This window comes from Peribacillus sp. Bi134, assembly GCF_918698065.1.
Taxonomy (GTDB): Bacteria; Bacillota; Bacilli; order Bacillales; family DSM-1321; genus Peribacillus.
On record NZ_CAKKLN010000002.1, the window covers coordinates 173,015 to 230,685 of the forward strand.

Sequence of the window (57,671 nt, forward strand, 5' to 3'; positions counted from 1 at the left end):
TCCAGTTACGAGAAGTGCGGAGGTCATACTTACCAAGATTCTACATAGAGCGAAACATTTATATGAATCCGGTTATGAGTTTGCACAAGAACCACACCATTTTTATTCATTGTTCAGGGGAGAAGTGACTTTAACGGACTACTTGAAAATGGATGAATCGGTGATGCTCTATTATTTCGAAGCATGGGAAGACGAAAACGATGCGATTTTAAAAGATTTATGCACTCGCTTCGTTAACCGTAAACTATTTAAATATGTGGAATTCCATCCATCGAACAGTCAAATGAACAGGTTGATGGAGTTAAGGACGCTATTCAAGAAGGCGGGCATTGATCCGGATTATTATCTCGTCGTCGATTCTTCATCAGATCTGCCGTATGATTTTTACCGGCCAGGTGAGGAAGAGGAGAGATTGCCGATTCACTTGCTGAAAAATAATGGCGAAATTCGTGAATTATCGCGTGAATCCGAAATTGTCGATGCAATTTCAGGGAAAAGAAGAACGGATCATAAGTTGTATTATCCTGCGGATTTATTGCGTGATGAATCTACGAAGAAAAATATAAAAAAACAGATTCGTAAGCTTCTGGAGCTATCGGATTAAAGTGGTACATTTTTGGTGAGGAGTGACGAGCCTTGTTTAAGGATCATGCAAACATTATCAATGCAATTTCTACTGCCGGTGAAATCTCGGGTCGGAAAAAATTACAAAAGATCGTTTATATCGCGAAGAAGCTGTCCTTCCCATTTCATGAAAAGTTTCAGTTTCACTTTTATGGACCGTATTCGGAGGAGTTGACCTTACGTATTGAAGAGCTCTGCGAAATGGGCTACTTGAATGAAGTGAGGGAAAAAAAAGCAGGCTATTATCAATATTGTTATTCGATAACGGATGCAGGCCGGGATTTCCTATCCATACAGGAAGTGGAGATGCCGGCGCTTGAGGCATGCTTACAGGATATGAACGAACAGAATGCCAGGTTTTTGGAGCTGGTTTCAACGGTATTATACTTCGACACGCTTGAAAAAGAGGAAGTCACCGAGAAAATTTTCACGCTGAAAAGCAAACAAAAATATACGCTTGAAGAAATTGATGAGGCATATGAATATATTGAGCAGCTAAAAACAAAAGCTAAGCCGAATTGATGGCTTAGCTTTTCCCCATTATGTAAAACTTATTGATCGCTTTTACGGACACCGGCTACTGCTAAATGATTTTTTGACATTTCTTCAATGAAAATCGTCACGGCTTCAGCTGGTGCTCCAGTTGTTTCCGTAACGGCTGCAGTCACCTTTTCGACTAAAGCCTTTTTTTGTTCGTCTGTACGGCCTTCAAGCATTTTGACTGTTACATATGGCATCTATTTTTCCCCCCTTCCTCTCTTATCTTGTAGTGTTTCACAATGGAAAAAGAAATGCAAGACACGGAAGTCAGAGTTTTTTCACTTCTTGCTCTTTTGATGTATACTAACGGTAATAAACAATGGGGGAGAAGCTATCGATGGAATTCTTTGATCAAATAGGACGGTTTTTGGCTTATCCTTTGGAACAGCTTCCATATGTCATTGTGTCACTGTTAATCGCATTTACGGTTCATGAATTTTCCCATGCCTATGTGGCCTATAAGTTCGGTGACCCGACTGCAAAGAATGAAGGAAGAGTCACATTGAATCCGATTTCGCATTTGGATCCAATCGGAACTCTGTTGATATTGATAGCCGGATTTGGTTGGGCGAGACCCGTACCGGTTAATCGTTTTCATTTTAAGAATCCAAAATTGGCAGGGGTGCTCGTCTCTTTTGCCGGTCCGTTCAGTAATTTGCTTGTTGCAATTTTGGGGTACTTGATTTTTTATGGGTTGCTGGCGGCAGGCGTTGGACCTGATTTACCGTTCTTCGTTCAGCCATTCTTCGAGGTGCTCATCAACTTGAATATCCTTCTGTTTGTATTTAATCTGTTACCGCTGCCGCCGCTCGATGGTTATAGGATCGTACAGGATCTTGTTTCAGCTGACTTGCGGGCAAAAATGACCCAGTATGAACAATATGGCTCACTGATTTTTTTGATTCTGATCATCACACCGCTGAGCAAGTATACAATTGGCCCGATTTTGAACAATGTTGTACCATTGGTAGGCGACGTCCTGAGTCGGTTCTTTACACTTTTGCTTTTTTAAACGATAGGAAATGACAAACCATTAAGGGGGATATAAGCATGGATGAACAACCAAAGAAAAAGGTAGGCTTCAATATTATAAAAAACGACCCAACAGAAGGTCATGGCGGATATGGAGCAGGGGTATTAACGCTCGATAATATTTCCCCGGTCATCATCGATGTGGATGCAGGTGAAGCAGAGGTCGATATCGGCGCGATGCATGCAAGAAGTGCAGTGGAAAAAGGGATCAAGTTTTTAAAGACTAAAGAGGAGGTCCCGAATGCCAAACCTTACTGGCTTGTTTGGGTGACCATTGAAGCCACTCAAAATGGCCCGCACTATGCAGGTGTGACAGCATGTGAAATGATGGTTGACAGGTCAATTAGACGCGGTTACAAATCGCTCCCGGAGCATGTTAACCGGATGGATAAATCGCTAAAGCGAAAAATCATCGTCGAGGACATGGACGATAAATCAAAGCGTGTGCTTGCAGACTTCCTGAAAAATCATGATGCAGGAATGTGGGAGCGTTCTTCAGATCTGCTGAAGGAGTCATTGACGGTTTGAAACTCGATTAATGGGTGAAATGTTAAGTTTAGTGAAAAATGCACTTGTAGGAAAGCGATAAAATCAGTAAACTTAAAGACAGCAGTTTAGTCACTGTGGAACTAGGACAGAAAAACCCCCGAAGCCGCTGCCGGCTTCGGGGGTTTTTCGTTATCCCCAAGGTTTTAAGACTTTTTTGTACCATGGGGCCTTTTTATGTTCTTCTTCTTTTGGGGCATGTTTCGGATTCCCACCCTTAAAGTGCTCGGCACAGTATTCGACAGGTTCGGTCCCTTTAACATAATAAGTCAATCTTGATGCAGGACAGTCCTTTGTGGCCAATTTTCCGCTAACGGGGTTCACGTTTACCCCGATTACGTTTTTGGTTTCCTTAAACGATTTTGCCGGTTTCCCTTGCAGGCCCCTTTCCATATAGGAAGCCCAGATTTTCTTTGCATAGCCTTTTTCAGCAGGGATCTCGATTTTTTTACCTTGATCATATCCAGTCCATACCCCTGCTACAAGCTCCGGTGTGTAACCGATCATCCAGCTATCAGTCGGAGTGGAGCCTGATTTGCCGGCATATGGGCGGGACAGCTGGGAACTGATGGTGCTGCCGGTCACTTTCGTATAGCCATTTAAGGTTTCATCGAAAACCCCTGTAAGCATCTGGGTCATGACAAATGCCTTATCTTCATCCAAAATCTGTTCCGGTTTATCATTTTCATCAAAAATCACTTCACCTTTTTGATTTTCAACCTTTTTGATAAACACGGGTTCAACCTTCTTGCCGCCGTTAGCCAGAATGCTGTATGCGTTCACCATTTCAATCGCCCTTACACCTGACGTACCGAGTGCCAGGGAAGGAACCGCATCCATCTTTGCCGTGATGCCGAAACGGTGCGCGGTATCGACCAATGTCTGTTCCCCAAGGAACAAGTGCGTTTTTACGGCGAAGATATTATCGGAAAGAGCAATGGCCTGAGCCATCGTGATCTCGCCCTCCGCATATTGATGGTTGTAATTATGCGGTGTGTAAGATGAGTGACCATCATCGAAAGAAAATGTAGTTGTCTCGCTTTTTAAGGTGGTGGACGGTGTGAAACCATTCTCCAGAGCTGAATAGTATAGCAAGGGCTTCATGGTTGAACCAGGCTGGCGAACGGCCTGTGTTGCCCGATTGAATGGCGACTCGGAGTAATCTTTCCCTCCGACCAGCGCACGGACCTCTCCGGTTTCCGGATCCATTGCCACTATCGAGGCTTGAATGCCTGATGACTTGGGTATGGTATTGGAAAGAACTTCTTCGGCAGCGTCCTGCTGGGTTTCGTCCAGTGTTGTATAGACCTTAAGCCCGCCAAGCTCGATCGTCCTGTCATCTAAATGAAGCTGAGTTTTTAAAGCCTGCTTGACGGCATCCTGGAAATAGGAAGCGGTCTTCTTGGTGACCGTTCCGTGTTCCCCTTTTAATGTAAGGGATGTTCGCAGCGCTTCCGCGATATCCTTTTCTGAAACGTAGTTTTTGCTTTTCATGGATTGCAGGACGATTCTCTGCCTTGATTTGGCTTTTTCAAAGTTATCCAATGGAGAATAGTTTGACGGCCCTTTTGGTATTCCGGCCAGCATGCTCGCTTCAGGAAGAGTCAAATCCTTGGCATCCTTGCCAAAGTAATATTGACTTGCAGCTTGAGCTCCATACGCACCATGACCATAATAAATCGTATTTAAATAGCCTTCTAGAATTTCCTTTTTAGAGTAGTTCATTTCTAAACGTATCGTATAAAAGGCCTCATTAAATTTACGCGACCACGTTTTGTCATGCCCAAGAAACAGGTTCCTGGCATACTGTTGGGTAATGGTGCTCGCACCCTGGACTTTGGACATTGCCTTAATATCAGCAAGGATGGCTCCGCCGATCCGCTTTATATCAAATCCATTATGTGTGTAAAATTGACGGTCCTCAACGGCTACAGTCGCTTTGATGAGCTCTGGTGAAATCGACTCCATTCCGGCCCAATAACGTTTCTGGCCATTATCGGTTTCACCGATCACATTTCCATTATCACTATAATAGAGAGTGGACTGCGGCACGACCAAAGGAGGCGGACCTAATATTTTTGCATAAATCAGTAAAGAGAGAAGCAATACAAAGAGTATTGTGAGCCCGATTGTGGCAAGGATAATGAAGGCCCGTACATATTTAGTTGTCCTTTTAAATCGTTCGCTTGGAATCAATTCCATTGCTTTCACCTCTCTTATCACGTAAGAATCTAGTATCTATTACTATTATGGAAAAAAAAGAAAATTTTAAACATAAGAACTGCATTTAAGAAATTTATCTTGCAATTCTGCTAGATTCGTCTATAATTTTTCTAGCTAATGACTATACCGATTTTGGGGAACCTATAAGGTGACTGACAATATGAAATGGAAAAGGAGCGTTAATAAATGAGCATTTGGTTTACTGAAAAACAAACAGAGAATTTTGGTATTACGATGAAAGTGAATCGTACTTTACATACGGAGCAAACTGAGTTTCAAAAGCTGGATATGATTGAAACGGAAGAGTGGGGCAATATGCTGTTGCTGGATGACATGGTAATGACTTCACAGCGTGATGAATTCGTTTACCATGAAATGGTAGCCCATGTTCCTTTATTTACCCATCCTAATCCAGAAAACGTTTTGGTTGTAGGAGGAGGGGACGGAGGAGTTATCCGTGAAATCCTAAAACACCCAAGCGTAAAAAAAGCTACATTGGTGGATATCGATGGGAAAGTTATCGAATACTCAAAGAAATTCCTGCCTGAAATCGCAGGCATGCTTGAAGATCCGCGTGTAGACGTACAAGTTGGGGATGGCTTCATGCACATCGCCAAAAGTGAAAATGAATATGACGTGATCATGGTTGACTCGACTGAACCAGTCGGACCTGCTGTCAATTTATTCACTAAAGGTTTTTATGCCGGGATTTCCAAGGCTTTGAAAGAAGACGGGATTTTTGTGGCACAATCCGACAATCCTTGGTTTAAAGCGGACTTAATTCGTGATGTACAACGTGATGTAAAAGAAATATTTCCAATCACCAGCTTGTATTTAGCGAATATCCCGACGTACCCAAGCGGCCTTTGGGCGTTCACGATCGGATCGAAAAAATATAATCCATTAGAAGTGACTGAAGATCGTTTCCATGAATTAGAAACGAAATATTATACAAAAGAACTTCATAAAGCAGCTTTCGTTCTGCCTAAATTCGTTCAAGATTTAGTGAAATAAGGGAGGCATGGACCATGAAATTCGATGAAGCCTATTCAGGCAATGTATTCATTAAAAGCCATCCTGTTTTTGAGGAATCGGAAGCTGTGCTATACGGCATGCCGATGGACTGGACGGTAAGCTTCCGTCCGGGTTCCCGCTTCGGCCCTACCCGAATTCGTGAAGTTTCGATTGGTTTGGAAGAGTACAGCCCGTATTTAGATCGTGAATTAGAAGAAGTTAAATTCTTTGATGCCGGGGATATACCATTACCATTCGGCAATCCGCAGCGCAGTATCGATATGATTGAAAAATATGTCGACAGCTTGTTGGATGCAGGTAAGTTCCCAATAGGTATGGGAGGGGAACATCTTGTAACATGGCCTGTCATCAAAGCCATGTTCAAAAAGTATCCCGATATGGCCATCATCCATATGGATGCCCATACAGATTTACGTGAGGATTATGAAGGAGAGCCGCTTTCCCATGCGTCCATCATCCGTAAATCCGCAGAACTTATCGGCCCGAAAAATGTATACTCTTTCGGCATTCGTTCCGGTTTGAAGGAAGAATTCCAATGGGCGAAAGAAAATGGCATGCACATCTCTAAATTTGAAGTTCTTGAACCTCTGAAAGAAGTACTGCCGCAGTTAGCTGGCCGTCCTGTATATGTGACGATCGACATCGATGTTCTTGATCCTGCGCACGCGCCGGGAACAGGCACCGTAGATTGTGGAGGCATCACCTCCAAAGAGCTTTTAGCTTCGATTCATGAGATAGCACGGTCTGAAATTAATGTAGTCGGCTGCGATTTAGTAGAAGTGGCACCGATTTATGATCCATCCGAGCAAACTGCGAACACTGCGAGCAAGCTGATTCGCGAAATGATTTTAGGTTGGGTTCAAAAAGGTTAATGGATGTAAGACATGACTTGACTGTTCCTGTTTTTTGGCGGGAATGGTCTTTTTTTATCCATTCAGGGAAAGAATTTTACATCTGATGGACTCTATTTGAATAATTCCGCCCCGATGAGTCATTATTGTGTTAAATTCAAATGAATTGCAACAACATGATTTCGACAGTTTATCCTCACTTTTTTTGATTTACACTTTATTTTCCGCTCCAAGTTGAAACTTCCTTGAAGAATATTTATACTTATAAAGTTAAGAACGACATGATGAAGGAAGTGTAGCTTTGACTCTTCATGATATAGATAAGCAAGCGATTAAAGTGACTTTACAGACAAAAATCAAGCACGGCTCAGAAACGGAAACGTATGAGCTGGTCACATTTGGTACAAAAATGTATAAAGGTGCAGATTTATATTTGCAATATAAAGAGGAAAATGAAGCCGGTCAAACACAAACGACCATCAAGCACAAACTGGATGAAACGATCCTGCTTAGAAATGGTGCCATTAAAATGAGGCAGCTTTTCCGCCTGAAGGAAGCGACAAATGGACATTACGAAAGTATATATGGCAGGTTAGGGTTACGGACGACAGCGAAGAAGATACATCATCAATGGGATGAGCAGACCAAACAAGGGAAACTCGTCCTTAAATATACGTTACATATGCAGGGAAGCGAACCCGGTCAATATGAGATGACGATTTCCTACAAGGAGGAAGCATAGCGAATGAATATAGTAAAAGAGGTACAGGAAAAACTGAAAGAAGAGATTAAAGCGGCAGTCATTAAAGCTGGTTTAGCAACGGAAGAGCAGATTCCAAATGTTGTATTGGAGCTGCCAAGAGATAAGACACATGGAGATTATTCCACGAATATGGCCATGCAATTAACGAAGATTGCAAGGAAAGCACCAAAGATGATAGCAGAGGCAATCATCGAAAACTTTGACAACTCAAAAGCATCCATCGAAAAAATTGAAATTGCAGGACCGGGTTTCATCAACTTCTACATGAATAATGCCTATTTGACAGAATTGGTTCCGGTCATTTTGAAAGTGGATGAAGAATATGGGGAAAGTGACTTTGGAAAAGGGGAAAAAATCCAAGTGGAGTTCGTTTCCGCGAATCCAACCGGTGATCTCCATCTTGGTCATGCACGTGGTGCAGCAGTAGGTGATACGCTATGTAATATCCTCTCTAAAGCAGGTTACGATGTTTCACGTGAATACTATATCAATGATGCAGGAAACCAAATCAATAATTTGGCCATTTCCATAGAAGCCCGCTATTTCCAGGCACTTGGCCTCGAAAAGGATATGCCTGAGGGCGGTTATCATGGCGAAGATATCATTGGCATCGGTAAGACGCTTGCAAGTGAATATGGGGATAAATATGTAAATGCCGATGAGAAGGAACGTTTTGAATTTTTCCGTGAGTACGGCTTGAAATACGAAATGGAAAAACTGAAAACGGACTTGGGTAATTTCCGTGTCGGTTTTGATGTATGGTACTCCGAAACATCCCTCTATCAAGACGGTAAAATTGATGAAGCACTTAAAGTGTTGAGGGAAAGGGGCCATGTTTACGAGGAAGATGGTGCTACATGGTTCCGCTCTACGGAATTAGGCGATGATAAAGACCGGGTGCTTATTAAACAGGATGGGTCTTACACATATCTGACACCGGATATTGCTTATCACCGTAATAAATTGGAACGCGGCTTTGAAACACTAATCAATATCTGGGGTGCAGATCACCACGGCTATATCCCGCGTATGAAAGCGGCTATCGAAGCATTAGGGTACAATCGCGAGCAGCTTGAAGTCGAAATCATCCAGCTTGTACACCTGTACAAGGATGGCGAGAAAATGAAGATGAGCAAGCGTACAGGTAAAGCAGTTACGATGCGTGACCTTATTGATGAAGTAGGTCTGGATGCAACACGATATTTCTTTGCGATGAGAAGTGCGGATACTCATATGGACTTCGACTTGGATCTTGCGGTCTCACAATCCAATGAAAACCCGGTTTATTATGCACAGTATGCCCACGCCCGTATTTCCAGCATTTTGCGCCAAGGTGTGGAACAAGGGATCAGCTATGAAGGAGTAACTGATTTCTCTGCCCTATCTACTGAAAAAGAAGTGGAACTTTTGAAGAAATTAGGAGAATTCCCGCAGGCAATAGCGGAAGCAGCCGAAAAAAGGATGCCTCACCGCATGACGAATTATATATATGACCTGGCTTCTACATTCCACAGTTTCTATAATGCAGATAAGGTTCTGGATGTTGAAGAGATGGAAAGAAGTAAGGCACGTCTAGGACTGGTCAAATCCGTCCAAATTACTTTAAAGAATGCATTGGCCATCATCGGGGTTTCGGCACCGGAAAAAATGTAATGGAAAAAGCGGCTGTTTCTTGCGAAACAGCCGCTTTTTTTTAGGTTAATTAACACTCGACGGCACCGCCGCTCACCCTTTTTACACCACGAACCTTAGCTATATCTTCAATCAGCTGCAGCATCGCCCGGTCCTTCATCTTGGCCTCGATCATGAAATCAACGTCCTGTCCAAGATCCTTAAGCACTTTAAAGAGGGGCATGATGAACTCCAAATCGATATAATCTGCATGTGAGCGAAATTCACCTGCCGATTTTGGGGAGGAAATATGAATCTTTGGTACCGCCCCTGCCTGACTCCAAGTGGTGAACACCTCGGTGAGCAGCTCGTTAAGCGGCTCATCTGAAAGGTTTGCGAGATGATGGTGGTAATCGAATACAAGTGGGATGCCCTCCCTCTTACATACACCCAGGGTTTCAGATGCTGTATAGGTTTTATCATCATTCTCCAAAGTCATTCTTTCCTTGACGTGCATAGGCAGCGATTTAAGGTTGTCATGAACCCTTACAAGGGCGGACTCTTTATCACCATAAGCTCCACCGACATGGATATTGATGAAAGAGGTGTCCGCTATGCCCATTGCATCAAGCATTTTATAATGGAACTCCATATCTTTTACGGCATTTTGTGTAATCTCGGGTTTTGGGCTGGTAAATAGCGTAAACTGATTCGGATGAAAGCTGAGCCTCATCTTGTGTGCAGTGGCCCAATCGCCAAGCTGTTTCCACTCTTTTTTAAAAGGAGTAACGAAATCCCATTCTATTTCGGGATGTGTGGCTAAAGGAACAATGGAACTGGACATCCGGTATATTTCAATTTGGTGTGCCGTGTTATATTGAAGGACCCTTAAGGTATTTTCAATGTTCTGCCTGGTCACATCTAGGAGTTTTTCCTTTCCTTTTTCTGGGCCAAGTGTGCTATATCTCTTGAAAGTGAGTGTCTTAGCCGGAGAAGCTTCCCATAAACAGGTGGCATTGGATACGAATCCAAATCTAATTTTCATTATATTTTTTCTCCTTGAGCAACAGGTTGTCAAAGAAAAGGAGAAAGGATGGAAGCCAGCGATTCTTTTGCTGAACGGACTACATTCATGCTGGAAAGCTCGTCCCCGTTTAGCGGCTTGGATTCGGCCAGGTCCACTGCCAATTCCTTTTCTACACCTTTTATAAATGTCCGGTCAAATATGATGCAGTTTATTTCACTATTTAAAAAACAACTGCGTTTATCAAAATTAGCCGTACCGATATCACACATTATATCATCGATCAGTATCACTTTAGAATGGTAGAACCCTCTTTGAAATTGCATGATTTCAGCCCCGTCTTTTATTAGTGCCCGGAAATAGGGAAAAGAAGCTTCCTTGACAAGGGAGTGGTCTGAAATTTCAGGTACGATGACCGTAACGGAAACATTGCGTGCAAGTGCTTCCCTTAATTCTTGAAATAAAGTTTCACTGGGAATGAAGTATGGAGTCCCGATAATGATTTTCTTAGTGGCTTGACGAATCATGTGTGTCAGTGACTGTTCAAGATCACTGCCATTCGTGACGAAAACCTGATGTGCCTGCGTCCCGGGAGTCAATGTCGGGAAATAGGCAGGTGCTCCTCTGTAATCCTCATTTGTATCATAGAACCAATCCGAAAGAAAGACTTCCTGAAGGTCCTTTACACCCTCACCGGTCATTTTTAAATGGTAATCTCTCCATGGGTTCAACTTCTCCCCCTGGTTTATATACTCCTTACCGATATTAAAGCCGCCAAGATAGCCAATTTTTCCGTCTATCACCGTAATCTTACGGTGGTTTCTTTTTTGTATTGTATAGAAAAGGAAGGGGAGCTTCGGTTTAAAGCTGAAAGAAAAATGAACACCGCTTTCAGTCAGCTCCTGAATGGTTTGACGGGACATCTTTTTACTTCCTATCCAATCGACTAAAAGCCGCACTTCCACGCCCGCTTCCGCTTTTGACTGCAGTAACTTCAAAAAGTCCTTGCTGAATTTATCATTTTTTACTATATAAAAAAGGATATGGATGGAATCCTGAGCTTGCCTGACTTCCTCAATATAATCTTCAAACAGGATTTTCCCTGATGTGAATACAGTCATTTCGCTTCTCCGAGGCGGATATTTAATGTTGGTTGTGTGCTTCAAATAACGCTTATGCCCTACCTTAAGATCAACCCAGCACCAAGAGAAGATCAATAAAAATATAGAGGCAATCGTAGTGATTATCTTCAAAAAAAATCCCCCCTAAATGATTATATTTAGTTTGGCTCTAATTCCCTGTCAGTAACCATTAAAAAGCGGAGAAAGGGTCCTCATTTTTTCAGAATGAAGAAGGGTAATACACAGAATTGTCGAATTAATAATCAAGTAACCGAAAAATTAAATTGATTTAGAAAGAAAAAAGTTGACTGAATGCTCATTCATTATATAATGGAGTTAATCAAATTTCAGAAAAATGCCAAATTTCCCATAATGGTTCCTGGCATTTTACAATTTACTAAAGAGGGGGAAAGATGCATGGAAATGAATGGCCTACTGTGGATCAACTTAGTTGCATTCCTGCTTGTAACCGCTTACGCCGCCGGTTTATTTGTCTATTTGATAAAGACTCGTATAGCTTATATAAAACTTGGCAAAAAAGTGGAATTCGATAACCGTGTGAAGGATCGTCTTGTTAAAATTGGGGTTTATGTATTTGGACAGAAGAAGCTCTTTAAAGATAAAAAGAGCGGGATCATTCATGCCTTGTTATTTTATGGTTTCATCTTAGTGCAATTTGGCGCACTTGACTTTTTCGTTAAAGGCTTAAGACCGGGTTGGCATTTACCGTTTGGCCCTGTTTATCCGGCCTTTACTTTCTTCCAGGAAATTGTGACGCTTACCGTTCTTGTTGCAATCCTATGGGCGGCATACCGTCGTTATGTCGAAAAGCTCGTTCGCTTGAAAAGGGATTTCAAAGCAGGCCTGGTTGTCATCTTCATTACCGGAATCATGATTACCGTATTGCTGGGGAATGGAATGGGTATGATCTGGCATGGACACGATGCAACTTGGTCTGAGCCAGTCGCATCAAGCATCGCTTTCCTATTCGGCTGGATGGGGACAACAGCGGCAACCGTCGTTTTTTATGTAGCTTGGTGGCTGCATTTACTGATCATATTATCTTTCCTTGTTTATATCCCGCAATCTAAGCACGCTCACTTGATTGCCGGTCCGGTAAATGTATTCCTGAATCGCCTGGACAATCCCGGGAAATTGAAACCGGTAGATTTGGAAGAAGAGATTCTCGACAAAGAAGGAAATCAATATTATGGTGCCAAATATATCGAAGACTTGACGCAATATCAAATGGTGGACCTCTATGCCTGTGTGGAGTGCGGGCGCTGTACGAATATGTGCCCTGCTACAGGTACCGGTAAAATGCTGTCACCGATGGATATCATAATCAAGATGCGTGACCATTTAACAAATACAGGCGCTGCCGTTACTACGAAGCAGCCATGGGTGCCATCTTTTGTTTTTGGGAATACGAAAGGGAATAAGATCGCTTTGGCTGGTGCCGCGCAGGGGGCGCAGGAATCAGCTGCAGCAACAGAAGCTTACAGTCCGAGCCTGATTGGCGAAGTCATTACGGAAGAAGAACTTTGGGCTTGTACCACATGCCGGAACTGTGAAGATCAATGCCCGGTAATGAATGAACATGTTGACAAAATCATCGATATGCGCCGTTATCTAGTGTTGACGGAAGGCAGACTTGATCCTGATGCGCAACGTGCCATGACGAATATTGAGCGTCAAGGGAACCCGTGGGGACTGAATCGTAAAGAGAGAGAAGATTGGCGAAGCCTTCGGGAAGATGTCAGCGTCCCAACCGTAAAGGAATTAAAAAAGGCAGACGAAGAATTCGAGTATTTATTTTGGGTGGGTTCAATGGGGTCGTATGATAACCGGAGCCAGAAGATTGCCCTTTCCTTTGCTAAATTGTTGAATGAAGCAGGCGTTAAATTTGCAATTCTCGGAAATAAGGAGAAAAACTCAGGGGATACTCCGCGTCGATTGGGTAATGAGTTTGTTTTCCAGGAGCTTGCAATGAAAAATATAGAAGAATTCCAGAAGAATGAAATCAGGAAAATCGTTACGATCGATCCGCATGCATACAATATCTTTAAGAATGAGTATCCGGATTTTGGCTTGGAAGCTGAAGTGTATCACCATACTGAATTGTTAGCCAAACTTGTCAGTGAAGGCAGGTTGGTCCCTCAGTATCCTGTTAATGAGACGATTACATTCCACGATTCCTGTTACTTGGGAAGGTACAATGAAGTTTACAGCCCGCCGCGTGAAATCTTGCAATCCATTGCTGGTGTGAAACTTATTGAAATGGAGCGTAACCGTGAAAAGGGTATGTGCTGTGGAGCAGGAGGCGGTTTGATGTGGATGGAAGAGGAAACAGGAAATCGCATTAATGTGGCCCGTACCGAACAAGCTCTGGCCGTCAGTCCAACAGTGATCAGTTCAGGATGTCCTTATTGCCTGACCATGCTATCCGATGGGACGAAAGCAAAAGAGGTTGAGGAGAATGTTAAAACGTATGATGTAGCAGAACTGCTCGAAAAAGCGGTCATTGGTGAAAACAAATCGATTGCCTCTTAATTTAAATTGAATTGCCTGCTTCTTTTATAAAAGATGAAACAAAAGGGAGCAGGCAATTTTTTTCAATATTTATAAACTAAATATTTTCATTTTTGAGAAAAATGTGTAATATATTATAATATTAAGCGCTTACAACACTATTTTTTTAACTCCAAATTGAGCGAGCGTTCAATCAATGTTACTTATAGGGGGAAATAATGATGGCGAAAACAGTGATTATTAGCGGTGTGAGAACACCTTTTGGTAAATTTGGCGGTGGCCTTAGCAGTTTGACGGCATCACAGCTTGGTGGAATAGCAATCAAAGAGGCACTTGTTCGGGCAGGGATTGAAGGCAGCCAAGTAGATGAGGTCATCATGGGGAATGTGCTTCAGGCTGGCCAAGGCCAAATACCGTCCCGCCAGGCAGCCCGCCATGCTGGATTGCCATGGGAAGTGAAAACGGAAACCATTAATAAAGTATGCGCATCAGGACTTCGCAGTGTGACATTGGCTGATCAGATCATTCGTTTAGGTGAAGAAGAAATCATTGTTGCAGGCGGAATGGAATCGATGAGCAATGCTCCTTATATCCTTCCGAAAGCAAGGTGGGGCCTAAGGATGGGTGATGGAGAGCTTAAGGATACGATGATTTCGGATGGACTTAGCTGCAGCTTTACGGGTGTGCATATGGGGACTTACGGAAACAGTACTGCCGAGGACCTTGAAATCTCCCGTGAGGAACAGGATAGCTGGGCTTACGAAAGTCATCAAAAAGCGATAAAAGCAATCGATGGCGGTATCCTTGCAGAAGAAATCATTTCCGTACAGGTGCCTGTGCGGAAAGGCGAGCCAATTACCGTTGAACATGATGAAGCCCCAAGAAAAGATACCTCTGCCGGGAAGTTAGCTAAATTAGGTCCAGCTTTCAGTAATGAGGGGACCATTACGGCAGGTAATGCACCAGGTGTCAATGATGGGGCAGGTGCACTCGTATTGATGAGTGAGGAACGAGCGGAAAAGGAAGGGAAAACGCCTTTTGCCTATATTTTAGCTCATGCAGAAGTGGCAGTGGAAGCAAAGGACTTCCCTAAAACGCCAGGTTTGGTCATAAATGAACTCCTGAAGAAGACAGGTAAATCGATAGAGGAAATTGATTTGTTTGAAGTGAACGAAGCATTTGCTGCGGTTGCGCTGGCCAGTGGGAAAATTGCCAACATCGAGCCGGGAAAAGTGAATGTAAACGGAGGGGCTGTAGCATTAGGTCACCCGATCGGGGCGAGTGGTGCCCGCATCATCATTACGCTGATGCATGAACTGAAACGCCGCGGAGGGGGATTGGGCATCGCAGCGATCTGCAGTGGCGGCGGTCAGGGAGATGCCATTTTAATTGAAGTGCCTAAGCAAGGATAATAGTTTCATAGATAGATACATGAGGAGGGATTTTTCATGGGCATTCAAAAAGTGATGGTCATTGGTGCTGGACAGATGGGATCTGGCATTGCCCAGGTCTGTGCAATGAGCGGTTATGAAGTTCTTTTACATGATTTAAAAGATGAATATGTAGAAAAGGGGTTAGGGACAATTACCAAGAACCTTTCCCGGCAGGTTGAAAAAGGAAAATTGGAAGCTGAAGAAAAAGGTGCAATCCTTTCCCGGCTGACTTCATCGACGGATTTAAATAATGCGGCTGCGGTGGATTTAGTGATTGAAGCTGCAGTGGAAAACATGGAAATAAAAACAAAAATATTCGCCGATTTGGATGAAATCACGCCACAACACGTCATTCTTGCATCCAATACTTCTTCGCTTCCGATTACCGAGATAGCCGCTGCCACGAAAAGGCCGGAAAAGGTAATTGGCATGCACTTTATGAACCCCGTTCCAGTCATGAAGCTGGTTGAGATCATCCGTGGCCTGGCTACAGCGGATGAGGTTTATAAAGAAGTTGAAGAGATGGCTGAATCCTTGAACAAGGTACCGGTGGAAGTTAATGATTTTCCAGGTTTTGTAGCGAACCGGATTTTGATGCCGATGATCAATGAGGCCATCTATACCCTTTATGAAGGCGTCGCCACTAAAGAGGCGATTGACGACGTGATGAAGCTGGGAATGAACCATCCGATGGGCCCGCTTACGCTAGCTGACTTCATTGGACTGGACACATGCCTGTATATAATGGAAACGCTTCACCAAGGTCTCGGAGACGATAAATACCGACCGTGTCCGCTGTTAAGGAAATATGTAAAGGCTGGATGGCTAGGCAAGAAATCAGGACGGGGCTTTTACGAATATAACTAATCTTAGAAAGATGTGCAGCTAGGGAGGGATGAAGGGTGGATTTCAAGTTTACAGAAGAACAGGAAATGATGCGGAAAATGGTAAGCGCTTTTGCGGAGAATGAGATTACCCCTCATATCGAGGCAATGGAAACAGGCGTGTTTCCAAAAACGATTCTGCAAAAAATGGGTAAGCTTGGTTTGATGGGAATCCCGATTTCAGAAGAATACGGTGGCGCGGGTATGGACTTCATGTCTTATATCATCGCCATCAATGAGATTTCCAAAGTTAGTCCAACTCTCGGTGTCATACTGTCCGTTCATACTTCTGTTGGAACAAATCCAATCGTTTATTTTGGAACGGAAGAGCAGAAGCGGAAGTATGTGCCTAAGTTAGCCGCTGGTATATATTTAGGCGCCTTTTGCTTGACTGAGCAAAGCTCAGGTTCCGATGCTGCGAGTTTGAAATCGAAGGCAGTGGCAGTAAAGGAAGTCGGAAGATATCGAATAAATGGGTCCAAGGTTTTTATCACCAATGGCGGGGAAGCGGATGTATTCATTGTTTTTGCTTCAACCGACCCTCAGAAGGGAAGCAAGGGAATCTCTGCTTTTATTGTAGAAAAAGGGACGCCAGGCTTAATCATCGGTAAAGATGAACGTAAAATGGGCCTTCATGGCTCGAGCACCGTACAGGTGACGTTCGAGGATATGAAAGTGCCTGCAGTCAATCTCCTTGGAAAAGAAGGAGAAGGCTTTAAGATCGCAATGGCCAACTTGGATGCTGGAAGGATAGGCATTGCTGCTCAAGCGCTGGGAATTGCAGAAGGCGCCATGGAACATGCTGTCAAATATGCAAAAGACAGAGTTCAATTCGGCAAACCTATTGCAGCACAACAGGGGATTGGTTTCAAGCTTGCTGAAATGGCAACGAGTATAGAAGCTTCAAGGTTACTTGTCTATCGAGCGGCGTATTTACGCTCACAGGGATTGAAGTGCGGTAAAGAGGCGGCAATGGCTAAGCTATTCGCTTCGAGGACGGCTGTTGATGTGGCGATAGAAGCAGTCCAGGTGTTCGGAGGCTATGGATACACGACGGAATATCCTGTCGAACGCTATTTCAGGGATGCAAAGGTAACTGAAATTTATGAGGGTACCAGCGAAATACAGAGGATGGTCATCAGTAAGAATCTCTAATTCACGAAATGCTTAGGAGGCATAGACATGCAATTTAAACTAACGGAAGAACATGAAATGATCAGGAAAATGGTGCGCGATTTTGCCCAGAATGAAGTGGCTCCGACAGCTGCCGAGAGGGATGAAGAAGAACGATTCGACCGTGAAATCTTCGATAAAATGGCCGAACTTGGATTGACTGGGATTCCTTGGCCTGAGGAATACGGCGGTATTGGAAGTGATTATTTAGCGTATTGCATAGCGATTGAGGAACTTTCCCGCGTTTGCGCTTCCACTGGGGTGACTTTATCAGCCCATACTTCCCTTGCAGGATGGCCAATATATAAGTTTGGATCTGAAGAGCAAAAACAAAAATACCTTCGTCCAATGGCACAGGGTGAAAAAATCGGTGCATATGGGCTGACCGAGCCTAGCTCAGGCTCTGATGCAGGCGGTATGAGAACGACTGCTAAGCTTGTAGGTGATGAATATATTATCAGCGGTTCAAAAATCTTCATTACGAACGGCGGGATTGCGGATACATATGTCGTCTTTGCATTGACGGATCCAGAATCCAAACAAAAAGGAACGAGTGCCTTTATCGTTGAAAAGGACTTCCCGGGTTTTAGTGTCGGCAAAAAAGAGAAGAAGCTTGGAATCCGTTCATCACCGACCACGGAAATCATTTTTGATGAATGCCGAGTGCCTAAAGAAAATCTCCTTGGAAAAGAAGGAGAGGGCTTTAAAATAGCGATGATGACGCTAGATGGCGGCCGTAATGGGATTGCAGCCCAGGCAGTGGGCATAGCCCAAGGTGCATTGGATGCCGCAGTTGATTATGCAAAAGAGCGCGTCCAATTCGGCAAGCCGATTTCTGCACAGCAAGGAATCGGTTTTAAATTGGCGGATATGGCAACGGGTGTTGAAGCTTCAAGGCTATTAACCTATCAGGCTGCCTGGTTAGAATCAGTGGGCCTTCCTTATGGAAAAGAGTCGGCCATGTCCAAACTTTTTGCTGGAGATACAGCCATGAAAGTGACGACAGAAGCCGTGCAGGTCTTTGGAGGTTATGGATATACAAAGGATTATCCTGTAGAACGGTATATGCGTGATGCGAAAATCACCCAAATCTATGAAGGTACACAGGAAATTCAAAAGCTGGTCATCTCACGGATGATTACTAAATAGGATTGAAATTGAGGTTTTCCGATGAGGCATTGCCTTTACCGGAATTCCCTTTTCAATTTCTTTAGAATGTCTTTGGCAATTAAATGATGGGCTTTTTAAAAGGAGTTTGAAAATGGAAAAAAGAGAGGTTCTTGCATCTGTAAAGGATGAACGCCTGGTTGAAAAAAGGCGTACACAAATGATTAAAGGGGCGGTGACCCTTTTTAAGGAAAAGGGATTTCATCGTACGACTACCAGGGAAATTGCCAAAGCGGCCGGCTTTAGTATCGGCACGTTATACGAGTATATCCGAACAAAGGAAGATATATTATATCTCGTTTGCGACTTTATCTACGATGAAGTACAGGAAAAGCTTCAGAAAGAAATAGATCAGAGCGATGGGACACTTGAAAGCTTGAAGCTTACGATCGCCTATTTTTATAAAGTGATGGATGATATGCAGGACGAAGTGCTGGTCATGTATCAAGAGGTGAAGGCACTGACGAAAGATGCTTTACCTTATGTATTGAATAAAGAACTTCGGATGGTCGGCATGTTTGAAAAGGTGATTACGAAATGTGTTGAGAATGGGGAGCTATCGTTGACGGCAAAACAAATAAGCCTTGTTTCTCATAATATTTTCGTTCAGGGACAAATGTGGAGTTTTAGAAGATGGGCTTTACACAAAGAGTATACGCTTCAAGAATATGTTGAACTGCAGACGCAATTATTGATTCAAAATATATCGCTTCAGAAAAATACTGAGTTAAATTCGTTTCAATAAGGAGGAGCTCAATGGGTACAGTTGAGGTGTATAAACCGAAGAACCATATTAGATTCGTTACTGCTTCGAGTTTATTTGATGGACATGATGCATCTATCAATATTATGAGGAGAATCCTTCAGTCCAGCGGTGCAGAAGTCATTCATCTAGGTCATAATCGTTCGGTGGAAGAGATCGTGAATGCGGCCATCCAGGAAGATGTTCAAGGCATAGCCATGTCATCTTACCAAGGCGGACATGTGGAATATTTTAAATATATGTATGACCTGCTGAAGGAAAAGGGAGCCGGGCACATTCGTATTTTTGCCGGCGGCGGCGGGGTCATCATCCCAAGGGAAATTAAAGAACTCCATGATTATGGGATAGCCCGGATCTTTTCTCCTGATGAAGGGCGGGAATATGGGCTTCAAGGAATGATAAACGTATTGATGGAGGAGTGTGATTTCTCGACAGTCAAACCATCTTTACAGGAACGTTTTGATGAATTGGTTGCTGGGGGAACAAATGCCATTGCCCAATTCATTACCTTTGCCGAAAACAGACTCGATGCTTCACGGGAATCAGCGGCAGCGGTTGAGAGTCTTTTTGAGCAGATCAAGACTTCCGAAAAGAAGGTTCCTGTTCTAGGGATTACGGGAACTGGCGGTGCTGGAAAAAGTTCATTGACTGATGAATTGATACGAAGGTTCATTAACGAAATACCAGACGAGAGAGTCGCCATTTTATCTGTAGACCCGACCAAACAGAAAACGGGCGGTGCCCTGCTTGGTGACAGGATTAGAATGAACTCGATTTTTTCAGAGCGTGTTTATATGCGGAGCCTGGCCACGCGTCATTCAAAAAGTGAGTTGTCTTTGGCGATAAAAGATGCCATTTCAGTCGTGAAGGCAGCTGGCTTCGATTTAATCATCGTTGAAACGAGCGGAATTGGTCAGGGAGATGCAGAAATTGCTGAGATATGCGATGTATCCATGTATGTAATGACGAGTGAATTCGGAGCACCTTCGCAACTTGAAAAAATCGATATGATTGATTATGCAGACTTGATAGTCATTAACAAATACGAGCGCAAAGGCTCAGAGGATGCAAAAAACCAAGTTCAAAAGCAATACCAAAGAAGCCGTACACTTTTTGATCAAGATCCATCTGAAATGCCAGTATACGGTACCATCGCTTCTCAATTCAATGATCCAGGCACCAATGCATTATTCGCTGCACTGATTGAAAAGCTTAATGAAAAATCAGGGACGGTTTGGAGTACCGCCTTTTCGAAGGAAGCGGATGTTTACAAGCAAAATGTCATCATCCCTACTGACCGTCGGTATTATTTACGTGAAATCAGTGATACGGTCAGATCTTATCATAAGCGTGCGGCTGAACAAGTACGTATTGCCCGCAGGCTTTTCCAGCTTGAAGGAGCAATTGATGCAATTAAGGAAAATGATAACAACGAAGATATGGTGGCTTCTTTAGAAAAACTGAAAAAGGAAACCGCTTCGAATTTATCACCTGAATCTAAAAAAATACTTTCTGGATGGATGGAATTAAAAGAAAAGTATGCAGGAGAGCAGTTTGTAACGAAAGTCAGGGATAAAGAAATCGTCACAAAGCTGAAAACTAAAAGTTTATCAGGTTTAATGATTCCGAGAGTGTCACTGCCTAAATATGTGGATTATGGAGAGATCTTAGGATGGGTATTCCGAGAGAACGTTCCGGGCTTCTTTCCTTACACAGCGGGAGTCTTTCCATTCAAGCGTGAAGGAGAGGACCCGAAGCGGCAATTTGCCGGTGAAGGATCACCCGACCGAACCAACAGGCGTTTTCATTATTTGTCAAAGGATGATAATGCAAAACGGCTAAGTACGGCTTTCGATTCGGTAACTTTATATGGCGAGGATCCCGATCACCGGCCTGATATCTATGGAAAGGTAGGGGAAAGCGGAGTCAGCATCTGTACGTTGGATGACATGAAAAAGCTGTATGCAGGCTTTGACCTTTGCCACCCCTCAACCTCTGTATCGATGACCATCAATGGACCGGCACCAATCATTTTGGCCATGTACATGAATACGGCAGTCGATCAGCAGATTCAACTGAAAGAAGAAGAGTTAGGTCGTCCCCTTACGGACGCAGAAGCTGAAGAAGTGCAGGCTTATACCCTTCAAACGGTACGCGGAACTGTTCAAGCGGATATTCTGAAAGAGGACCAAGGCCAGAATACTTGCATCTTCTCTACGGAATTTGCTTTAAGGCTAATGGGGGACATTCAAGCATATTTCATTGATCGAAAAGTCAGGAACTACTACTCTGTATCCATTTCCGGCTATCACATTGCAGAAGCGGGTGCCAATCCCATTTCACAGCTTGCTTTTACATTAGCGAATGGCTTTACTTACATCGAATATTATTTAAGTCGCGGAATGAATATTGATGACTTTGCCCCGAATTTGTCGTTCTTCTTCTCAAATGGGCTCGACCCGGAATATACGGTTATCGGGAGAGTGGCAAGAAGGATTTGGGCTACGGTCATGCGGGATAAATATGGTGCGAACGACCGCAGCCAGAAGCTCAAATACCATATACAGACTTCAGGGCGCTCACTTCATGCGCAAGAAATTGATTTCAATGATATCAGAACGACACTTCAGGCTTTAATGGCGCTGCAGGACAACTGTAATTCCTTGCATACTAATGCGTACGATGAAGCCATCACGACGCCTACTGAAGAATCCGTGCGCCGGGCAATGGCCATACAAATGATCATTACAAAGGAGCATGGGCTCTCAAAAAATGAAAACCCGATGCAAGGAGCCTTCATCGTAGAGGAATTGACGGATCTCGTTGAAGAGGCCGTACTGCAAGAGTTCGATCGCATCAATGATCGGGGCGGTGTGCTGGGTGCAATGGAGACGCAGTATCAGCGCGGGAAAATCCAGGATGAATCGATGCATTACGAAATGAAAAAGCATACGGGAGAATTGCCGATCATTGGTGTCAACACGTATTTGAATCCAAATCCTCCTTCCGAAGAAGCGGTGAACAGCATGGAAATTGCCCGTGCAACAAAGGAAGAAAAGGAAGGGCAAATCATAAATCTCCGGGCATTCCAAGAAAGAAATAAGGAGTTCACGGATGAGGCGCTAACTAAACTGAAATTGGCAGCCATGAATGGGGAAAATATCTTTGCTGAACTCATGAACTGCGTCAGAGTGGCCAGTCTTGGTCAGATAACGAGGGCGCTATATGATGTAGGCGGTCAATATCGAAGGAATATGTAAACTGAGAAGGGGGCTCCGAACGTTTAGGGGCCTCTTTTTTAAATAATTTCCGCATTTTTTAACAAAATGAAGATTTTACCTTATAATTATTTGGAAAAGGGGCAAAAATGAAGAATCAGTCCTATTGGAGTTGAGAAAATGAACCTGAAAATGATTGGATCGATCATAGGGTACATTCTTGCCATCATTATTTTATTTGAGTTGTATGAGCATCAATTGGGTGCCATCTCTTTTTTTATCCTGACTATTGTCTTTTTTACGGCAGCCTATCGACAGAAATCGAAAAAGGAAAGTGAATGATTTTTAGCTTTTGGTTTCCTGAATGATAGACAATAAGGTAAATCTGTGAAAGTATCAGATAGAACTAGCATAAACCCATTTAGATTGTTTATAATGGAGTATATGTCTAGCAGGAATTGTCGTTATTTTATCGAACTACTGTTTTAGATTATTTTTTTATGTGAAAAAACACGGAATTCAGTGTTTGAATAGAGAAGGGAAGTGCGGAATTTGAGTTTAAAACAATACTCAAAAGAGCAGTTATTGGAAATGTCCTTAATAGAGATGGCATATGATTTGTTAGTGGAAAGAAATGAACCGATTCCATTTAAAGACTTAATAAGTGAATTAGCTTCGCTGCACCATTTATCTAAAGCGGAAGTGGAAAAGAAAATTGCACAATTCTATACGGATTTAAATGTGGATGGCCGCTTCACTTCACTTGGGGACAACCGCTGGGGATTGAAAACATGGTACCCGGTTGACCAAATCGAGGAAGAAGTCGTACATGTTGTAAAACCTAAAAAGAAAAAGAAAGCCAAAAAGGCTGCTGCAGTTATCGACGATTTCGATGAACTTGAAGACGAAGATCTTGACTTTGAAGAAGATATCGATGATCTGGACGAGGATGACGATGATGACGATGATGATATTCTAGGTTCTCCAGTCATCGACGAAGTGCTTTTGGATGATGACGTGGATGATGACGATGATCTGGAAGAAGAAATAATCGAAGATGATGCATTTGTCCTGGAAGATGATGAGGACGAAGACGAAGATGAAGATGACTTGGATGACTTGGATGAAGAGGCTGAGAAATAAATAATCGCCCTTGACTTTTTGAGGCGAAATTTGTAGAATCATTTTTGGGCTCCTTAAAAAAGGACACAATGATTAAATTATATCGCTCCCTTACTTTTATTGTAAGCGGAGCGTTTTTGTTTTTAATGATGGAATGAATAAATGACATCATTTTTTTATTTTTAAAAATGATTTCTCGTAGAATTGTAAAAACTATAGAGAACATATTTTTGTTTACTGTCATTTAAGGAAATTTATTCTTGTTCATGTATCCTGCATGACTCTCACTAAAGACCTTTAAGTGATTAATGGTTTGTACTGGTTTACGATTTTTTAGCTTTTAACCGCTCATGTGGCGGAAGATTTGATTCAGTTCCGATTAAGAACAGAATTGGAAGAAAACATTCTATAGGAGGATATAAAATGACAAAATATATTTTTGTGACAGGTGGAGTAGTTTCTTCCTTGGGAAAAGGGATAACGGCCGCTTCTTTAGGTAGATTATTAAAAAATAGGGGATTGAATGTTACGATCCAGAAGTTTGACCCTTATATTAACTTGGATCCAGGTACGATGAGTCCATACCAACACGGTGAAGTGTTTGTAACGGATGATGGTGCTGAAACGGATTTGGATTTGGGGCACTATGAGCGTTTCATTGATATCAACCTTGGCAAACACAGCAATGTGACTACGGGCAGAATTTATTCAACGGTCCTGAGAAAAGAACGCCGTGGCGATTATCTAGGTGGAACAGTTCAAGTCATTCCGCATATTACGAATGAAATTAAAGAACGGGTTTTCCGTTCAGGCAATGAAACGAATGCCGATATAGTCATCACTGAAATCGGCGGTACTGTAGGGGATATCGAGTCTCTTCCATTCCTTGAGGCGATTCGCCAAATCAAGAGTGATATCGGAATCAATAATGTTATGTATATCCACTGTACACTGGTTCCTTACATCAAAGCTGCTGGTGAAATGAAAACAAAACCGACACAGCATAGTGTAAAAGAATTACGCAGTCTAGGCATTCAGCCGAATATCATCGTTGCACGTACAGAAAGTCCAATTTCACAAGATATGAAGGATAAAATTGCTTTATTCTGCGATATCGATAAAAATTCCGTTATAGAATGTCTTGATGCGGATACTCTTTACTCCATCCCACTTGCGCTTCAAGCACAAAATATGGACCAAATCGTTTGTGATCACTTGCAATTGGACTGCGGCGAAGCGGATATGGAAGATTGGAAGGAACTAGTCAAAAAGGTTACTTCTTTATCAAAGAAAACAAAAATCGCTTTAGTCGGAAAATATGTTGAATTGCAAGATGCTTATCTTTCTGTAGTGGAAGCACTTAAGCATGCAGGTTACGCATTTGATGCAGATGTAGAAATCGACTGGGTGAATTCCGAAGATGTAACAAAAGAAAATGTTGCTGAACTTCTGCAAGATGCAGATGGAATCCTTGTTCCAGGCGGTTTTGGAGATCGTGGAATCGAAGGGAAAATTGCTGCTACCGAATTTGCCCGCACTACGAAAAAACCATTCTTCGGAATTTGCTTAGGCATGCAGTTGGCGTCAATTGAGTATGCTCGCAACGTCCTGGGATTGCCAGAAGCTCATTCAGCTGAAATTAATGAAGATACTCCAGATCCAATCATCGATCTTCTTCCTGAACAGAAGGATGTAGAAGATTTGGGCGGTACACTGCGTCTTGGTCTGTATCCATGTAAGCTTATCGAAGGAACTAAAGCATACGAAGCGTATAATGACGAGGTTGTTTATGAGCGTCACCGTCACCGTTATGAATTCAATAACCACTACCGTCAAGCAATGGAAGAGGCAGGATTCATCTTCTCTGGTACTAGTCCGGATGGCCGTCTAGTTGAAATCGTTGAATTGAAGGATCATCCTTGGTTTGTGGCTTCTCAATTCCATCCGGAATTCACGTCACGTCCTAACCGTCCGCAGCCGCTATTCCGTGATTTTGTCGGCATGTCTTTAAAGCGCAGCGAAAAACTTTAATAAACAAAAAAACAGCCCAATGTGGCTGTTTTTTTTTAGGTGAATAATCATTCTTCTTCATACTCTTTTATGATTTCTTCAAGAGTGAATTTAATCCCATAATAAGCGAAAAGAGCGGCAATGAGGGTAGGATACCCATATCGATTTCCGGTTTCATCAGGAATCAAGCCCCGTTGGATACGTAAATCAATATGAACGTCTGCCAACTCCAAAAGAGAATCCCCTTCAGAAGGGACGGATGTAGAAACCGCAACAAATGGGATATCCTTTTCCTTGAGTTGTTTTGCCAGCAACAATGCTTCTGCATCATCCGAATGGCGGCTGAATATGAGAAACCGATCTTCCCTGGAAATAGTTTCTCCTGATTCATATCTTTTTACCTTCGGAAAGGGTTCTGCCCCATCCAAAGCCTCAGCAGTGACACCCTGCATTTCACCAAAACCGTGAATGTACACCGCACCGTCCCCAACCGCAGCCTGAGCCAGCAAGCGTCCGGCATCCTCCATTTCAAAGGCTTCATTTTCAATCATTTTCTTAAATAAACCGCTTATCTGTGTCGAAAAAATTTTTAACATGGTCAGGGACTCCTTTAAAAAATAATATACCCATTATAAAGGACTTTCCTTTGCAATGACAGGTTTCTGGGATTTTGATCCGGAAGGTCCGAATTTACTAAATCGGTCGAAAAAACAAAAAAATTAAAATTCCTCTTAGCCATACAGCAGGAATTTTGTTACAATTATCGAATATGAACAATAAATGCGTTGGACCTAAAAGTCATATGACGCAATCTATGTAACTACCCTTTTTCGGGTAATATGGCCGTATAGGCCAGTATATTTAATGGATGAATCGGGAAGGGGAGAGGTGATAAAATGCCAGGGAAAATATTGATTGTTGATGATCAGTTCGGGATTCGTATTTTATTGAACGAGGTTTTACATAAAGAAGGGTATGAAACATTTCAAGCCGCTAATGGAATTCAAGCCTTGGATGTGCTAAATAATCATTCACCTGATCTTGTATTGCTGGATATGAAGATTCCGGGAATGGATGGCATTGAGATCTTGAAAAGAATGAAAGTCGTCGATCCGGACATCCGGGTCATAATCATGACGGCATATGGTGAACTTGATATGATTCAAGAAGCAAAGGATTTAGGTGCTATGACACACTTTGCAAAGCCGTTTGATATTGATGATATTAGAAAAGCGGTTCGTGAATACTTACCGATTCAATCAAGTTAAATGTCTTGAAAATTTAATATTACTGATGGAGTAATTGCTGCGGCTATCTTTTTTTAGATGGGCCGTGTTTTTTTGGAATAAAATTTGAGGCTCGGTATAGTGTATTTGTTGCTGTTTTTTTGATGTATTGATATGCTAAAAGAGGAGAGATATTCTGATTTATAAGCGTATGCTACTTTCGTTTTAGGGAATATCTAGAAAGAATTAACTTTAAAATAATAACATCCACTAGTAGGAGGAAATCAAATGCCTTTAGTTTCTATGAAAGATATGCTGAATAAAGCCCTTGATGAAAAATATGCAGTAGGTCAATTCAATATCAACAACCTTGAATGGACTCAAGCTATTCTAGCTGCTGCAGAACAAGAAAAATCTCCAGTCATCCTTGGTGTTTCCGAAGGTGCTGCCCGCCATATGGGTGGTTTTAAAACGACTGTGATGATGGTTCAAGGATTGTTGGAAGACATGAAAATCACTGTTCCTGTGGCCATTCACCTTGACCATGGTTCAAGTTATGATAAATGTAAAGAAGCTATCGAAGCCGGATTCACTTCAGTAATGATCGATGCTTCACATCATCCGATCGAAGAAAATATCGAAACAACCAAGAAGGTTGTCGAATTCGCTCACGCACGGAATGTTTCTGTTGAAGCGGAAGTGGGCACGGTTGGCGGACAAGAAGATGATGTAATTGCTGATGGAGTCGTATATGCAGACCCTCAAGAATGTGAACAGTTGGTTAAAGAAACAAATGTCGACTGCTTTGCTCCAGCTTTGGGATCCGTTCACGGACCATACAAAGGTGAACCTAACCTTGGGTATAAAGAAATGGAAGAAGTGCGTGATTTAACGAAAAAACCTCTTGTTCTTCATGGTGGTACAGGCATCCCTACGAAAGATATCCAAAAAGCGATTTCGCTTGGAACATCAAAAATCAATGTGAATACGGAAAATCAAATTGTATTCACAAAAGCGGTTCGTGAAATTCTGAATAACGATACTGAAGTGTACGATCCTCGTAAATACATCGTTCCTGGCCGTGAAGCGATTAAAGAAACTGTCATCGGCAAAATACGTGAATTCGGTTCAAACGGCAAAGCATAATAAGGGTTCCATCCCTTTAAATGTAAGATGATAAAGGCAATATTCCCATTGGGGGGCTCCCCCCTAATGGTTTCTTTTAGATGCAGGGCTGAATCCGGGCTCTATTTTTAGAACAATTAGAATTCAGATGCATATAGGAAAATAAAAATCGATTACATACGGAGGCTATTTTATGAAATTCTTTATAGATACAGCAAACATGGAAGAAATCAAACAAGCGCATGAACTTGGCGTTTTAGCAGGTGTTACGACTAACCCATCCCTTGTTGCTAGGGAAAAGGGAGTTTCTTTCCATGATCGGCTAAAAGAAATCACAAGCCTTGTTAAGGAATCCGTTTCTGCTGAAGTCATTGCGCTTGATTTTGAAGGAATGATGGCTGAAGCCAAGGAACTAGTTGCGATTGCACCGAATATCACGATTAAAGTGCCAATGACTCCGGACGGCCTGAAGGCTGTTTCAGCACTTACAAAACAAGGTGTCAAAACAAACGTCACCCTTATTTTCAGTGCAAACCAAGCATTATTGGCAGCTAGGGCAGGAGCAACTTATGTATCGCCATTTTTAGGTCGCTTGGATGACATCGGCCAAAATGGTTTGGATCTAATTTCGGATATTGCTGACATTTTTGCGATCCATGATATCAATGCCGAAATCATCGCAGCTTCCATCCGCCATCCGATGCATATTACTGAAGCGGCTCTTAAAGGGGCGCATATTGCAACGATCCCTTATAAAGTTTTAATACAATTATTCCACCACCCATTAACGGATAAAGGAATTGAAGCTTTTTTGAACGATTGGAATTCACGTACTGAAGCATAATGCCTTGCCGCTAAGTCGCTATAGATTGCACCGTTTAAATAAAATTAACATAAATTAGAAATTTTTCTCTTTTTTTTACATGAATTTTTTACTTTTGTGTAAACTAAAGAACTAGATAGTAAATGTTGTCGGATTATGCAATTTTCTTGTGGTAAAATATTACTTTTTGGAAGTAGCTTCTAAGTGCTTAGCGTGGAAGGGAGTTTATTATGGAAAAACTTAAAATTGCCGGTGGCTATCCTCTAAAGGGAAGCATTCGTGTCAGTGGAGCAAAAAATAGTGCGGTCGCCCTTATTCCTGCAACAATTTTAGCGGACTCTCCCGTAACGATTGAAGGCCTGCCTGATATCTCGGATGTACAGATGCTGAAAGCGTTAATGGAGGAGATTGGCGGCGAGGTATCCTTTGATGAAGGAGAAATGACAGTCAACCCCAGCAGGATGATTTCAATGCCTCTTCCCAATGGAAGGGTCAAGAAGTTACGTGCCTCTTATTATTTAATGGGGGCAATGCTTGGTAAATTCAAAAAGGCAGTGATCGGCTTGCCTGGTGGCTGCCATTTAGGACCTCGCCCGATAGATCAGCATATTAAGGGGTTTGAAGCACTGGGCGCACAGGTGACGAATGAACAAGGAGCCATTTACCTTAGGGCGGACGAGCTAAGGGGAGCACGCATATATTTGGATGTCGTTAGTGTAGGGGCAACGATCAATATCATGCTTGCCGCCGTTTTGGCCAAAGGCCGCACTGTGATAGAAAATGCTGCGAAAGAACCTGAAATCATCGATGTTGCCACATTGTTGACCAATATGGGAGCGAAAATAAAGGGTGCAGGGACGGATATCATTCGTATTGATGGTGTGGAAAGTTTGCACGGGTGCAAGCATACGATCATACCGGATCGGATTGAAGCCGGCACTTTCATGATTCTAGCGGCTGCTGTCGGAGAAGGAATTCTGATTGATAATGTCATTCCCCAGCATTTGGAGTCATTGACTTCCAAGTTGAGGGAAATGGGGATTAATATTGAAGCGGGTGATGACCAGATATTTGTCTCACCGGGAGAACAATATAAATCCGTCGATATCAAGACATTGGTTTACCCTGGATTCCCAACGGATCTTCAGCAACCTTTCACTTCCCTCTTAACAAAAGCAACCGGTTCTAGCATGGTCACCGATACGATATACGGGGCCCGCTTTAAGCATATTGATGAACTGCGACGCATGAATGCGAAGATAAAGGTCGAGGGCAGAGCGGGCATCGTCGATGGTCCTGTCCAACTTCATGGGGCAAAAGTGAAGGCAAGCGATTTACGTGCCGGAGCGGCTCTTGTAATAGCCGGTTTAATGGCTGAAGGGATTACAGAAGTGACCGGGCTTGAACATATAGATCGTGGATATAGCCATCTTGTTGAAAAGCTTTCAGGTTTGGGAGCAACGATTTGGCGTGAAGAAATGACGCAAGAAGAAGTGGAGCAGCTTAAAAGCTGATCCCTTTTCTTGTTACCTCATTGTGTTACTATATATGATATAATGTGTTATACTAATATATAAATAAATCATGCTAGTGTACATGAGGGGGAACCGGAAATGGAAAGAAGTTTATCGATGGAGCTTGTCCGCGTAACAGAAGCGGCGGCACTGAATTCAGCTCGTTGGATGGGAAGAGGAAAGAAAGACGAAGCAGATGATGCAGCAACAACTGCAATGCGGGATGTTTTCAATACTATTCCCATGCAAGGAACGGTTGTAATCGGTGAAGGGGAAATGGATGAAGCGCCAATGCTTTATATTGGCGAAAAACTTGGTACCGGTCTTGGGCCAATGGTGGATGTTGCGGTTGATCCATTAGAAGGAACGAACATCGTTGCATCCGGCGGCTGGAATGCATTGGCTGTATTGGCAATAGCCGATAAGGGGAACTTGCTTCATGCCCCGGATATGTATATGGATAAAATAGCTGTCGGACCAGAGGCTGTCGGTCAGATTGATATCAATGCCTCTGTGTTGGACAACCTGAAAGCGGTAGCCAAGGCAAAAAATAAAGATATCCAAGACGTGGTTGCAACAGTATTGAACCGCGATCGTCATTCGAAGATCATTCATGAACTTCGTGAGGCAGGGGCACGTATCAAGTTGATCAACGATGGAGATGTAGCGGGAGCCATAAATACGGCCTTCGATCTTACCGGTGTTGACATCTTATTCGGATCTGGCGGAGCTCCAGAAGGAGTTATTGCAGCCGTTGCCCTGAAATGCCTTGGAGGGGAAATTCAAGGCAAGCTCATTCCTCAAAGTGATGAAGAAGTGGAGCGCTGTGGAAAAATGGGCCTTGAATTAGGAAGAGTCCTCAGAATGGAAGACCTTGTTCGCGGAGATGATGCAATTTTTGCAGCAACAGGTGTGACAGATGGAGAACTTTTACGCGGCGTACAATTCAAAGGGCATTACGGCGAAACACAATCCGTAGTAATGCGTGCTAAATCTGGTACAGTTCGTTTCATTGATGGTCGTCACAGTCTTAAGATTAAACCGAATGGTTTGATTGACTGATAGCGTTTTTCAGAAAAATCACTTTTAAAAAGCGAGCGGTTTCATCGCTCGCTTTCTCTTTTAAAAAATTTAAGTTGAATAATTAAAATAAAAAAAGTAAAATAAAGCTTGGTCTACTATTAATAATTTAGAATCTGCCCTTTCACTCCAAACTTCAAGAAGCCTTCAATTAATTTTCTTCTTTACATGTAAAAATGTATCATCCTTTCTAAGAAAACTCTGGTCGGGTACATGGATTGCGGTTTTTCTTCCATCTAACAAACCATTTCTTTTTCAGTATGGGTGAAAACGTTTAATTAATAAAAGTGTGGTGTCATAATGAATTTAACTATTTCTAATTTAGAAAACATGAAACTAAAGGATCTCTATGAGCACGCGCGTGAATATAAAGTTTCCTATTACAGCAAACTTTCAAAAAAGGAACTTATTTTCGCTATCCTGAAAGCACAAGCTGAGCAGGATGGTCTCCTATTCATGGAGGGCGTTTTAGAAATCATCCCTTCAGAGGGCTTCGGTTTCCTGCGTCCAATTAATTATTCTCCAAGCTCGGAGGATATTTATATTTCTGCTTCACAGATCCGCAGATTCGATTTGCGGAATGGAGATAAAGTGTCCGGTAAGGTAAGGCCGCCAAAAGAAAACGAGCGCTATTATGGATTACTGCATGTTGAAGCAGTCAATGGCGATAATCCGGAATCAGCAAAAGAGCGTGTCCACTTTCCAGGTCTAACACCGCTGTATCCAAATAGGCAAATTAAACTGGAAACGACACCGAAGAACTTATCAACCAGGATTATGGATGTCCTGGCACCGGTAGGTTTTGGACAGCGTGGGCTAATCGTCGCACCGCCAAAAGCCGGTAAAACGATGCTCATCAAGGAAATTGCCAATGCAATAACCACAAACCATCCCGAATCGGAATTGATCGTGCTGTTGATTGATGAACGCCCGGAAGAAGTGACTGACATTGAACGGTCCGTTGCTGGAGACGTGGTAAGTTCAACGTTTGATGAAGTGCCGGAAAACCATATCAAGGTGGCTGAGCTAGTGTTAGAACGAGCCATGCGCCTTGTGGAGCATAAACGTGATGTCATCATTTTAATGGACAGCATCACTCGACTTGCCCGAGCTTACAACCTTGTCATTCCGCCGAGCGGACGTACACTATCAGGGGGTATTGACCCGGCTGCATTCCACCGTCCAAAACGCTTTTTCGGTGCGGCGAGGAATATTGAGGAAGGCGGCAGCCTGACGATCCTTGCTACAGCATTGGTAGATACGGGTTCAAGAATGGACGATGTCATTTATGAAGAATTTAAAGGTACGGGTAATATGGAGCTGCATTTAGATCGTGCCCTTGCCGAAAGACGCATCTTCCCGGCAATCGATATTCGCCGCTCAGGCACTCGTAAAGAAGAATTGTTAATTCCGAAAGATCGCCTGGATAAACTATGGGCCATCAGGAAAACAATGTCGGATTCGCCTGATTTCTCGGAGAAATTCCTTCGCCGTCTAAAACAGACAAAGGGTAATGAAGAATTTTTCAGTAAGCTGGATGAAGAGATGTCAGAAATGAAAAAGGGGCCGGCGAGCGTAAAACGTTCTTAAACCCTGTAAGAAACAAACAGTTGCACAACTAGTCTTAAGTTGTTATAATGAGTTCATGTGTTTTTACAATAAATGTGAGGGTGTTTTTCCCTCAACTTGAAGTATATAACTCTGTTTCGAATGATTCAGGGCATAAGGAGCTGAAAAGAATGAAAACTGGAATTCATCCAAATTATAAGCTTTCAAAAGTAATTTGCTCTTGCGGAAACACTTTTGAAACTGGTTCAGTTAAAGAAGAGATCAAAGTTGAGACTTGTTCAGAATGCCATCCATTCTACACTGGTCGTCAAAAATTCGCTGAAGCTGGCGGACGTGTTGATCGTTTCAACAAAAAATACGGTATTAAATAAGCCGGACTTTTTAAAAAACAGGCAAGTATTTTTCTTGCCTGTTTTTTCTTTTCCATAAACAAGTAAGAATTTATATAAAGCCGGGTCGACTTCAATTATGGCCAAGGGATCGACAGGTGGAAGGGAGTAGCTGTTTCCATGTATGTAATGAAACAAACAGGCTGGATCGAGCTTATTTGCGGAAGCATGTTTTCGGGTAAATCCGAGGAATTGATTAAACGAGTCAGCCGTGCTCAATTTGCTAAAGAGCAAATAGCTGTATTTAAACCAGCTATTGATAATCGCTATGCGGAAGAGGCTGTCGTATCACACAATGGCTCTTCTGTGATGGCAAAACCGATTGCCCATTCAACGGATATTTTTAAGTATTTGGACAAGCCCCTGGATATTATTGCAATAGATGAAGTGCAATTTTTTGATCATGAAATTATCGGGGTTGCCCAGCATCTTGCGGACAGCGGTTATCGAGTGATTATGGCTGGACTCGATCAAGATTTCCGAGGTGAACCATTCGGTCCTATGCCTGTTCTATTATCGCTGGCAGAATCGGTGACTAAGCTGCAGGCTGTGTGTGAAGTGTGCGGATCACCTGCAAGCAGGACACAGCGCTTGATAGATGGGGAGCCGGCCTCCTATGATGAGCCGATCATCCTTGTGGGTGCATCGGAATCATACGAGCCCCGCTGCCGCCATCATCACGAAGTTCCGGGTAAGCAGCCTGTTGGGATTAAAGAACGTATTTGAATGATGGTGCCCTATGATCCAATGTGGTCGTAGGGTGCTTTTTTTATGAAGAAATGGTTGGGAATTATAATAAGGGTGGAAAAACTGCTGGAGTTATTCAAGTGGTATGACCAATACATGGAAGCGAAATAAAAGATAAATATTGCCCCATTTTGGGTAGGCTAACGAGGAAATGTTCTTCTTAACCAGTCAAAATGGAGGGAAAAAATATGAAATCAAAACTGCTTATCATGACAGCCTTTTTACTTGCTGCACTAACGGCATGCGGTCAAAATGACAATGCGATAAATAATGATTCGGAATATGGGGATCAATCCCGGGATGGCAAGGATTTTGTTGGCAATGGTTTAAAACGTGTATCCAATAATGATTGGGACAATGAAGCGGAACGGCCATCAGATCAAATCCTCAATACACCGCATCATACATCCAATAATTCACCATCCATGGGGCAGCAAATTGATGATATCCGCGGGGCCATTGAATCGGAAACCAATTATGAGGCGGGCTCCGTTTGGTTTAATGGAAATACCATACATGTTACGGTCCATGATAAAGGCAAAATCAAGACGGAAAAAGAGAGACATAAGGAAATGCAGCGAATACAAGGCATTATAAACAGGGCTGTGCCTCAATATAATATAGATGTAAAATTAAAGAAATAACGACATTTTTGAATCCTCTTTGACGTTGATTATTCACCTATACTATAATTAACCTAGAAGTGAACTGAGCTGGGGCACTGAACTACTTATTTATAGTTAGAAAAGATGGATTACTTCCAATTCGTTTCAGATGTTTTGGAAAATTTATGAGGTGAATAATTTGTTTGATCGATTGCAAGCAGTAGAAGATAGATATGAAAGATTGAATGAGCTATTAAGTGACCCGGAGATCATTAATGACTCCAAGAAGCTAAGGGAATATTCTAAGGAGCAATCCAGCATACAAGAGACTGCTTCGACTTATAAAGAATATAAAGCGGTTCGTGAGCAACTCCAGGAAGCGAAGGCGATGCTTGAGGAGAAGCTTGATGCGGAAATGCGTGAAATGGTAAAAGAAGAGATCAATGAACTTGAAGATACCATACAAGGCCTTGAGGATAAACTGAAAATATTGCTTATTCCGAAGGACCCTAACGATGATAAAAACGTAATCATGGAGATCCGCGGAGCGGCAGGCGGAGATGAGGCAGCCTTATTTGCTGGTAGTCTATACCGCATGTATAGTCGTTTTGCCGAGGTGCAGGGTTGGCGGACTGAAGTCATTGAAGCAAGTCCTACAGGGCTTGGCGGCTATAAGGAAATCATATTCATGATTAATGGCAATGGCGCTTATTCAAAATTGAAGTTCGAAAATGGAGCACATCGCGTTCAGCGAGTACCTGAAACTGAATCAGGCGGACGGATTCATACATCTACAGCCACGGTTGCTGTTTTACCCGAAGCTGAGGAAGTGGAAGTTGAAATTCATGATAAGGATATTCGTGTCGATACCTTTGCATCGAGCGGTCCTGGAGGGCAAAGTGTCAATACGACAATGTCAGCGGTGCGCTTGACTCATATTCCGACGAATACGGTTGTATCCTGTCAAGATGAAAAATCACAAATCAAGAACAAAGAAAAAGCAATGAAGGTTTTGCGTGCCAGGGTGTACGATAAAATCCAACGCGAAGTACAGGCAGAGTATGATCAAAATAGGAAGCTTGCTGTTGGAACGGGCGATCGATCTGAAAGGATTCGCACTTATAACTTCCCGCAAAACCGCGTTACCGATCACCGTATTGGTTTAACGATTCAAAAGCTGGATCAAATCATGGAAGGTAAGCTGGATGAAGTGGTTGATGCATTAATCATGGAAGACCAATCTTCAAGGCTGGAAAATGCAGATGAGTAATTCTGCCGTGAAAGTGTTTGAAGCCCTTAAATGGGCTTCTTCTTTTTTAAAGGAAAATGATCGTGATGCCAATGCTGGGGAAATCCTGTTACAGCACTTTTTAAACCAAACTCGTTCCCAAATGCTGGCCAACCTTCATGATGAGCTTAGTGAAGCGGATTTTGGGCAATTTAAGGCCGCTATTGAGCTGCATGCTGAGGGGACGCCAATCCAATATATAATCGGCAGTGAAGAATTTTATGGACGGACCTTCTTTGTTAATGAAGAAGTGCTCATACCGAGACCTGAAACAGAAGAATTGATTTATTATACATTACGTAAACTCCCAGCCATTTTTTTGGAGGGGCAGAAGCTTCATTTAGCTGATATTGGGACCGGCAGCGGCGCAATCGCCATAACGATGAAACTTGAAAAATCAAACCTGTTGGTGACGGCCACGGACATAGCGGAAACGTCACTTGAGGTTGCGAGGAAAAATGCAGAATCACTTGGTGCCGAAGTGCAGTTCATGCAAGGTGATTTGCTTTTGCCTTTCGTGAACATGAACCAAAAGGTGGACATCCTTTTATCGAATCCGCCATATATACCAGATGATGATCATAAATCCATGTCAGTAGTCGTGACAGGACATGAACCACATCGTGCATTATTTGCCGGTATCGATGGGCTGGATTTTTACCGCCGCTTTATGGAGCAGTTACCTTTGATCATGAAGGTGCCTGGACTGATCGGTTTTGAAGTGGGCACTGGACAGGGTAAGGCGGTTGCCGATTTATTGAAGCGAACCTTTCCTGCTGCAGAAGTATCCATTGTAAATGACATAAATGAAAAAGATCGAATGGTCTTTGCTGCATTAAAGTGATCCGTCTCCTTCCGTGAGACGGATTTTTTTTATGGGCACCACCCTCATTATCCTTTGGAATCTATATTTCCAGCTATCAACTTTTTTTATTTTTACTAGTTTAAGATAGCTCGAAAATGGTGAGACTAATTCATGTGAGGGGGCGAAGGCGATGAAAACAAAACATTTAGCCATTATCTATCTATTAATCTTAACTATAGGAACGATCGTAAGTATATATATGCCTAAAGCGGAGATGGTCGGTGCAGAAGATACGAAGGTGATCCCGGATGAGGCGATTCGTCTGCGGATACTTGCTAATAGTGATGCAGAAAAGGATCAAGCGGTTAAACGTCTTATTAGGGATGAGGTAAATGAAGATATCACAAAGTGGGTCGAGGAGCTTACTTCTTTGGATGAAGCGAGGGATGTGATCACCTCGCATCTACCGGATATCCAGGCGACAGCTGAGGCGGTTATAAAGGAACAGGGTTTGGAGCAGTCAATAAAAGTCGATTTTGGACAAGCGGAATTTCCGACAAAACTCTACGGGCAGTATTTATATCCGGCAGGGGATTATGAAGCGGTGATTATCACACTTGGTGAAGGGGAAGGCGCTAATTGGTGGTGTGTTCTATTTCCGCCATTATGTTTCTTGGATTTTTCAAATGGGACGGCTGTAAGTCAAAGTCCGATAGTCGAGGAAGAAGATGAAGGATCCCTGACTTCGGATGGGAAGGCGTATGCAGCAACGAATGAAGAGAGTGAACCTGTTGCAGAGGGAGAAACTGAAGTAGTGTTGGCTGAAAAAGAAAAAGGGCCCGAGGAAGAAGTTGAAGAAGAGGTAATGGAGGAGAGCGTAAAAGAGGAAGTAACGGAAGAAACGGTAAAAGAAGAGGTTGCTGAGCAAGAGGTAAAAGAAGAAGTGATGGCAGTAAAAGATAAGGAACAAGTGGCGGAGGAAGTCAATGATGGGAGTGTTGAAGATAACAAGGTTGAAATTGCGGCATCCAATGAACAAGGTCAGCAATTATATGAAGGGGAAAAGGAGCCTGAAGTGGAAGTGAAGTCCTTGTTTGCGGAAATCTTCAATGATCTATTTTAAAAAGGGGGCAGCGGCCCTTTTTTTTACTTTCAGATAATTATAAAAACATATCCACAGGGTTATTAACAAAAAATCAAAAAAATCTGTCATTAATCTTTAATATCCACAAACTTATCCACGGATTCGATATGGTTATCCCCAATTTGTGGATAACACTTGAATTATGTGTATACTTCTTTTATACTTTCAAAGTATATTTTAAGTGAAATTAGTACGTTAAATTGAAAATATCGTTCATATTAAAGCGATTTTATAAAATAAGAAATGTTAAAAGGCGATGATGTTCAAAATGAAAACGAAAATTTGGTCAGTGGATAAAAATGTGGATAATTTACAAAGTTATCCCCAGATTGCACAATCAGCTGAATTATTAAAGGCTAACCAAGTGGTTGCTTTTCCTACAGAGACTGTTTATGGACTAGGTGCGAATGCCAAAAATGACGAGGCGGTCAAAAAAGTGTTCGAAGCAAAGGGGCGTCCGAGTGATAATCCTTTAATCGTTCATATAGCCTCTGAAGAGCAGCTGTCAGGTATTGTAGAAGAGATTCCGGAACAGGCCAGGAAGCTAATGGCAGAATTTTGGCCGGGTCCTTTGACTTTGATCATGAAACGAAAACCGGGCCAGCTATCAAATCTTGTGACAGCTGGATTGGACACGGTGGCTGTCAGGATGCCGGATCACCAGGTTGCCCTCGGCCTTATTCGTGCGAGTGATTTGCCCATTGCGGCTCCAAGTGCAAATACTTCTGGGAAACCGAGTCCCACTTCAGCTAAACATGTTGAAGCTGACTTAATGGGCCGGATTGCAGGCATAGTCGATGGCGGGACTACCGGTGTAGGCGTAGAATCCACAGTACTTGATTGCACTGTTGAAATCCCTGTTATATTAAGGCCCGGCGGAGTGACCCTGGAACAGCTGGAAGCTGTGATAGGGGAAGTCCGGCAAGATGTCGCTTTGAAGAATCAGGAAACGGCGCCAAAAGCCCCGGGCATGAAATATACCCACTATGCTCCGAAGGCCCCTCTATATTTAGTCAAGGGTAATCAAGCTTTCCTTCAGAAGCTTGTGGATGAGAAAAGAAGTGACGGGTTAAAGGTGGGCATCATAACTGCTTATGAACATCAACAGGATTATAAGGCCGATTATGTGGTCGTCCCAGGTTCATTAGCTGATTTACATACTGTTGCGACAGGCTTATATGATGCTTTAAGACAGTTTGATGAGCTCGAGGTCGATGTCATTTTTAGTGAAATGTTTCCTGACCATGGAATAGGAGCAGCGGTCATGAACCGGCTTGAGAAGGCTGCAGGTCATCAAATCATCAAGGAACATGTGTAATAAGGACTGATTTATTCTTCTATTTCTTTTCGGACATGCATAACATGTAGTAGGCACGTCCGAGGGAGGATTGGAATGAATACATTTGCTGGAGAAATCATCACCTTATTGCTAATGGCATTCGCGTTGGGAATGGATGCCTTTTCAGTCGGCCTTGGAATGGGAATGTTTAAGCTAAGGTTGAGGCAAATTCTTTTTATAGGGCTGACAGTTGGCTTTTTTCATATTTGGATGCCCTTGCTTGGAATGGGGGCAGGCCATTTCATTTCAGAAAAATTCGGGACCTTCGCTACATACGCCGGCGGTCTATTGTTGATCATTCTTGGTATACAGATGTTTATCCCTGGTAAAAAGGATGGAGCTGGTATCAGGGAAAATAAGATGCTGGCTCCTGTCGGGAAAGGTCTATTCATTTTTGCTTTAGGGGTAAGCCTGGACAGCTTCTCGGTAGGATTGACCCTGGGGATCTACGGTGCAAAAACGATTTTAACCATTCTCTGCTTTGGGTTTGCTGCCACCCTATTAACGTGGGCAGGGCTTTTGCTGGGTAGAAAAATTCAGGGTTTGCTAGGCGTGTATAGTGAGATTCTTGGCGGAAGCATTCTATGTGCGTTTGGATTGAAATTATTGTTCTCTTTTTGAGCCGCTTGACTTCATATCTATCCTTCCTCAACTGTTCCGATTACCGGGGCGGTTTTATTTTTTCCTAAGACATGTTGAGAGTGATTTTTTTGACTATAATAAACGGGCGATAGCTTATAATGAATAAAAAAAGGAGGCGTCATAAATGATCCGTGTATTATTTGTATGTACAGGCAACACATGCAGAAGCCCGATGGCAGAAGCGATATTGAAAAATAAGAATATTGCGGGCGTTGAAGTGAAGTCCGCTGGCGTGTATGCTTCATCAGGCCAGGATGCTTCAACGCATGCAAAAAATGTATTGGTTGAAAATGATATAGTACATAATCATCATTCAACGCCTTTATCCGAGAAGGAAATGGAATGGGCGACTCATATTTTCACCATGACGGAAGGGCATAAATCGGTCATTACCCGTGCATATCCCCAGATGGCCGATAAGACTTTTACTTTAAAAGAATTCATTATTGATGATAATTATGATAAGGACATAATAGATCCGTTTGGCGGTTCTGAAGGCATTTATCGAGAAACGTTCAGGGAGCTGCAGGAATTAATTGAAGAATTAGTCTTAATGCTTAAAAAGTAAACAGGGTACATAATGTGGTCGCTGCAGTAAAAGATATTACTAAGCTTGTTGACCGTCAATTGGAAAGTGTACGATCAAGGCAGCACAAGAAGTTGCTGCTATTGCAGAAGAAACATCTGCTGGAGCGGAAGAAGTGACAGCTGACAAGCGAACAAGCTCATAGTCATGGGAAATGTCGAAAAATCGGCAATGGAACTTAAAGTGCAAGCGGAAAAGTTGAACAGGATCATTACCCGCTTCACTCTTGACATTTTACAGCAGGAAACCCAAGGCGGTTTCCTGCTTCTTTGAGGGGGAAAAAGGATGGACATCCTTTATCTTTTCATAATTTTGTGACACAATAAAATCAATTGAAAAAGCTAGAGGAGGATTATGATGAAAGTTGCGATTGCTTCTGATCATGGTGGTATACATATCCGTGAAGAAATAAAGAATTTAATGAATGAGTTACAGATTCCATTTGAGGACTTTGGCTGTGAATGCAATACTTCGGTGGATTATCCTGATTATGCTTTGCCGGTTGCTGAAAAAGTGGCACGCGGTGAGTTCGATCGGGGCATTTTAATCTGTGGAACTGGAATCGGAATGAGCATCGCTGCTAATAAGGTTAAAGGAATTAGATGTGCGTTGGTTCATGATGTCTATACTGCGAAGTTGACCCGCCAGCATAATGATACCAATATGTTAGCGATGGGGGAACGTGTCATTGGCCCGGGTCTGGCCAGGGAAATTGCACAAACATGGCTGACTTCGGAATTTGAAGGCGGACGTCATCAAAACAGGATCGGTAAGATTGCGGAGTATGAAGGTAAACAAAGCTAATTTTTATGGTTTTTGGAGAGACCCCTTTTCTTTTGATAGCAAGTTTTCTTTTTGAAAGGATGCGTTTTCATGATAAGTGATGCTACATTTTCAAATGAGCTTGAGATATGGGAAAACCAGTTTCAGGAGCTTTTACATGAGTTTCAAGAACAGACGTCTTTAAAAGAGAAACAGCTACTGGTAATCGGCTGCAGTACAAGTGAAGTGATCGGGAAAAGGATCGGTACTGAAGGGACGCTCGATGTTGCAGGGATGATTTTTTCCGTAGTGAGGGATTTTCAAGTGAAAACGGGTGTTCAGGTTGCATATCAATGTTGTGAGCATCTTAACAGGGCGTTGGTTTTGCAAAGGGAAACCGCGATTCGATATGATTATGAAGAAGTTTCGGTTGTACCTGTAAGAACAGCTGGGGGATCGATGGCGACGTACGCCTATCAGCAATGGAAAGATGCTGTCGTCGTTGAACATATTAAAGCGGATGCGGGGATAGACATTGGAGACACCTTCATTGGCATGCATCTGAAGCATGTGGCGGTTCCAATCCGCTCTGCCATTAAAGAAATAGGGCATGCACATGTGACCATGGCCAAAACCCGCCCGAAACTGATTGGCGGGGAACGGGCCGTTTATCAGGACATCTCTGAAAACAAGAGTTGTACTTAAGGTAAGTGAGACAGCATTTCTCGGATGGGGAATGCTGTTTTTTAATAGAATCTGTTCAAAATCGTAAAGCTAAAGCTAAGGTTCACAAGAAAAATCTCTATTTGGGAGTGCTAATAGAATGGAGATTTCGCTCGTTAAATATAGGGTGAAAGGGCTATTTACCATGATTTTGATGTCAAATACGAACATTTTTAAATAAAAAAACATTTAATGTTCGATAAAATTAGACTATCACTTCTAAATTAGACATGTTAAAATGGAGTAGAATTTTCTAATAATTATTGGTAAGGCTTTTTCATGCTTTTTTGAAGGCATGTTGCACATAAATACTAAAAAGCGAATCACGCACAATTTGAGGAGGAATTACGGAATGAATCGTTTAGCAAAGCAAGATGAGCAAGTGTTTAACGCAATTCAACTGGAATTAGGGCGTCAAAGAAGTAAAATTGAGCTTATTGCTTCTGAAAACTTCGTGAGTGAAGCTGTCATGGAAGCACAAGGGTCGGTCTTAACTAATAAGTATGCAGAAGGATACCCTGGAAAACGTTACTATGGCGGATGTGAGTATGTAGACATCGTTGAAGATCTAGCACGTGAGCGTGCGAAAGAAATTTTCGGCGGGGAGTATGTGAACGTACAGCCGCACTCTGGAGCTCAAGCCAATATGGCCGTTTACTTTACAGTGCTTCAAACCGGCGACACAGTGCTTGGAATGAACCTTTCGCATGGAGGTCATTTAACACATGGAAGCCCAGTTAACTTCAGTGGTGTTAACTACAACTTCGTTGAATATGGTGTAGACGAAAAAGATCACCGTATCGATTACAATGATGTTTTGGAAAAAGCGCGTCAGCACAAACCGAAATTGATCGTAGCGGGTGCAAGTGCATACCCACGGGAAATTGATTTCAAGCGATTCCGCGAAATTGCAGATGAAGTTGGTGCTTATTTAATGGTCGATATGGCACATATCGCAGGTTTGGTTGCGGCTGGTTTACACCAAAGCCCAATTCCTTATGCTGACTTTGTAACGACAACTACTCATAAAACACTTCGCGGACCACGCGGCGGAATGATCATCTGTAAAGAAGAATTCGGTAAGAAGATCGATAAATCCATCTTCCCTGGAATTCAAGGCGGTCCATTGATGCATGTCATATCAGCTAAGGCTGTTGCATTCGGAGAAGCGCTTCAAGATGATTTTAAAGTGTATGCACAACAAATCATCGACAATGCTAAACGTTTGGGCGAAGGTTTGAAGAAAGAAGGGTTCACACTTGTTTCTGATGGAACGGACAATCACTTGATTCTTCTTGATGTTCGCTCTACTGGATTAACGGGAAAAATCGCAGAGCATGTTTTGGATGAAATCGGTATTACCGTTAACAAAAATGCGATTCCTTATGACCCGGAAAAACCATTCGTTACAAGTGGTATTCGTATTGGGACTGCGGCAGTGACATCACGTGGCTTCGGATTGGATGACATGGATGAAATAGCTGCAATCATCGGACTTGTTTTGAAAAATAATGAGGACGCAGCTAAACTTGAAGAAGCAAAACAGCGTGTTGAAACATTAGCGAACAAATTTGAATTATATCCTTCATTGTAATATTCTTGAGCCGCTTCCTTCTAAAGGGAGCGGTTTTTTTATACCTTATGGGAGTCAGTATGAGAAGAATCCGAATAGTGAAAATAGGTCTGACATCTAAACCTTTATTGAAGATTGAATCGTTTTTCTGTAAAATAGGTTGAAGTGAATTTAAAAAGACACGAAAATTTTTCTATTCGATTAGGGAAATCATAAAAAAGCGCAAAACTAAGCAATGGAATTGGAGAGATGCTAAATGGGAAAAGTTTATGTTTTCGATCACCCGTTAATTCAACACAAATTAGCCTATATACGTGATATAAATACAGGAACAAAAGAATTCCGTGAACTAGTGGATGAAGTCGCTTCATTGATGGCATTTGAAATCACGAGGGATATGCCGCTCGAAGAGGTGGAAATCCAAACGCCTGTAAGCACGGCGAAAGTGAAAATGCTTTCTGGTAAAAAAGTGGGGATCGTCCCGATTTTACGTGCAGGCATAGGGATGGTGGACGGAATCATTAAGCTGATTCCTGCTGCAAAGGTCGGACATGTTGGCCTTTACCGTGATCCTGAAACTTTGAAACCTGTTGAATATTATGCGAAAATGCCAAGTGATTTGGCAGAAAGGGAATGCATTGTCGTTGACCCGATGTTAGCCACTGGCGGATCAGCCATCGAAGCGATCCATTCCATTAAAAAGCGCGGTGCAGTGAATATTAAATTCATGTGTTTGATTGCAGCTCCAGAGGGTGTGGACGCATTAAAAGAAGCCCATCCAGATGTTGATATTTATATTGCTGGCCTTGACGAAAAACTGAATGAACATGGTTATATCGTTCCAGGTCTTGGAGACGCAGGAGATCGTTTATTCGGCACAAAATAAGGAAAGAAGCTGAGGTGTCACGAATGAACAAACCGATAAAAGTCATGACCATTTTCGGGACGAGACCAGAAGCTGTCAAAATGGCTCCCTTAGTACTCGAATTTCAAAAACACCCAGAACATTTCAAGCCGATCGTTGCTGTTACGGCTCAGCATCGTCAAATGTTAGATCAAGTTCTCGAACTATTTTCCATTCAGCCGGATTATGACTTGGACATAATGAAGGAAAGGCAAACGCTTGCTGACATTACAACAAGAGCATTAAATGGTCTTGATTCCGTAATGAAGGAAGCTAAGCCTGATATTGTTCTTGTACATGGAGATACAACCACAACGTTCGTCGCAAGTCTGGCTGCCTTTTATAATCAGATTGTCATTGGGCATGTAGAAGCCGGGCTGCGCACCTGGAATAAGTATTCCCCTTATCCGGAAGAGATGAATCGACAGCTTACCGGTACGCTGGCGGATTTGCATTTTGCACCGACTTCGAAGGCGGAGGAGAATCTGCTTAACGAAAACAAGAAGGATAATATTTTCGTGACGGGAAATACGGCAACCGATGCTTTAAAAACGACTGTACGGTCCACTTATTCACATCCGGTGTTAAATGGACTTGGAGAAGACAGGCTCATTTTGCTTACCGCCCATCGCAGGGAAAATCTAGGTGAACCCATGAGGAATATCTTCAGGGCCGTGAAGAAAATCATTGCTGAGCATGATGATGTTCAAGTGGTATATCCTGTCCATTTAAATCCTCTTGTTCAAGAATTGGCGAACGAAATTCTCGGCGACGATCCGCGGATTCATTTGATCGAGCCGCTGGATGTTCTGGATTTCCATAACTTCGCTTCAAGAGCCTATCTGATTTTGACTGATTCTGGAGGAATCCAGGAAGAGGCACCGTCACTTGGTGTACCTGTCCTGGTTTTAAGGGATACGACGGAACGTCCTGAGGGGATTGCGGCTGGAACCTTAAGGTTGGCGGGTACTGATGAACAAACCATTTATTATTTGGCACATGAATTGCTCACGGATCAAGAGGTGCACGAAAAAATGTCCAAAGCTTCAAATCCATATGGGGACGGAAACGCTTCGGTCCGCATAGCTGAAGCCATCCGTTACTATTTTAAGCAAATAAATATGCCACCAACTAGATTTGACTCATAAAAAAGGAAAAGCCATGCGCTTTTCCTTTTTTTATTTGCATACTCCAAGGTTGTTGAGAAAAGATAACTGCTAAGGGGATGATTATGTTGGGAAAGAAAACGTTTCTAGTGTTTGTTTTCCTTTTTGTATTTATTTATCAAAATGAAAAGGGATTGGCATCCGTCATTCTGCCGCCTTTACCAAAACTATCAGAATCTAAGGAAGTAACGGTTGTTGTCACGATGGATAAGGCGTTTCAACGGGAAAAGATCGAAAAACTGCTTGAAAAATACCCATCCCTTCAATTACGGAATGTTTATTCGGTTGCCCTGAATGGATTTTCCCTTCATGGGAAGATGAATGAGATAGAACAACTTAAAAAGGAGGACGAAATTCAGGCTGTAACGGAAGTATCCGTTTATCAAGCCGTGTTGGATGAAAGTGTCCCGTACATAGGAGGAGGCAGGGTCAGGGGTTTCTTTGATAAGGAGAATCACCGGATAACCGGGAAAGGGGTAAAAGTAGGGATAATCGATACTGGCATTGATTATACACATCCAGATTTGCAACGAGCATATAAAGGTGGCAAGGATCTGGTTGATGGTGATGAAGACCCGATGGAAACCAAAAATCAAGGCGACCTGAATACATTACACGGTACTCATGTGGCAGGCATCATTGCAGCCAATGGAAAAATGAAAGGTGTCGCACCAGAGGCGGAGATATATGCATATCGAGCTTTGGGACCAGGTGGAGCAGGAGATACGGATCAAGTCTTGACGGCTATTGAGTCAGCCATGAAGGATAAGGTGGATGTATTGAACCTCTCTCTTGGCAATAACGTCAATGGCCCTGATTTGCCTATCTCCCTTGCATTGAATAAGGCAGTGGAAAGCGGAATAGTTGCCGTGACATCAAATGGGAATTCCGGTCCGGCTGTATGGACCGTCGGCTCACCCGGAACAGCGGAAAAAGCGATTTCCGTTGGGGCATCGACTCCTCCCTTAAGGGTTCCGTATATGATTTACGGACTTGGATCGAAAAAGCATCAATCGCATTTAACCTTGTTTCAAGGCTCTAAAAAATGGAACCTGACGTTTTCCGAGGATGTCATATATGGGGGACTGGGTAATGAAAAGGACCTGAAACATGTTCGGGATAAGATTGTTTTGATGGAACGAGGCACACTTACCTTCCAGCAGAAAGTATCCAATGCAGAAAAGGCAGGTGCAAAGGGGGTAATTGTTTATAATAATACGAGCGGTACCTTTACTGGAAGCTTGGAAAAGGAAATGAACATCCCAGCTGCTTCTATTAATAGAAGAGATGGAATGCAGCTTAAGCAAACCATGGAGCAAGGGCAAAGCAAAACCGTTCAATTTGTTTATAAGAACGAGCAGGATAGGCTCGCTGATTTTAGCTCAAGGGGACCGGTAACTGTATCATGGGGAATAAAGCCTGACGTATTGGCACCGGGAGTGGAAATTGAAAGCACCGTTCCTAAAGGATATATGTCCTTGGATGGAACAAGTATGTCCGCACCGCATGTTGCAGGAGCAGTCGCGTTAATCCTGCAAAAACACCCGGATTGGACTCCTGATCAAGTGAAATCTGCATTGATGAGCACTTCAAAGCCATTGAGGAAATCTGCGAATCAATTTTATCACACATATGAACAGGGGGCTGGACGCATTCAGGTCGACGAAGCATTAAAAGCGGACACGCTCTTGAATCCTAGCTCATTGTCCTTTGGAATGTACACAAAGAAAGAAGGAATTGAAGAGCATCATGAAACGATAGTCATAGAAAATACCGGAACGAAAATGAGGAAGTACTCTTTTATGGTCCCATTAAAAGAGACAGGGCTCACTTGGGAATTGCCGAAATCCCTTACATTGAATCCAAAGGAAAAGAAACAGATAAAAGTGGGACTGCAGATCAACCCAGCCGAGCTTAAAAAGGGAGTATTTGATGGATACCTCATAATAATGGAAGGAACCAAAAGAATATCACTTCCTTATTTATATGTAAAAGAAGAGCCTGATTATCCAAGGGTAATGGGATTTGATTTTGGCCAAGGGGACCAGGCTGGCACATATCGATACGAAATGTACCTTCCGCGGGGGGCTGAAGAATTCGGTATTGCCCTATATGAGGAGGATAGCTTGAAATTCGCTGGATATTTGGATTGGTCGAGATCGGCACCTTCCGGTTTGATCAAAAAAGATGTATTGAAAAAGGACTTGCCGCCTAAAGGAGTGTATAAAGCGATAATATTTGCGAGAAGGGGCGGAAGGGAAGATCGGATAGAAAAGACGTTACTTATTGAGTGAACAGAGGACAATAAGTAAAATAAAACGGATGTCAATAGAAGAAAAAAGATAATTTGTGAACAATTCGTTAATAATTACAAACCTGTGACAAATTTCACTAACCACTCATTGACATTGATTCTAGCCTATTGTATGCTAACAAAGGATGTAAAATGAGAGGGTTTTCAGTAGCCCGGCATGCAGATTTTTACAGCATGAAATGTTTTCTATCCTCCACCAAATTCAACCGCGAGGATGCAACTTGCGTCAAATGATTTGCCGTCTAAAATGGCTATGACTTTGATGTCAGCGATTCTTTCTCAAATAGTCGGATCAGTTTTGTTCGGTATCTTCATTTACTTGTCAGAACCTAAGATTCGAACCGCTGCTATTAGTAATTGGCCTTCTTTGTGGACTTGCTATGTTTACAAGCAATGCTTCATTCAGTACGAAAATATTTCTCAGGAGATTAAATGAAAAATGCCAGAAATGAAAATCATGTTCAACAGGCAGAGTAAATATATAATTTTTCTTCTGGCGGTTTATGTTGTTGGATGGGGACTTACGAGTTATCAAGCCGTTTTTGCTGGGCTTATACTGGGTACGGGTTTGAGTTTATACAATTTATGGCTGATCAATCAGAAAATGAAAAAGTTCAGTCAGGCGCTCGATGAAGGAAAGAAAACTAAATCTCTTGGGACGATGACTCGAATGGCATCCGCAGGTCTAGCGGTACTCATTGCATTGGAATTTCCGGAGCATTTTCATCTGATAAGTGTTGTATGGGGATTAATGACAGCTTATATTGTCATTTTTATAGATTTTTTCATCCAATTAATACGTCGATAGCGGGGAAGAGAGGTGAATATAGTTGAATCATGAAGCACCCTTACAAGAATTTATGGGTCTTACCTTTAACTTGAGTAACGTCCTAATGATTACAGTTGCCAGCCTAGTTGTGTTCATACTTGCTGTGATTGGTACACGTAAGCTTGCAATGAAGCCAACTGGCATGCAGAATTTCATGGAATGGATTATGGATTTCGTTAAGGGTATTATTAATAGTAACATGGACTGGAGAACAGGTGGTCAGTTTCAACTGCTTGGTATGACTTTGCTGATGTACATTTTTGTGTCCAATATGCTAGGTCTTCCGTTTGCAATTAGTTACGATGGTGTGCTTTGGTGGAAATCACCAACAGCCGACCCAGTTATCACATTGACTCTTGCAGTCATGGTTTTAGGTTTAACGCATTATTATGCTATAAAAATGAAAGGCGCCAAGGGTTACTTTAAAGCTTATAAAAACCCAATGACACTTGTAGAGGAATTTACAAACTCCTTGACACTTGGTCTGCGTCTATATGGTAACATTTATGCTGGTGAAGTTTTGCTTAGTCTATTAGCGGGATCTCTAGCATTTAGTGGAGCTGCCGGATTTATTGGTGCAATTGTGCCTACATTAGTATGGCAAGGCTATAGTATTTTCGTCGGTAGTATCCAAGCGTTTATCTTTGTCACGTTAACAATGGTTTATCTGTCTCATAAAGTCAGTGACGACCATTAATTATAAGTTCATTTAGAACTAAAAAAATAATAAATTTTGATACAATCTAAGGAGGATATTTATAATGACAGGTTCAGTAGGTCTTCTTGCAGCAGCAATTGCAATTGGTTTAGCAGCACTAGGTGCAGGTATTGGTAATGGTCTTATCGTTTCAAGAACAGTAGAAGGTATCGCTCGTCAACCAGAAGCTCGCGGTATGCTTCAAACAACAATGTTCATCGGGGTAGGTTTAGTTGAGGCGATGCCTATCATCGCGGTAGTAATTGCGTTTATGGTATATGGTGGTTAATAGAACCTTCAAAAAGTTCAAAAATGGCGAAGTTCGTTCCATGTGAACCTTCGCCTTTCCTTTATGTCCACAATCCTGTTTTTATACAGTTTAAGAGCATAGTTTTCTAAAGTTCATATATAATGAACGCTTTAAGAAGTGAAACTCGTGAAGGGAGTGAACCAAGCGTGTTAACAAGCAGCTTTGTACTTGGGTCAACGTCTCATGGCTTTAATGGCGGAGACATGTTATACCAATTAGTAATGTTTATCATTTTGTTAGCGTTGCTGAAGAAATTTGCATGGGGTCCTCTAATGGGCATCATGACTCAACGTGAAGAACATGTTGCAAATGAAATTCAAGCAGCTGAAGCTAGCAGACAAGAAGCACTTAAATATTTAGAAGAACAACGTGAAATCGTAAAACAATCTCGCACTGAAGCGGGACAACTTATAGAAAACGCGAAACTTCAAGGTGAAGCACAGCGTGAAGAGATCGTGAATCAAGCACGTCTTGAAGCAGAACGCGTCAAAGAAACAGCTAAGCGTGAAATCGTACAGGAAAAAGAAAAAGCCATTACGGCATTACGCGAGCAAGTGGCATCTTTATCCGTACTTATTGCTTCTAAAGTAATAGAAAAAGAATTATCCGAAGCAGATCAAGAGCAATTGATTAATGACTACATTCAAGAGGCAGGAGAAGGGAAATGAGCGATATAACAGTAGCAAAGCGTTATGCCGTTGCCCTTTTCCAAATTGCGAAAGAGCAAAATCTCATTAACCAACTTGAAGAAGAGCTTCGCATAGTGAATGAAGTTTTTACAAATGATAATGAGCTATTAAGCTTTCTGGCTCATCCTAAAATGACTAAAGATGCAAAAGCCGCTTTGATTGCAAATGCATTTGCAAGCCTTTCTTCTTCCGTTCAAAACACTGTGATGTTAATGGTGGAGCGTCATCGTACAGATGAAGTGACAGCAATGGCACAAGAGTTCATTGAACTTGCGAATGAAGAAAACTCAGTAGCTGATGCAACGGTCTATACAGTACGTCCATTGACTGAAACGGAAGTGGAAGCTGTGTCTTCATCTTTTGCAGCGAAAATAGGCAAAAGAAATTTACGCATTACTAATATTACGGATAGCAATATCCTTGGCGGCATCAAATTACAAATCGGTAACCGCATTTATGACGGGACGATTAGCGGTAAGTTAGATCGCCTTAGCAAACAACTATTAGGTTAATATTCACAGATAGGGGTGAAATTCATGAGCATCAAAGCTGAAGAAATCAGTGCGCTGATTAAAAAGCAGATTGAAAACTATCAGTCGGAAATTAAAGTAAGCGATGTTGGTACGGTTATCACTGTTGGTGATGGTATCGCACGCGTTCATGGTTTAGATAATGCAATGTCTGGGGAGCTCTTAGAATTTTCCAATGGTTCAATGGGATTAGCACAAAACCTTGAGCAAAATAACGTGGGTGTTGTTATTCTTGGACCATTCAGAGACATTAAAGAAGGCAGTGAAGTACGCCGTACTGGCCGCATCATGGAAGTGCCAGTTGGAGAAGAATTAATCGGACGTGTCGTGAATCCGCTTGGACAGCCTTTAGATGGCCTAGGCCCGATCGCTACGACAAAAACTCGTCCAATCGAAAGCCCTGCAACAGGTGTAATGGACCGTAAATCAGTACATGAACCTTTACAAACAGGTATTAAAGCAATCGATGCATTAGTTCCAATCGGTCGTGGACAACGTGAGTTGATCATTGGTGACCGTCAAACTGGTAAAACATCAGTTGCGATCGATACAATTCTTAACCAAGCTGACCAAGATATGATCTGTATCTATGTGGCTATCGGTCAAAAAGAATCTACGGTTCGTGGAACTGTTGAAACGCTACGTAAAAATGGTGCTTTGGATTACACAATCGTTGTATCTGCATCAGCTTCTCAACCAGCACCACTTTTATACCTAGCTCCATATGCTGGTGTGACTATGGGTGAAGAGTTCATGTTCGCTGGCAAGCACGTTCTTGTGGTTTACGATGATCTTTCTAAGCAAGCATCTGCATACCGTGAACTTTCCTTGCTACTTCGCCGTCCTCCAGGTCGTGAAGCATTCCCAGGGGATGTATTCTACTTGCACTCCCGTTTACTTGAGCGTGCAGCAAAATTGAATGACACTTTAGGTGCCGGTTCAATCACTGCGCTTCCGTTTGTTGAAACACAAGCAGGCGACATCTCTGCTTACATTCCAACAAACGTAATTTCCATCACTGATGGACAAATCTTCTTGCAATCCGATTTGTTCTTCTCAGGTGTACGTCCTGCGATTAACGCTGGTCTATCCGTATCCCGTGTTGGTGGATCTGCACAAATTAAAGCGATGAAAAAAGTTGCCGGTACATTACGTCTTGACTTGGCTTCATACCGTGAATTGGAAGCATTCTCTCAATTCGGTTCTGATCTAGATGCTGCTACACAAGCAAAACTTAACCGTGGTGCTCGTACAGTTGAAGTCCTTAAGCAAGATCTAAACAAACCGATCAAAGTAGAAAAACAAGTCATGATTTTCTATGCATTGACTAAAGGTCATTTAGATGATATTCCAGTATCGGATATCCTTCGTTTTGAAGAAGAGTACTATGTGTTCCTAGATCGTTCTCATCCGGAATTATTAGATCACATTCGCACAACAAAAGGTCTTCCTGAAGACACTGCTATCGTTGCTGCAATTAACGAATTCAAAAAGAACTTCGTTATTTCTGAATAATAAGGTCTAACTAATTTATAAAGGGTGGTGAGAATGAATGGCCTCTTTACGCGATATTAAGTCTCGGATTACTTCAACGAAAAAGACGAGTCAAATTACAAAAGCGATGCAGATGGTATCTGCTTCTAAAATGAACCGTGCAGAAGCTAATGCTAAAGCATATGTTCCATATATGGAAAAAATTCAAGAAGTGGTATCTAGTATTGCGAACGGAAGCACGGATGCATCTCATCCAATGCTTACTTCACGTCCAGTTAAGAAAACCGGTTACTTGGTAATCACATCGGACCGTGGATTGGCTGGGGCTTACAATAGTAGCATCCTTCGCCACGTTCATAAAACTATTCTTGAACGCCATAAATCCAATGATGAGTTCGTCATTATCGCAATCGGAAGGGTTGGCCGTGATTTCTTTGTCAGCCGTAACATGCACGTAGAGCTTGAAGTAATTGGGGTTCCTGATCAGCCGTCTTTCGCTGACATTAGCTCCCTTGCAAAATCGACAGTGAATTTATATCTGAATGAGCTGTGTGATGAGCTTTATATGTACTATAACCATTATGTCAGCCCAATCCAGCAGGATGTAACGGAAAAGCAAGTCCTTCCGTTAGCTGACTTCAATACTTCCAATGCAACATTGACTTCTTATGAATTTGAACCGAATGCAGAAGAAATTCTTGAGGTATTACTGCCTCAATACGCAGAAAGTTTGATTTATGGTGCTTTATTAGATGGTAAAGCAAGTGAGCACTCTGCACGTATGACTGCAATGAAAAATGCGACCGATAATGCAAAAGAGTTGATCGACTCACTTTCATTACAATATAACCGTGCACGTCAGGCAGCGATCACTCAAGAAATTACAGAGATTGTCGGCGGTGCAGCAGCTTTAGAATAAAATCATTAAAGGGGCGGTCGGCCCGGACGAAGCTTGGCCGTTCCATAAACTCGATAGTCGTTATAAGCAACGTTAGGAGGGAAAACGATGAATATAGGACGCGTTACTCAAGTTATGGGTCCGGTTGTTGACGTGAAATTCGAAGACGGACAACTTCCTAAGATCTATAACGCGTTAAGAATCGAAAATACAGCGTCTGGTACAGGACTAACTCTTGAAGTGGCCCTTCAACTAGGTGATAATACAGTTCGTACTGTAGCAATGTCTTCCACTGATGGTTTAACTCGTGGTGCAGAGACTGTTGATACAGGAGCTCCAATTTCAGTACCTGTAGGTGAAGTTACTCTAGGTCGTGTTTTCAACGTATTAGGGGAAAACATTGACCTATTTGAACCACTTACAGCAGAGGTGCGTCGTGATCCAATTCACAGACAAGCACCAACTTTCGAGGAATTATCAACATCAGTTGAAATTCTTGAAACGGGTATTAAAGTAGTAGATTTACTTGCACCTTACATCAAAGGTGGTAAGATCGGTCTCTTCGGTGGAGCCGGTGTTGGTAAAACTGTACTTATTCAAGAACTTATCAATAACATCGCACAAGAGCACGGCGGTATCTCGGTATTCGCTGGTGTAGGTGAGCGTACTCGTGAAGGGAATGACCTTTTCTACGAGATGACTGATTCTGGTGTTATTAAGAAAACGGCGATGGTATTCGGACAAATGAACGAGCCACCAGGTGCACGTATGCGTGTTGCCCTAAGCGGTTTGACAATGGCTGAATATTTCCGTGACGAACAAGGACAAGATGTTCTTTTCTTCATCGATAACATTTTCCGTTTCACACAAGCAGGTTCTGAGGTTTCTGCCCTACTAGGACGTATGCCTTCAGCGGTTGGTTACCAACCAACGCTTGCTACTGAAATGGGTCAATTACAAGAGCGTATCACTTCAACAAATAAAGGTTCTGTTACATCCATTCAAGCGATCTATGTACCTGCCGATGACTATACGGATCCGGCTCCAGCTACAACTTTCGCTCACTTGGATGCAACAACTAACCTTGAGCGTAAGCTTTCTGAAATGGGTATTTACCCTGCAGTTGATCCATTGGCGTCTTCTTCTCGTGCCCTTAGCCCAGAAGTCGTTGGCGCTGAGCACTATAAAGTTGCTCGTCAAGTGCAATCAACTTTACAGAAATATAAAGAACTTCAAGATATTATTGCCATCTTGGGTATGGACGAATTAAGCGAAGACGAAAAAGTAATCGTTGCCCGTGCTCGTAGAATTCAAAACTTCTTGTCACAAAACTTCCACGTGGCTGAACAATTCACTGGTCAAAAAGGATCTTATGTACCAGTTAAAGAAACAGTCCAAGGATTCAAAGATATCCTAGCTGGAAAATATGACGAACTTCCTGAAGATGCTTTCCGTCTAGTTGGTCGCATCGAAGAAGTTATTGCTAAAGCAAAAGAAATGGCTTAATTAAAGGGACCTAGGAGGGAATGAAATGAAGACCATTAAAGTCAATGTTGTTACTCCCGATGGCCCAGTATATGATGCAGAAGTTGAAATGGTAAGCACTAAAGCTAAAAGCGGTGAGCTGGGAATCATGGCTGGACACGTTCCAACTGTAGCCCCGCTTACCATTGGTGCTGTCCGTCTTAAAAATGGAAGCAACACAGACTATGTAGCTGTAAATGGTGGCTTCTTAGAAGTTCGCCCTGATGTGGTAACCATTTTGGCTCAATCTGCTGAAAGAGCTGAAACTATCGATCTTGCACGTGCTCAAGCAGCAAAAGCCCGTGCTGAACAAAGATTGCAGAACAATGATGGATCAAATGATGCCAAAAGAGCTAATTTAGCGCTTAAACGTGCCATCAACCGAATCCAAATTGCAGAAATGCGATAACTTTAATTGATGAAAACACCTGATCGAGCCATTCGTGGTAAGATTAGGTGTTTTTTTTACCAAAAGGTTTTTGAGGATAGTAATTTTAATAAAAAAGGTTGTAGGATGAAAAAAAAGTCGAATTATAGAGTAAAGTATTTTCCATTTTAATCCTTAACTCGTCGACATGCTTTTAGCCTAATGTTATAATGTATACGCTTACAATTATTGCTACATACCCCCTCCTTTCACGTTGCTTCTAAAAGAATGTCACCCTGCATAATATTTAAAAGGTATCCAAAAAGAAGACAAGCAAATCTAAATTGAACCCATTTAACATGATTTATCCATAAAGGGAGATGAACATGGGACAGCTGCATATTTACCAAAATAATTATTTAATTGTATTTGTTTTCCTTTGTCTCGGCATTTTATTGCCTGTGATTGCTTTATTTCTTGGTAGACTGCTAAGGCCTTATAAACCGACAGATATGAAATATACGACTTATGAAAGTGGAATCGAACCTTTTCAGGATTCGAGGGTTCAATTCAATGTCAGGTATTATCTTTTCGGATTGATGTTCGTCATATTTGATGTGGAAACGGTTTTTCTTTACCCATGGGCGGTCGCTTATGATGAACTCGGACTGTTTGCATTGATTGAAATGCTGTTTTTCGTCCTGATCCTTATGCTAGGGCTAATCTACGCTTGGAAAAAGAAGGTGTTAAAGTGGAATTGAAATTGGATGAACTTACCCCCACAGAAATGGAAGAAATGCGACACAGTATTTTTTTATCCACACTTGAACAAATAAAAGGCTGGGCTAGAAGTAACTCACTCTGGCCAATGACTTTCGGTTTGGCATGCTGTGCAATTGAAATGATGGGTGTCGGCTCATCACATTATGATTTGGACCGATTCGGTTCATTTTTTCGGACATCACCCAGGCAATCGGATGTCATGATTGTTTCAGGAACTGTAACGAAAAAAATGGCTCCAATAATAAGTAGATTATATGAACAAATGCCAGAACCTAAATGGGTAATTGCAATGGGATCCTGTGCAACTGCTGGGGGGCCTTATGTTCACTCATACTCAGTGGTCAAAGGGGTAGATCAAATTGTACCTGTCGATGTATATATACCGGGTTGTCCCCCAAACCCAGCCGCACTTATTTATGGAATCAATAAGTTAAAAGAAAAAATCCGTTACGAGGCGAAAACCGGAAAGCGGGTGATATAGATGAGTGAAAAAGAAGACTTAGCGAAACAGAAGGCAGCGGCAGCGGCCAAGGCGAAGGCTGTAGCTTTGGCCCGAAAACAGGCGAAAGCTGAAAGTGCGGATGCAGAAGATGAAACGGATATTGCGAAGCAAAAGGCAGCGGCAGCGGCCAAAGCGAAGGCTGTAGCTTTGGCCCGAAAGCGGGCGAAAGATGAAGCTGCGGAGAAGCCGGAAGATGAAATGGATATAGCGAAGCAAAAGGCGGCGGCAGCGGCCAAGGCGAAAGCGGCAGCATTGGCCCGAAAGCGGGCGAAAGAAGAAGCTGCGGAGAAGCCGGAAGATGAAATGGATATAGCGAAGCAAAAGGCGGCAGCGGCGGCCAAAGCGAAAGCGGCAGCATTGGCCCGAAAACGGTCGAAAGAGGATGCGACTGAAAAGCCGGAAGGCGAAATGGATGTAGCGAAGCAAAAGGCGGCGGCAGCGGCCAAGGCGAAAGCGGCAGCATTGGCCCGAAAACAGGCGAAAGCTGAAAGTGCGGAGAAGCCGGAAGATGAAATGGATATAGCGAAGCAAAAGGCGGCAGCGGCGGCCAAGGCGAAAGCAGCAGCATTGGCCCGAAAACGGTCGAAAGAGGATGCGACTGAAAAACCGGAAGGCGAAATGGATGTAGCGAAGCAAAAGGCAGCGGCAGCGGCCAAAGCGAAAGCTGCTGCTGCTGCTGCTGCAAAGAACAGGACTGCTGTAAAGGAAAGCGAAGAAGTTATCATCCCTAACGAGCTTTCCCCAAATCAGTCAAAACTCGATCAAATTGTTTCTGCTATTGAAAGCCATGTAGGACAAGGGGCATTATTAGAGCACTATATTAATAGATTATCAAAAGATGTACCCACTTTAGTGGCTAATCCGGATACATATTTCTCAATAGCAAAATTTCTGCGATACGATGAACAGCTTGACTTTTCGTATTTATCGGAACTTCATGGTACGGATTTTGAATCCCATATGGAAATTTATGTACATTTACATTCATTCAAAATGAACCAATCAGTTGCCTTGAAAGTGAAGCTTGATAGGGAATCTCCCGTTATTCCATC

57 protein-coding genes (2 of these 57 running past the window's edge) are annotated in these 57,671 nt (G+C 42.5%); 52 read left to right on the top strand and 5 right to left on the bottom strand.

Going from position 1 to position 57,671, the window contains the following annotated elements:
* Nucleotides 1–604, top strand: the final stretch of a protein-coding gene (locus tag LQ188_RS03815; protein WP_230176099.1) for an HD domain-containing protein. It extends 704 nt beyond the left edge of the window; the window shows 604 of its 1,308 coding nt (coding positions 705–1,308); the start codon falls outside the window, past its left edge; it ends in the stop codon at nucleotides 602–604.
* Nucleotides 605–636: 32 nt separating this feature from the next.
* Complete coding sequence (locus LQ188_RS03820) at nucleotides 637–1,146, top strand: hypothetical protein (protein ID WP_098185024.1); 510 nt, start codon at nucleotides 637–639, stop codon at nucleotides 1,144–1,146.
* Nucleotides 1,147–1,175: 29 nt separating this feature from the next.
* On the opposite strand, the gene LQ188_RS03825 is transcribed toward LQ188_RS03820, so the two are convergent.
* Entirely contained in the window at nucleotides 1,176–1,361 is a 186-nt protein-coding gene (locus tag LQ188_RS03825; protein ID WP_061465772.1) for a 2-hydroxymuconate tautomerase, read from the bottom strand.
* A 140-nt stretch (nucleotides 1,362–1,501) separates the two neighbouring features.
* On the opposite strand from LQ188_RS03825, the gene LQ188_RS03830 reads away from it, so the two are divergent.
* Nucleotides 1,502–2,176, top strand: a complete 675-nt coding sequence (locus LQ188_RS03830) for a site-2 protease family protein (RefSeq protein ID WP_230176100.1) — start codon at nucleotides 1,502–1,504, stop codon at nucleotides 2,174–2,176.
* Between the two features lie 38 nt (nucleotides 2,177–2,214).
* Nucleotides 2,215–2,724 carry a YwhD family protein gene (locus tag LQ188_RS03835; RefSeq protein ID WP_230176101.1) on the top strand — a complete coding sequence of 170 codons (510 nt, stop codon included), beginning with the start codon at nucleotides 2,215–2,217 and terminating at the stop codon, nucleotides 2,722–2,724.
* Nucleotides 2,725–2,874: 150 nt separating this feature from the next.
* Here the strand turns inward: LQ188_RS03835 and LQ188_RS03840 are convergent, their stop codons facing one another.
* A complete protein-coding gene (locus tag LQ188_RS03840; protein ID WP_230176102.1) occupies nucleotides 2,875–4,944 on the bottom strand; it encodes a PBP1A family penicillin-binding protein in 2,070 nt (689 codons plus the stop codon).
* A gap of 207 nt (nucleotides 4,945–5,151) precedes the next feature.
* Here LQ188_RS03840 and speE point away from each other — a divergent pair, with 207 nt between their 5' ends.
* From speE to argS, 4 genes are all read left to right on the top strand, one after another.
* The gene (gene speE, locus LQ188_RS03845; RefSeq protein WP_101223866.1) at nucleotides 5,152–5,979 is read left to right on the top strand and encodes a spermidine synthase; all 828 of its coding nucleotides are present in this window, start codon (nucleotides 5,152–5,154) and stop codon (nucleotides 5,977–5,979) included.
* 14 nt (nucleotides 5,980–5,993) lie between these two features.
* The gene (gene speB, locus LQ188_RS03850) at nucleotides 5,994–6,872 is read left to right on the top strand and encodes an agmatinase (protein ID WP_101223865.1); all 879 of its coding nucleotides are present in this window, start codon (nucleotides 5,994–5,996) and stop codon (nucleotides 6,870–6,872) included.
* A 280-nt stretch (nucleotides 6,873–7,152) separates the two neighbouring features.
* Nucleotides 7,153–7,593 (top strand): DUF1934 domain-containing protein, encoded by a 441-nt coding sequence (locus LQ188_RS03855; protein WP_101223864.1) that lies wholly within the window; start codon nucleotides 7,153–7,155, stop codon nucleotides 7,591–7,593.
* A gap of 3 nt (nucleotides 7,594–7,596) precedes the next feature.
* Nucleotides 7,597–9,267 (top strand): arginine--tRNA ligase, encoded by a 1,671-nt coding sequence (argS, locus tag LQ188_RS03860; RefSeq protein WP_230176103.1) that lies wholly within the window; start codon nucleotides 7,597–7,599, stop codon nucleotides 9,265–9,267.
* 49 nt (nucleotides 9,268–9,316) lie between these two features.
* Here the strand turns inward: argS and uvsE are convergent, their stop codons facing one another.
* On the bottom strand, nucleotides 9,317–10,270 hold the full coding sequence (gene uvsE / locus LQ188_RS03865; protein WP_101223862.1) for a UV DNA damage repair endonuclease UvsE: 954 nt from the start codon (nucleotides 10,268–10,270) through the stop codon (nucleotides 9,317–9,319).
* Between the two features lie 29 nt (nucleotides 10,271–10,299).
* Nucleotides 10,300–11,502: a cardiolipin synthase gene (cls, locus tag LQ188_RS03870; RefSeq protein WP_230176104.1), complete on the bottom strand. Its 1,203-nt coding sequence runs from the start codon at nucleotides 11,500–11,502 to the stop codon at nucleotides 10,300–10,302.
* Nucleotides 11,503–11,793: 291 nt separating this feature from the next.
* On the opposite strand from cls, the gene LQ188_RS03875 reads away from it, so the two are divergent.
* The 10 genes from LQ188_RS03875 to LQ188_RS03920 all read left to right on the top strand — a co-directional run bounded on the left by LQ188_RS03875 (nucleotide 11,794) and on the right by LQ188_RS03920 (nucleotide 25,693).
* Nucleotides 11,794–13,923: a (Fe-S)-binding protein gene (locus LQ188_RS03875; protein ID WP_230176264.1), complete on the top strand. Its 2,130-nt coding sequence runs from the start codon at nucleotides 11,794–11,796 to the stop codon at nucleotides 13,921–13,923.
* A gap of 200 nt (nucleotides 13,924–14,123) precedes the next feature.
* Nucleotides 14,124–15,314 (top strand): acetyl-CoA C-acetyltransferase, encoded by a 1,191-nt coding sequence (locus tag LQ188_RS03880; protein WP_101223861.1) that lies wholly within the window; start codon nucleotides 14,124–14,126, stop codon nucleotides 15,312–15,314.
* A gap of 36 nt (nucleotides 15,315–15,350) precedes the next feature.
* Nucleotides 15,351–16,202: a 3-hydroxybutyryl-CoA dehydrogenase gene (locus LQ188_RS03885; RefSeq protein ID WP_101223860.1), complete on the top strand. Its 852-nt coding sequence runs from the start codon at nucleotides 15,351–15,353 to the stop codon at nucleotides 16,200–16,202.
* Between the two features lie 35 nt (nucleotides 16,203–16,237).
* Nucleotides 16,238–17,374, top strand: a complete 1,137-nt coding sequence (locus LQ188_RS03890; protein WP_230176105.1) for an acyl-CoA dehydrogenase — start codon at nucleotides 16,238–16,240, stop codon at nucleotides 17,372–17,374.
* A gap of 27 nt (nucleotides 17,375–17,401) precedes the next feature.
* The gene (locus LQ188_RS03895; RefSeq protein ID WP_101223858.1) at nucleotides 17,402–18,541 is read left to right on the top strand and encodes an acyl-CoA dehydrogenase; all 1,140 of its coding nucleotides are present in this window, start codon (nucleotides 17,402–17,404) and stop codon (nucleotides 18,539–18,541) included.
* A 112-nt stretch (nucleotides 18,542–18,653) separates the two neighbouring features.
* A complete protein-coding gene (locus tag LQ188_RS03900) occupies nucleotides 18,654–19,304 on the top strand; it encodes a TetR/AcrR family transcriptional regulator (protein ID WP_101223857.1) in 651 nt (216 codons plus the stop codon).
* Nucleotides 19,305–19,315: 11 nt separating this feature from the next.
* Entirely contained in the window at nucleotides 19,316–22,582 is a 3,267-nt protein-coding gene (gene icmF / locus LQ188_RS03905) for a fused isobutyryl-CoA mutase/GTPase IcmF (protein ID WP_230176106.1), read from the top strand.
* A 138-nt stretch (nucleotides 22,583–22,720) separates the two neighbouring features.
* Nucleotides 22,721–22,882 carry a hypothetical protein gene (locus LQ188_RS03910; RefSeq protein ID WP_157831069.1) on the top strand — a complete coding sequence of 54 codons (162 nt, stop codon included), beginning with the start codon at nucleotides 22,721–22,723 and terminating at the stop codon, nucleotides 22,880–22,882.
* A 210-nt stretch (nucleotides 22,883–23,092) separates the two neighbouring features.
* A complete protein-coding gene (rpoE, locus tag LQ188_RS03915) occupies nucleotides 23,093–23,683 on the top strand; it encodes a DNA-directed RNA polymerase subunit delta (RefSeq protein WP_101223855.1) in 591 nt (196 codons plus the stop codon).
* A 402-nt stretch (nucleotides 23,684–24,085) separates the two neighbouring features.
* Nucleotides 24,086–25,693 (top strand): CTP synthase, encoded by a 1,608-nt coding sequence (locus LQ188_RS03920; protein ID WP_101223854.1) that lies wholly within the window; start codon nucleotides 24,086–24,088, stop codon nucleotides 25,691–25,693.
* 47 nt (nucleotides 25,694–25,740) lie between these two features.
* Here LQ188_RS03920 and LQ188_RS03925 read toward each other — a convergent pair whose 3' ends face one another.
* A complete protein-coding gene (locus LQ188_RS03925; RefSeq protein ID WP_101223853.1) occupies nucleotides 25,741–26,268 on the bottom strand; it encodes a DUF2529 domain-containing protein in 528 nt (175 codons plus the stop codon).
* 300 nt (nucleotides 26,269–26,568) lie between these two features.
* Here LQ188_RS03925 and LQ188_RS03930 point away from each other — a divergent pair, with 300 nt between their 5' ends.
* The 34 genes from LQ188_RS03930 to LQ188_RS04090 form a co-directional block, all read left to right on the top strand.
* A complete protein-coding gene (locus LQ188_RS03930; protein ID WP_101223852.1) occupies nucleotides 26,569–26,940 on the top strand; it encodes a response regulator in 372 nt (123 codons plus the stop codon).
* A gap of 246 nt (nucleotides 26,941–27,186) precedes the next feature.
* A complete protein-coding gene (locus LQ188_RS03935; protein WP_101223851.1) occupies nucleotides 27,187–28,044 on the top strand; it encodes a class II fructose-bisphosphate aldolase in 858 nt (285 codons plus the stop codon).
* A gap of 172 nt (nucleotides 28,045–28,216) precedes the next feature.
* Nucleotides 28,217–28,867, top strand: a complete 651-nt coding sequence (gene fsa / locus LQ188_RS03940; protein WP_063234171.1) for a fructose-6-phosphate aldolase — start codon at nucleotides 28,217–28,219, stop codon at nucleotides 28,865–28,867.
* Between the two features lie 209 nt (nucleotides 28,868–29,076).
* Nucleotides 29,077–30,360 carry a UDP-N-acetylglucosamine 1-carboxyvinyltransferase gene (locus LQ188_RS03945; protein ID WP_101223850.1) on the top strand — a complete coding sequence of 428 codons (1,284 nt, stop codon included), beginning with the start codon at nucleotides 29,077–29,079 and terminating at the stop codon, nucleotides 30,358–30,360.
* A gap of 99 nt (nucleotides 30,361–30,459) precedes the next feature.
* Nucleotides 30,460–31,422 (top strand): class II fructose-bisphosphatase, encoded by a 963-nt coding sequence (gene glpX / locus LQ188_RS03950; RefSeq protein WP_101223849.1) that lies wholly within the window; start codon nucleotides 30,460–30,462, stop codon nucleotides 31,420–31,422.
* Nucleotides 31,423–31,740: 318 nt separating this feature from the next.
* On the top strand, nucleotides 31,741–33,030 hold the full coding sequence (gene rho / locus LQ188_RS03955; protein WP_034315849.1) for a transcription termination factor Rho: 1,290 nt from the start codon (nucleotides 31,741–31,743) through the stop codon (nucleotides 33,028–33,030).
* A 149-nt stretch (nucleotides 33,031–33,179) separates the two neighbouring features.
* Entirely contained in the window at nucleotides 33,180–33,380 is a 201-nt protein-coding gene (rpmE, locus tag LQ188_RS03960) for a 50S ribosomal protein L31 (protein ID WP_034315847.1), read from the top strand.
* 138 nt (nucleotides 33,381–33,518) lie between these two features.
* Nucleotides 33,519–34,124: a thymidine kinase gene (locus LQ188_RS03965; RefSeq protein ID WP_101223848.1), complete on the top strand. Its 606-nt coding sequence runs from the start codon at nucleotides 33,519–33,521 to the stop codon at nucleotides 34,122–34,124.
* A 209-nt stretch (nucleotides 34,125–34,333) separates the two neighbouring features.
* The gene (locus tag LQ188_RS03970; protein ID WP_101223847.1) at nucleotides 34,334–34,789 is read left to right on the top strand and encodes a hypothetical protein; all 456 of its coding nucleotides are present in this window, start codon (nucleotides 34,334–34,336) and stop codon (nucleotides 34,787–34,789) included.
* 160 nt (nucleotides 34,790–34,949) lie between these two features.
* Complete coding sequence (gene prfA / locus LQ188_RS03975; protein WP_101223846.1) at nucleotides 34,950–36,020, top strand: peptide chain release factor 1; 1,071 nt, start codon at nucleotides 34,950–34,952, stop codon at nucleotides 36,018–36,020.
* Nucleotides 36,013–36,882, top strand: a complete 870-nt coding sequence (gene prmC, locus LQ188_RS03980; RefSeq protein ID WP_286141427.1) for a peptide chain release factor N(5)-glutamine methyltransferase — start codon at nucleotides 36,013–36,015, stop codon at nucleotides 36,880–36,882. Before prfA ends, prmC begins: the two co-directional genes overlap by 8 nt.
* 151 nt (nucleotides 36,883–37,033) lie before the next feature.
* Nucleotides 37,034–37,966: a stage II sporulation protein R gene (spoIIR, locus tag LQ188_RS03985; RefSeq protein WP_230176107.1), complete on the top strand. Its 933-nt coding sequence runs from the start codon at nucleotides 37,034–37,036 to the stop codon at nucleotides 37,964–37,966.
* 289 nt (nucleotides 37,967–38,255) lie between these two features.
* Nucleotides 38,256–39,305 (top strand): L-threonylcarbamoyladenylate synthase, encoded by a 1,050-nt coding sequence (locus tag LQ188_RS03990; RefSeq protein ID WP_230176108.1) that lies wholly within the window; start codon nucleotides 38,256–38,258, stop codon nucleotides 39,303–39,305.
* Nucleotides 39,306–39,380: 75 nt separating this feature from the next.
* Nucleotides 39,381–39,947, top strand: a complete 567-nt coding sequence (locus LQ188_RS03995) for a manganese efflux pump MntP family protein (protein ID WP_230176109.1) — start codon at nucleotides 39,381–39,383, stop codon at nucleotides 39,945–39,947.
* 145 nt (nucleotides 39,948–40,092) lie between these two features.
* Nucleotides 40,093–40,536: a low molecular weight protein arginine phosphatase gene (locus LQ188_RS04000; RefSeq protein ID WP_230176110.1), complete on the top strand. Its 444-nt coding sequence runs from the start codon at nucleotides 40,093–40,095 to the stop codon at nucleotides 40,534–40,536.
* Nucleotides 40,537–40,701: 165 nt separating this feature from the next.
* Nucleotides 40,702–40,827 (top strand): hypothetical protein, encoded by a 126-nt coding sequence (locus LQ188_RS26800; protein ID WP_260358792.1) that lies wholly within the window; start codon nucleotides 40,702–40,704, stop codon nucleotides 40,825–40,827.
* An 84-nt stretch (nucleotides 40,828–40,911) separates the two neighbouring features.
* Nucleotides 40,912–41,358 (top strand): ribose 5-phosphate isomerase B, encoded by a 447-nt coding sequence (gene rpiB / locus LQ188_RS04005; protein WP_253074057.1) that lies wholly within the window; start codon nucleotides 40,912–40,914, stop codon nucleotides 41,356–41,358.
* 69 nt (nucleotides 41,359–41,427) lie between these two features.
* Nucleotides 41,428–42,021 (top strand): TIGR01440 family protein, encoded by a 594-nt coding sequence (locus LQ188_RS04010; RefSeq protein ID WP_230176112.1) that lies wholly within the window; start codon nucleotides 41,428–41,430, stop codon nucleotides 42,019–42,021.
* 370 nt (nucleotides 42,022–42,391) lie between these two features.
* Entirely contained in the window at nucleotides 42,392–43,633 is a 1,242-nt protein-coding gene (glyA, locus tag LQ188_RS04015; protein ID WP_101223840.1) for a serine hydroxymethyltransferase, read from the top strand.
* Nucleotides 43,634–43,868: 235 nt separating this feature from the next.
* A complete protein-coding gene (upp, locus tag LQ188_RS04020; RefSeq protein ID WP_101223839.1) occupies nucleotides 43,869–44,498 on the top strand; it encodes a uracil phosphoribosyltransferase in 630 nt (209 codons plus the stop codon).
* A gap of 23 nt (nucleotides 44,499–44,521) precedes the next feature.
* Nucleotides 44,522–45,664, top strand: coding sequence for a UDP-N-acetylglucosamine 2-epimerase (non-hydrolyzing) (gene wecB, locus LQ188_RS04025; RefSeq protein ID WP_230176113.1), 1,143 nt, complete (start codon nucleotides 44,522–44,524; stop codon nucleotides 45,662–45,664).
* Nucleotides 45,665–45,747: 83 nt separating this feature from the next.
* Complete coding sequence (locus tag LQ188_RS26805; RefSeq protein WP_290370092.1) at nucleotides 45,748–47,976, top strand: S8 family serine peptidase; 2,229 nt, start codon at nucleotides 45,748–45,750, stop codon at nucleotides 47,974–47,976.
* A gap of 459 nt (nucleotides 47,977–48,435) precedes the next feature.
* Nucleotides 48,436–48,804: an ATP synthase subunit I gene (locus LQ188_RS04035; RefSeq protein ID WP_101223836.1), complete on the top strand. Its 369-nt coding sequence runs from the start codon at nucleotides 48,436–48,438 to the stop codon at nucleotides 48,802–48,804.
* A gap of 22 nt (nucleotides 48,805–48,826) precedes the next feature.
* Nucleotides 48,827–49,522 (top strand): F0F1 ATP synthase subunit A, encoded by a 696-nt coding sequence (gene atpB / locus LQ188_RS04040; protein ID WP_101223835.1) that lies wholly within the window; start codon nucleotides 48,827–48,829, stop codon nucleotides 49,520–49,522.
* A gap of 64 nt (nucleotides 49,523–49,586) precedes the next feature.
* Nucleotides 49,587–49,811, top strand: a complete 225-nt coding sequence (gene atpE / locus LQ188_RS04045; RefSeq protein ID WP_048685857.1) for a F0F1 ATP synthase subunit C — start codon at nucleotides 49,587–49,589, stop codon at nucleotides 49,809–49,811.
* A gap of 167 nt (nucleotides 49,812–49,978) precedes the next feature.
* Entirely contained in the window at nucleotides 49,979–50,500 is a 522-nt protein-coding gene (atpF, locus tag LQ188_RS04050; RefSeq protein ID WP_048685855.1) for a F0F1 ATP synthase subunit B, read from the top strand.
* Complete coding sequence (locus tag LQ188_RS04055) at nucleotides 50,497–51,033, top strand: F0F1 ATP synthase subunit delta (RefSeq protein ID WP_101223834.1); 537 nt, start codon at nucleotides 50,497–50,499, stop codon at nucleotides 51,031–51,033. Before atpF ends, LQ188_RS04055 begins: the two co-directional genes overlap by 4 nt.
* 24 nt (nucleotides 51,034–51,057) lie before the next feature.
* Nucleotides 51,058–52,566: a F0F1 ATP synthase subunit alpha gene (atpA, locus tag LQ188_RS04060; RefSeq protein WP_230176114.1), complete on the top strand. Its 1,509-nt coding sequence runs from the start codon at nucleotides 51,058–51,060 to the stop codon at nucleotides 52,564–52,566.
* Nucleotides 52,567–52,603: 37 nt separating this feature from the next.
* The gene (locus LQ188_RS04065) at nucleotides 52,604–53,464 is read left to right on the top strand and encodes a F0F1 ATP synthase subunit gamma (protein WP_101223833.1); all 861 of its coding nucleotides are present in this window, start codon (nucleotides 52,604–52,606) and stop codon (nucleotides 53,462–53,464) included.
* Between the two features lie 87 nt (nucleotides 53,465–53,551).
* Entirely contained in the window at nucleotides 53,552–54,949 is a 1,398-nt protein-coding gene (gene atpD, locus LQ188_RS04070) for a F0F1 ATP synthase subunit beta (protein ID WP_101223832.1), read from the top strand.
* A 25-nt stretch (nucleotides 54,950–54,974) separates the two neighbouring features.
* Nucleotides 54,975–55,376, top strand: a complete 402-nt coding sequence (locus LQ188_RS04075; RefSeq protein WP_048685840.1) for a F0F1 ATP synthase subunit epsilon — start codon at nucleotides 54,975–54,977, stop codon at nucleotides 55,374–55,376.
* Nucleotides 55,377–55,720: 344 nt separating this feature from the next.
* Nucleotides 55,721–56,095, top strand: a complete 375-nt coding sequence (locus LQ188_RS04080) for an NADH-quinone oxidoreductase subunit A (RefSeq protein WP_076368347.1) — start codon at nucleotides 55,721–55,723, stop codon at nucleotides 56,093–56,095.
* Between the two features lie 26 nt (nucleotides 56,096–56,121).
* The gene (locus LQ188_RS04085; RefSeq protein WP_170946902.1) at nucleotides 56,122–56,598 is read left to right on the top strand and encodes an NADH-quinone oxidoreductase subunit B; all 477 of its coding nucleotides are present in this window, start codon (nucleotides 56,122–56,124) and stop codon (nucleotides 56,596–56,598) included.
* On the top strand, nucleotides 56,599–57,671 hold the 5' portion of the coding sequence (locus LQ188_RS04090; protein ID WP_230176115.1) for an NADH-quinone oxidoreductase subunit C. Its footprint extends 166 nt past the window's final position; only the first 1,073 of its 1,239 coding nucleotides appear in the window; the start codon lies at nucleotides 56,599–56,601; its stop codon lies off the right edge, out of view.

Excerpts from the sequence above, each read along its gene's own strand:
- glpX (WP_101223849.1), top strand. The coding sequence starts at position 30,460 with ATGGAAAGAAGTTTATCGATGGAGCTTGTCCGCGTAACAGAAGCGGCG.
- LQ188_RS03990 (WP_230176108.1), top strand. The coding sequence starts at position 38,256 with ATGAAAACGAAAATTTGGTCAGTGGATAAAAATGTGGATAATTTACAA.
- LQ188_RS03875 (WP_230176264.1), top strand. The coding sequence starts at position 11,794 with ATGAATGGCCTACTGTGGATCAACTTAGTTGCATTCCTGCTTGTAACC.
- LQ188_RS03935 (WP_101223851.1), top strand. The coding sequence starts at position 27,187 with ATGCCTTTAGTTTCTATGAAAGATATGCTGAATAAAGCCCTTGATGAA.
- LQ188_RS03895 (WP_101223858.1), top strand. The coding sequence starts at position 17,402 with ATGCAATTTAAACTAACGGAAGAACATGAAATGATCAGGAAAATGGTG.
- LQ188_RS03825 (WP_061465772.1), bottom strand. The coding sequence starts at position 1,361 with ATGCCATATGTAACAGTCAAAATGCTTGAAGGCCGTACAGACGAACAA.
- speB (WP_101223865.1), top strand. The coding sequence starts at position 5,994 with ATGAAATTCGATGAAGCCTATTCAGGCAATGTATTCATTAAAAGCCAT.
- LQ188_RS03925 (WP_101223853.1), bottom strand. The coding sequence starts at position 26,268 with ATGTTAAAAATTTTTTCGACACAGATAAGCGGTTTATTTAAGAAAATG.
- LQ188_RS04075 (WP_048685840.1), top strand. The coding sequence starts at position 54,975 with ATGAAGACCATTAAAGTCAATGTTGTTACTCCCGATGGCCCAGTATAT.
- LQ188_RS04010 (WP_230176112.1), top strand. The coding sequence starts at position 41,428 with ATGATAAGTGATGCTACATTTTCAAATGAGCTTGAGATATGGGAAAAC.
- rpiB (WP_253074057.1), top strand. The coding sequence starts at position 40,912 with ATGAAAGTTGCGATTGCTTCTGATCATGGTGGTATACATATCCGTGAA.
- fsa (WP_063234171.1), top strand. The coding sequence starts at position 28,217 with ATGAAATTCTTTATAGATACAGCAAACATGGAAGAAATCAAACAAGCG.
- LQ188_RS04000 (WP_230176110.1), top strand. The coding sequence starts at position 40,093 with ATGATCCGTGTATTATTTGTATGTACAGGCAACACATGCAGAAGCCCG.
- LQ188_RS03880 (WP_101223861.1), top strand. The coding sequence starts at position 14,124 with ATGGCGAAAACAGTGATTATTAGCGGTGTGAGAACACCTTTTGGTAAA.
- rpmE (WP_034315847.1), top strand. The coding sequence starts at position 33,180 with ATGAAAACTGGAATTCATCCAAATTATAAGCTTTCAAAAGTAATTTGC.
- wecB (WP_230176113.1), top strand. The coding sequence starts at position 44,522 with ATGAACAAACCGATAAAAGTCATGACCATTTTCGGGACGAGACCAGAA.
- LQ188_RS26805 (WP_290370092.1), top strand. The coding sequence starts at position 45,748 with ATGTTGGGAAAGAAAACGTTTCTAGTGTTTGTTTTCCTTTTTGTATTT.
- LQ188_RS04035 (WP_101223836.1), top strand. The coding sequence starts at position 48,436 with ATGCCAGAAATGAAAATCATGTTCAACAGGCAGAGTAAATATATAATT.
- LQ188_RS04080 (WP_076368347.1), top strand. The coding sequence starts at position 55,721 with ATGGGACAGCTGCATATTTACCAAAATAATTATTTAATTGTATTTGTT.
- LQ188_RS03835 (WP_230176101.1), top strand. The coding sequence starts at position 2,215 with ATGGATGAACAACCAAAGAAAAAGGTAGGCTTCAATATTATAAAAAAC.
- icmF (WP_230176106.1), top strand. The coding sequence starts at position 19,316 with ATGGGTACAGTTGAGGTGTATAAACCGAAGAACCATATTAGATTCGTT.
- LQ188_RS03910 (WP_157831069.1), top strand. The coding sequence starts at position 22,721 with ATGAACCTGAAAATGATTGGATCGATCATAGGGTACATTCTTGCCATC.
- LQ188_RS03995 (WP_230176109.1), top strand. The coding sequence starts at position 39,381 with ATGAATACATTTGCTGGAGAAATCATCACCTTATTGCTAATGGCATTC.
- argS (WP_230176103.1), top strand. The coding sequence starts at position 7,597 with ATGAATATAGTAAAAGAGGTACAGGAAAAACTGAAAGAAGAGATTAAA.
- atpD (WP_101223832.1), top strand. The coding sequence starts at position 53,552 with ATGAATATAGGACGCGTTACTCAAGTTATGGGTCCGGTTGTTGACGTG.
- glyA (WP_101223840.1), top strand. The coding sequence starts at position 42,392 with ATGAATCGTTTAGCAAAGCAAGATGAGCAAGTGTTTAACGCAATTCAA.
- LQ188_RS03830 (WP_230176100.1), top strand. The coding sequence starts at position 1,502 with ATGGAATTCTTTGATCAAATAGGACGGTTTTTGGCTTATCCTTTGGAA.
- LQ188_RS03970 (WP_101223847.1), top strand. The coding sequence starts at position 34,334 with ATGAAATCAAAACTGCTTATCATGACAGCCTTTTTACTTGCTGCACTA.
- LQ188_RS03885 (WP_101223860.1), top strand. The coding sequence starts at position 15,351 with ATGGGCATTCAAAAAGTGATGGTCATTGGTGCTGGACAGATGGGATCT.
- LQ188_RS03930 (WP_101223852.1), top strand. The coding sequence starts at position 26,569 with ATGCCAGGGAAAATATTGATTGTTGATGATCAGTTCGGGATTCGTATT.
- LQ188_RS26800 (WP_260358792.1), top strand. The coding sequence starts at position 40,702 with ATGGGAAATGTCGAAAAATCGGCAATGGAACTTAAAGTGCAAGCGGAA.
- atpE (WP_048685857.1), top strand. The coding sequence starts at position 49,587 with ATGACAGGTTCAGTAGGTCTTCTTGCAGCAGCAATTGCAATTGGTTTA.
- LQ188_RS04065 (WP_101223833.1), top strand. The coding sequence starts at position 52,604 with ATGGCCTCTTTACGCGATATTAAGTCTCGGATTACTTCAACGAAAAAG.
- LQ188_RS03965 (WP_101223848.1), top strand. The coding sequence starts at position 33,519 with ATGTATGTAATGAAACAAACAGGCTGGATCGAGCTTATTTGCGGAAGC.
- speE (WP_101223866.1), top strand. The coding sequence starts at position 5,152 with ATGAGCATTTGGTTTACTGAAAAACAAACAGAGAATTTTGGTATTACG.
- rho (WP_034315849.1), top strand. The coding sequence starts at position 31,741 with ATGAATTTAACTATTTCTAATTTAGAAAACATGAAACTAAAGGATCTC.
- LQ188_RS03920 (WP_101223854.1), top strand. The coding sequence starts at position 24,086 with ATGACAAAATATATTTTTGTGACAGGTGGAGTAGTTTCTTCCTTGGGA.
- prmC (WP_286141427.1), top strand. The coding sequence starts at position 36,013 with ATGAGTAATTCTGCCGTGAAAGTGTTTGAAGCCCTTAAATGGGCTTCT.
- spoIIR (WP_230176107.1), top strand. The coding sequence starts at position 37,034 with ATGAAAACAAAACATTTAGCCATTATCTATCTATTAATCTTAACTATA.
- atpA (WP_230176114.1), top strand. The coding sequence starts at position 51,058 with ATGAGCATCAAAGCTGAAGAAATCAGTGCGCTGATTAAAAAGCAGATT.
- LQ188_RS03945 (WP_101223850.1), top strand. The coding sequence starts at position 29,077 with ATGGAAAAACTTAAAATTGCCGGTGGCTATCCTCTAAAGGGAAGCATT.
- upp (WP_101223839.1), top strand. The coding sequence starts at position 43,869 with ATGGGAAAAGTTTATGTTTTCGATCACCCGTTAATTCAACACAAATTA.
- LQ188_RS03900 (WP_101223857.1), top strand. The coding sequence starts at position 18,654 with ATGGAAAAAAGAGAGGTTCTTGCATCTGTAAAGGATGAACGCCTGGTT.
- LQ188_RS04085 (WP_170946902.1), top strand. The coding sequence starts at position 56,122 with ATGGAAGAAATGCGACACAGTATTTTTTTATCCACACTTGAACAAATA.
- uvsE (WP_101223862.1), bottom strand. The coding sequence starts at position 10,270 with ATGAAAATTAGATTTGGATTCGTATCCAATGCCACCTGTTTATGGGAA.
- LQ188_RS03840 (WP_230176102.1), bottom strand. The coding sequence starts at position 4,944 with ATGGAATTGATTCCAAGCGAACGATTTAAAAGGACAACTAAATATGTA.
- LQ188_RS04055 (WP_101223834.1), top strand. The coding sequence starts at position 50,497 with ATGAGCGATATAACAGTAGCAAAGCGTTATGCCGTTGCCCTTTTCCAA.